Annotated in this window: 58 protein-coding genes, 1 tRNA gene and 1 riboswitch (2 of these 60 running past the window's edge); of the genes, 28 read left to right on the top strand and 31 right to left on the bottom strand. The window is 31.7% G+C overall.

Going from position 1 to position 57,671, the window contains the following annotated elements; all coding sequences use genetic code 11:
* The 3 genes from bshC to G0Q09_RS01945 all read left to right on the top strand — a co-directional run.
* Positions 1-475: the 3' portion of a bacillithiol biosynthesis cysteine-adding enzyme BshC gene (bshC, locus tag G0Q09_RS01935; protein ID WP_114998742.1), read on the top strand. 1,124 nt of this gene lie to the left of the window's left edge; the window shows 475 of its 1,599 coding nt (coding positions 1,125-1,599); its start codon lies beyond the left edge, outside the window; the stop codon is at positions 473-475.
* A 42-nt stretch (positions 476-517) separates the two neighbouring features.
* Positions 518-2,365 (top strand): LysM peptidoglycan-binding domain-containing protein, encoded by a 1,848-nt coding sequence (locus tag G0Q09_RS01940; RefSeq protein WP_219033797.1) that lies wholly within the window; start codon positions 518-520, stop codon positions 2,363-2,365.
* Positions 2,366-2,480: 115 nt separating this feature from the next.
* Entirely contained in the window at positions 2,481-3,650 is a 1,170-nt protein-coding gene (locus G0Q09_RS01945; protein ID WP_219033798.1) for a dicarboxylate/amino acid:cation symporter, read from the top strand.
* Between the two features lie 93 nt (positions 3,651-3,743).
* Here G0Q09_RS01945 and G0Q09_RS01950 read toward each other — a convergent pair whose 3' ends face one another.
* Positions 3,744-6,125 carry a TonB-dependent receptor gene (locus G0Q09_RS01950; protein ID WP_219033799.1) on the bottom strand — a complete coding sequence of 794 codons (2,382 nt, stop codon included), beginning with the start codon at positions 6,123-6,125 and terminating at the stop codon, positions 3,744-3,746.
* A 301-nt stretch (positions 6,126-6,426) separates the two neighbouring features.
* Here G0Q09_RS01950 and G0Q09_RS01955 point away from each other — a divergent pair, with 301 nt between their 5' ends.
* From G0Q09_RS01955 to G0Q09_RS01980, 6 genes are all read left to right on the top strand, one after another.
* Complete coding sequence (locus G0Q09_RS01955; RefSeq protein ID WP_114998736.1) at positions 6,427-7,191, top strand: Rossmann-like and DUF2520 domain-containing protein; 765 nt, start codon at positions 6,427-6,429, stop codon at positions 7,189-7,191.
* On the top strand, positions 7,188-7,712 hold the full coding sequence (locus G0Q09_RS01960) for a KdsC family phosphatase (protein ID WP_114998734.1): 525 nt from the start codon (positions 7,188-7,190) through the stop codon (positions 7,710-7,712). Before G0Q09_RS01955 ends, G0Q09_RS01960 begins: the two co-directional genes overlap by 4 nt.
* A gap of 11 nt (positions 7,713-7,723) precedes the next feature.
* On the top strand, positions 7,724-8,308 hold the full coding sequence (locus G0Q09_RS01965) for a Maf family nucleotide pyrophosphatase (RefSeq protein WP_038336384.1): 585 nt from the start codon (positions 7,724-7,726) through the stop codon (positions 8,306-8,308).
* A 256-nt stretch (positions 8,309-8,564) separates the two neighbouring features.
* Complete coding sequence (gene nadD, locus G0Q09_RS01970) at positions 8,565-9,131, top strand: nicotinate (nicotinamide) nucleotide adenylyltransferase (protein ID WP_038336386.1); 567 nt, start codon at positions 8,565-8,567, stop codon at positions 9,129-9,131.
* Between the two features lie 24 nt (positions 9,132-9,155).
* Positions 9,156-9,512, top strand: a complete 357-nt coding sequence (locus tag G0Q09_RS01975; protein ID WP_038336388.1) for a hypothetical protein — start codon at positions 9,156-9,158, stop codon at positions 9,510-9,512.
* Complete coding sequence (locus tag G0Q09_RS01980) at positions 9,509-9,949, top strand: GNAT family N-acetyltransferase (protein WP_038336389.1); 441 nt, start codon at positions 9,509-9,511, stop codon at positions 9,947-9,949. Before G0Q09_RS01975 ends, G0Q09_RS01980 begins: the two co-directional genes overlap by 4 nt.
* Here the strand turns inward: G0Q09_RS01980 and G0Q09_RS01985 are convergent.
* From G0Q09_RS01985 to pth, 3 genes are read right to left on the bottom strand one after another with little or no spacing between them, the layout of a single operon-like run.
* The gene (locus G0Q09_RS01985) at positions 9,946-10,176 is read right to left on the bottom strand and encodes a DUF3820 family protein (protein WP_038336390.1); all 231 of its coding nucleotides are present in this window, start codon (positions 10,174-10,176) and stop codon (positions 9,946-9,948) included. The genes G0Q09_RS01980 and G0Q09_RS01985 overlap by 4 nt on opposite strands.
* Positions 10,176-10,589: a rhodanese-like domain-containing protein gene (locus tag G0Q09_RS01990; RefSeq protein ID WP_052217907.1), complete on the bottom strand. Its 414-nt coding sequence runs from the start codon at positions 10,587-10,589 to the stop codon at positions 10,176-10,178. Before G0Q09_RS01990 ends, G0Q09_RS01985 begins: the two co-directional genes overlap by 1 nt.
* Entirely contained in the window at positions 10,579-11,145 is a 567-nt protein-coding gene (pth, locus tag G0Q09_RS01995) for an aminoacyl-tRNA hydrolase (protein WP_038336392.1), read from the bottom strand. Before pth ends, G0Q09_RS01990 begins: the two co-directional genes overlap by 11 nt.
* 112 nt (positions 11,146-11,257) lie before the next feature.
* Between pth and G0Q09_RS02000 the strand changes: the two genes are divergently transcribed.
* The 3 genes from G0Q09_RS02000 (at position 11,258) to G0Q09_RS02010 (ending at position 14,941) form a co-directional block, all read left to right on the top strand.
* Positions 11,258-11,773, top strand: coding sequence for a TlpA family protein disulfide reductase (locus G0Q09_RS02000; protein ID WP_219033800.1), 516 nt, complete (start codon positions 11,258-11,260; stop codon positions 11,771-11,773).
* A gap of 184 nt (positions 11,774-11,957) precedes the next feature.
* Complete coding sequence (gene gshB / locus G0Q09_RS02005; protein WP_084106936.1) at positions 11,958-12,938, top strand: glutathione synthase; 981 nt, start codon at positions 11,958-11,960, stop codon at positions 12,936-12,938.
* A complete protein-coding gene (locus G0Q09_RS02010; protein WP_219033801.1) occupies positions 12,935-14,941 on the top strand; it encodes a flavohemoglobin expression-modulating QEGLA motif protein in 2,007 nt (668 codons plus the stop codon). Before gshB ends, G0Q09_RS02010 begins: the two co-directional genes overlap by 4 nt.
* Positions 14,942-14,979: 38 nt before the next feature.
* Here G0Q09_RS02010 and G0Q09_RS02015 read toward each other — a convergent pair whose 3' ends face one another.
* The 5 genes from G0Q09_RS02015 to G0Q09_RS02035 form a co-directional block, all read right to left on the bottom strand.
* Entirely contained in the window at positions 14,980-16,266 is a 1,287-nt protein-coding gene (locus G0Q09_RS02015; protein WP_219033802.1) for an APC family permease, read from the bottom strand.
* A 69-nt stretch (positions 16,267-16,335) separates the two neighbouring features.
* Positions 16,336-18,723 carry a TonB-dependent receptor plug domain-containing protein gene (locus G0Q09_RS02020; RefSeq protein ID WP_219033803.1) on the bottom strand — a complete coding sequence of 796 codons (2,388 nt, stop codon included), beginning with the start codon at positions 18,721-18,723 and terminating at the stop codon, positions 16,336-16,338.
* Between the two features lie 54 nt (positions 18,724-18,777).
* A riboswitch (SAM riboswitch) is annotated at positions 18,778-18,881 on the bottom strand.
* A 58-nt stretch (positions 18,882-18,939) separates the two neighbouring features.
* The gene (locus tag G0Q09_RS02025) at positions 18,940-19,539 is read right to left on the bottom strand and encodes an aminotransferase class IV (RefSeq protein WP_219033804.1); all 600 of its coding nucleotides are present in this window, start codon (positions 19,537-19,539) and stop codon (positions 18,940-18,942) included.
* Complete coding sequence (locus G0Q09_RS02030; protein ID WP_219033805.1) at positions 19,523-20,482, bottom strand: aminodeoxychorismate synthase component I; 960 nt, start codon at positions 20,480-20,482, stop codon at positions 19,523-19,525. The genes G0Q09_RS02025 and G0Q09_RS02030 overlap by 17 nt, the downstream gene beginning before the upstream one ends.
* Before the next feature lie 15 nt (positions 20,483-20,497).
* A complete protein-coding gene (locus G0Q09_RS02035; protein ID WP_219033806.1) occupies positions 20,498-21,259 on the bottom strand; it encodes a DUF2189 domain-containing protein in 762 nt (253 codons plus the stop codon).
* Positions 21,260-21,331: 72 nt separating this feature from the next.
* Between G0Q09_RS02035 and G0Q09_RS02040 the strand changes: the two genes are divergently transcribed.
* Entirely contained in the window at positions 21,332-21,904 is a 573-nt protein-coding gene (locus G0Q09_RS02040; protein ID WP_219033807.1) for a nitroreductase family protein, read from the top strand.
* A 111-nt stretch (positions 21,905-22,015) separates the two neighbouring features.
* Positions 22,016-22,849, top strand: coding sequence for an alpha/beta hydrolase (locus G0Q09_RS02045; RefSeq protein ID WP_257468022.1), 834 nt, complete (start codon positions 22,016-22,018; stop codon positions 22,847-22,849).
* Between the two features lie 51 nt (positions 22,850-22,900).
* On the opposite strand, the gene G0Q09_RS02050 is transcribed toward G0Q09_RS02045, so the two are convergent.
* Together G0Q09_RS02050 and G0Q09_RS02055 are read right to left on the bottom strand one after the other, a co-directional pair.
* On the bottom strand, positions 22,901-23,398 hold the full coding sequence (locus G0Q09_RS02050; protein WP_257468023.1) for a GNAT family N-acetyltransferase: 498 nt from the start codon (positions 23,396-23,398) through the stop codon (positions 22,901-22,903).
* Between the two features lie 32 nt (positions 23,399-23,430).
* Entirely contained in the window at positions 23,431-23,892 is a 462-nt protein-coding gene (locus tag G0Q09_RS02055) for a DinB family protein (RefSeq protein WP_038336414.1), read from the bottom strand.
* 134 nt (positions 23,893-24,026) lie between these two features.
* Here G0Q09_RS02055 and G0Q09_RS02060 point away from each other — a divergent pair, with 134 nt between their 5' ends.
* The 3 genes from G0Q09_RS02060 to G0Q09_RS02070 all read left to right on the top strand — a co-directional run bounded on the left by G0Q09_RS02060 (position 24,027) and on the right by G0Q09_RS02070 (position 26,313).
* Positions 24,027-25,127 carry an Mrp/NBP35 family ATP-binding protein gene (locus G0Q09_RS02060; protein WP_114998705.1) on the top strand — a complete coding sequence of 367 codons (1,101 nt, stop codon included), beginning with the start codon at positions 24,027-24,029 and terminating at the stop codon, positions 25,125-25,127.
* A gap of 15 nt (positions 25,128-25,142) precedes the next feature.
* On the top strand, positions 25,143-25,433 hold the full coding sequence (locus tag G0Q09_RS02065) for a NifU family protein (RefSeq protein WP_114998704.1): 291 nt from the start codon (positions 25,143-25,145) through the stop codon (positions 25,431-25,433).
* Between the two features lie 109 nt (positions 25,434-25,542).
* Positions 25,543-26,313: a DUF3108 domain-containing protein gene (locus tag G0Q09_RS02070; RefSeq protein ID WP_114998702.1), complete on the top strand. Its 771-nt coding sequence runs from the start codon at positions 25,543-25,545 to the stop codon at positions 26,311-26,313.
* A 40-nt stretch (positions 26,314-26,353) separates the two neighbouring features.
* Here the strand turns inward: G0Q09_RS02070 and aat are convergent, their stop codons facing one another.
* Entirely contained in the window at positions 26,354-26,986 is a 633-nt protein-coding gene (gene aat / locus G0Q09_RS02075) for a leucyl/phenylalanyl-tRNA--protein transferase (protein ID WP_114998700.1), read from the bottom strand.
* An 82-nt stretch (positions 26,987-27,068) separates the two neighbouring features.
* Positions 27,069-27,440, bottom strand: coding sequence for a DUF3127 domain-containing protein (locus G0Q09_RS02080; RefSeq protein ID WP_019976879.1), 372 nt, complete (start codon positions 27,438-27,440; stop codon positions 27,069-27,071).
* Between the two features lie 117 nt (positions 27,441-27,557).
* On the opposite strand from G0Q09_RS02080, the gene G0Q09_RS02085 reads away from it, so the two are divergent.
* Positions 27,558-27,639 (top strand) — tRNA-Leu (locus G0Q09_RS02085).
* A gap of 413 nt (positions 27,640-28,052) precedes the next feature.
* Here G0Q09_RS02085 and G0Q09_RS02090 read toward each other — a convergent pair.
* The 14 genes from G0Q09_RS02090 to G0Q09_RS02155 all read right to left on the bottom strand — a co-directional run bounded on the left by G0Q09_RS02090 (position 28,053) and on the right by G0Q09_RS02155 (position 42,231).
* Positions 28,053-29,177, bottom strand: a complete 1,125-nt coding sequence (locus G0Q09_RS02090; protein WP_219033808.1) for a GNAT family N-acetyltransferase — start codon at positions 29,175-29,177, stop codon at positions 28,053-28,055.
* Between the two features lie 46 nt (positions 29,178-29,223).
* Positions 29,224-29,745, bottom strand: coding sequence for a DUF4833 domain-containing protein (locus G0Q09_RS02095; RefSeq protein WP_114998697.1), 522 nt, complete (start codon positions 29,743-29,745; stop codon positions 29,224-29,226).
* A 48-nt stretch (positions 29,746-29,793) separates the two neighbouring features.
* Positions 29,794-30,396, bottom strand: coding sequence for a hypothetical protein (locus G0Q09_RS02100; protein WP_125349578.1), 603 nt, complete (start codon positions 30,394-30,396; stop codon positions 29,794-29,796).
* Positions 30,397-30,399: 3 nt separating this feature from the next.
* On the bottom strand, positions 30,400-31,038 hold the full coding sequence (locus G0Q09_RS02105) for a VTT domain-containing protein (RefSeq protein ID WP_114998694.1): 639 nt from the start codon (positions 31,036-31,038) through the stop codon (positions 30,400-30,402).
* Positions 31,039-31,088: 50 nt separating this feature from the next.
* Complete coding sequence (locus tag G0Q09_RS02110; RefSeq protein ID WP_180905395.1) at positions 31,089-31,760, bottom strand: DedA family protein; 672 nt, start codon at positions 31,758-31,760, stop codon at positions 31,089-31,091.
* A gap of 9 nt (positions 31,761-31,769) precedes the next feature.
* A complete protein-coding gene (locus G0Q09_RS02115; RefSeq protein WP_114998692.1) occupies positions 31,770-32,135 on the bottom strand; it encodes a YraN family protein in 366 nt (121 codons plus the stop codon).
* Between the two features lie 9 nt (positions 32,136-32,144).
* Positions 32,145-32,780, bottom strand: coding sequence for a uracil phosphoribosyltransferase (gene upp / locus G0Q09_RS02120; protein ID WP_114998690.1), 636 nt, complete (start codon positions 32,778-32,780; stop codon positions 32,145-32,147).
* 5 nt (positions 32,781-32,785) lie between these two features.
* Positions 32,786-33,727: a S66 peptidase family protein gene (locus G0Q09_RS02125; protein WP_114998688.1), complete on the bottom strand. Its 942-nt coding sequence runs from the start codon at positions 33,725-33,727 to the stop codon at positions 32,786-32,788.
* Between the two features lie 129 nt (positions 33,728-33,856).
* On the bottom strand, positions 33,857-36,298 hold the full coding sequence (locus G0Q09_RS02130; RefSeq protein ID WP_219033809.1) for a TonB-dependent receptor: 2,442 nt from the start codon (positions 36,296-36,298) through the stop codon (positions 33,857-33,859).
* A 479-nt stretch (positions 36,299-36,777) separates the two neighbouring features.
* Positions 36,778-37,641 carry a carboxylating nicotinate-nucleotide diphosphorylase gene (nadC, locus tag G0Q09_RS02135; protein ID WP_219033810.1) on the bottom strand — a complete coding sequence of 288 codons (864 nt, stop codon included), beginning with the start codon at positions 37,639-37,641 and terminating at the stop codon, positions 36,778-36,780.
* Complete coding sequence (locus G0Q09_RS02140; protein ID WP_114998683.1) at positions 37,641-38,531, bottom strand: hypothetical protein; 891 nt, start codon at positions 38,529-38,531, stop codon at positions 37,641-37,643. The genes nadC and G0Q09_RS02140 overlap by 1 nt, the downstream gene beginning before the upstream one ends.
* Positions 38,531-40,096, bottom strand: a complete 1,566-nt coding sequence (nadB, locus tag G0Q09_RS02145) for an L-aspartate oxidase (RefSeq protein ID WP_114998681.1) — start codon at positions 40,094-40,096, stop codon at positions 38,531-38,533. Before nadB ends, G0Q09_RS02140 begins: the two co-directional genes overlap by 1 nt.
* Entirely contained in the window at positions 40,096-41,100 is a 1,005-nt protein-coding gene (gene nadA, locus G0Q09_RS02150; RefSeq protein ID WP_219033811.1) for a quinolinate synthase NadA, read from the bottom strand. The genes nadB and nadA overlap by 1 nt, the downstream gene beginning before the upstream one ends.
* Before the next feature lie 12 nt (positions 41,101-41,112).
* Positions 41,113-42,231, bottom strand: coding sequence for a C1 family peptidase (locus G0Q09_RS02155; RefSeq protein ID WP_219033812.1), 1,119 nt, complete (start codon positions 42,229-42,231; stop codon positions 41,113-41,115).
* A gap of 270 nt (positions 42,232-42,501) precedes the next feature.
* On the opposite strand from G0Q09_RS02155, the gene G0Q09_RS02160 reads away from it, so the two are divergent.
* Positions 42,502-43,857, top strand: a complete 1,356-nt coding sequence (locus G0Q09_RS02160) for an orotate phosphoribosyltransferase (RefSeq protein WP_219033813.1) — start codon at positions 42,502-42,504, stop codon at positions 43,855-43,857.
* A gap of 73 nt (positions 43,858-43,930) precedes the next feature.
* On the opposite strand, the gene G0Q09_RS02165 is transcribed toward G0Q09_RS02160, so the two are convergent.
* A complete protein-coding gene (locus tag G0Q09_RS02165) occupies positions 43,931-45,382 on the bottom strand; it encodes a M20/M25/M40 family metallo-hydrolase (RefSeq protein WP_219033814.1) in 1,452 nt (483 codons plus the stop codon).
* A gap of 94 nt (positions 45,383-45,476) precedes the next feature.
* Complete coding sequence (gene trmB / locus G0Q09_RS02170) at positions 45,477-46,154, bottom strand: tRNA (guanosine(46)-N7)-methyltransferase TrmB (protein WP_219033815.1); 678 nt, start codon at positions 46,152-46,154, stop codon at positions 45,477-45,479.
* 135 nt (positions 46,155-46,289) lie between these two features.
* Between trmB and G0Q09_RS02175 the strand changes: the two genes are divergently transcribed.
* Both G0Q09_RS02175 and G0Q09_RS02180 read left to right on the top strand, forming a co-directional pair.
* Positions 46,290-46,718: a hypothetical protein gene (locus G0Q09_RS02175; protein ID WP_114998669.1), complete on the top strand. Its 429-nt coding sequence runs from the start codon at positions 46,290-46,292 to the stop codon at positions 46,716-46,718.
* 179 nt (positions 46,719-46,897) lie between these two features.
* Positions 46,898-47,371, top strand: a complete 474-nt coding sequence (locus G0Q09_RS02180) for a DUF6702 family protein (RefSeq protein WP_114998668.1) — start codon at positions 46,898-46,900, stop codon at positions 47,369-47,371.
* Between the two features lie 49 nt (positions 47,372-47,420).
* On the opposite strand, the gene G0Q09_RS02185 is transcribed toward G0Q09_RS02180, so the two are convergent.
* Positions 47,421-48,677: a D-alanyl-D-alanine carboxypeptidase gene (locus tag G0Q09_RS02185; RefSeq protein WP_219033816.1), complete on the bottom strand. Its 1,257-nt coding sequence runs from the start codon at positions 48,675-48,677 to the stop codon at positions 47,421-47,423.
* Entirely contained in the window at positions 48,677-49,579 is a 903-nt protein-coding gene (locus G0Q09_RS02190; RefSeq protein ID WP_219033817.1) for a mechanosensitive ion channel family protein, read from the bottom strand. The genes G0Q09_RS02185 and G0Q09_RS02190 overlap by 1 nt, the downstream gene beginning before the upstream one ends.
* Before the next feature lie 172 nt (positions 49,580-49,751).
* Here G0Q09_RS02190 and G0Q09_RS02195 point away from each other — a divergent pair, with 172 nt between their 5' ends.
* The 7 genes from G0Q09_RS02195 to rpmI all read left to right on the top strand — a co-directional run.
* Positions 49,752-51,053 (top strand): OmpA family protein, encoded by a 1,302-nt coding sequence (locus G0Q09_RS02195; protein WP_219033818.1) that lies wholly within the window; start codon positions 49,752-49,754, stop codon positions 51,051-51,053.
* Between the two features lie 111 nt (positions 51,054-51,164).
* A complete protein-coding gene (gene tgt, locus G0Q09_RS02200; RefSeq protein ID WP_114998663.1) occupies positions 51,165-52,295 on the top strand; it encodes a tRNA guanosine(34) transglycosylase Tgt in 1,131 nt (376 codons plus the stop codon).
* 1 nt (position 52,296) lies between these two features.
* Complete coding sequence (locus G0Q09_RS02205; protein WP_114998662.1) at positions 52,297-53,391, top strand: LptF/LptG family permease; 1,095 nt, start codon at positions 52,297-52,299, stop codon at positions 53,389-53,391.
* A 179-nt stretch (positions 53,392-53,570) separates the two neighbouring features.
* A complete protein-coding gene (locus tag G0Q09_RS02210; RefSeq protein WP_125349598.1) occupies positions 53,571-54,821 on the top strand; it encodes a T9SS type A sorting domain-containing protein in 1,251 nt (416 codons plus the stop codon).
* A gap of 154 nt (positions 54,822-54,975) precedes the next feature.
* The gene (gene thrS, locus G0Q09_RS02215) at positions 54,976-56,898 is read left to right on the top strand and encodes a threonine--tRNA ligase (protein WP_219033819.1); all 1,923 of its coding nucleotides are present in this window, start codon (positions 54,976-54,978) and stop codon (positions 56,896-56,898) included.
* A gap of 59 nt (positions 56,899-56,957) precedes the next feature.
* Positions 56,958-57,467, top strand: a complete 510-nt coding sequence (gene infC / locus G0Q09_RS02220) for a translation initiation factor IF-3 (protein WP_236688239.1) — start codon at positions 56,958-56,960, stop codon at positions 57,465-57,467.
* A 59-nt stretch (positions 57,468-57,526) separates the two neighbouring features.
* On the top strand, positions 57,527-57,671 hold the 5' portion of the coding sequence (gene rpmI, locus G0Q09_RS02225) for a 50S ribosomal protein L35 (RefSeq protein ID WP_038337133.1). The gene runs 53 nt beyond the window's last position; only the first 145 of its 198 coding nucleotides appear in the window; it begins with the start codon at positions 57,527-57,529; its stop codon lies beyond the right edge, outside the window.

Consider the following 57,671-nt stretch of genomic DNA (forward strand, 5'->3'; position numbering starts at 1 on the left):
AACTGAAAAACAATACGAAAAACAACAAAAATTAGATCTATCAAACGAAGATTTATTTTCGAATAGTTTAGCAATCACAAAAAAACGTTCGATAAATTCATCAGAAATTGCTCCAAAACTTCCTGAATTGGAAGAAGAATTAAAAAGCATTTTTGAACGTTTGGAACATTTGAGTTCGTTAACAGAATCTTCTTTTGCCGATATGATACAAGCGCAGCGTACAAAACAATTGAAAGGTTTTGAGAAAATAAAACAACGTTTGGTGCATGCAGAAGTGAAAAAAAATGAAGATTTATTGAAGAGAATCGAGCAATTATTAAATGATCTTTCTCAACAAAATGGTTTGCAAGAACGTGTGAAAAATTTTGCTGATTTTGATTACATTAATATTCAGTATTTCATTGATTTTATTGAAGATAGTCTTCGACCTTTTGAATTTGAGTTCATCATAAATACATTGAAAGAGGAACTCTAAACAAAACATAATTTGTATATTTGACCACGAAAATTCATCTAAATGAAAAAAATATTAGCTTTATTGTTATTTGTTGGTGCATCAGCACTTTATGCTCAACAAAAAACGCATACAGTTCAAGCAAAAGAAACCGTTTACGGAATTTCGAAGCAATATGGTGTTTCGCAAGAAGAATTGTATAAAGCCAATCCTAAAATTGAAAAAAATGGGATTCATCCAGGTGATTTGATTGTGATTCCAGGTAAAGGAACTACGACAACCAAACCAACTGAAACCAATACACAAACGACTACGTCAAACGTAAAAATTTCGGACGATAATTATCAATATATTACAATTGAGCCGAAAGAAACGGTTTACAATTTGACAAAAAAATATAAAATTTCGGAAGAAACATTGAACTCATTAAACCCTCAAATCAAAGAAAGAGGTTTAGAAATTGGTGACGTAATCAAGCTTCCAAAAGATGTGACAAATAAAGTTTTTTCTGTTCCAAAAGGAACGCATTTAATCAAAAAAGGAGAAACTTTATACACTTTAGCAAAACAGTATAATGTAAGTGTTGACGATTTATATGCAGAAAATCCAGCTTTACAAACAGGTGTAAAAGAAGGAATGGTGATAACGATTCCTAAAAAATCTGGTTCTGTTGTAATCGAAGAAAACACGATCAACTATGTTGTTCAGAATGGAGATTCGGCTTACGGAATTTTAGAAAAATACAACACGAATTTAGATGAGTTATTGCGTTTAAATCCTGATTTAATCAATGGTTTAAAAGCTGGAATGACACTTAAAATTCCATTGCAAAAAAATGCTAAAATCATCAAATACGGAACTGCAGGAAAGTTGAAACGTGCTAATGACAATGAAATTAATGTTGCTATTATGCTACCTTTTGATGTTGCAAATAATCCGCAATTAAAAAATTCGCAAGCAATGCAATTTTTTACTGGAGCTAAATTAGCGTTGACTCATTTGGCGAAAAAAGGTAAAAATGTAAATGTGAAAGTGATCGATACGAAAAACGGAAACTTGCAAGATATTTTATCAACAACAGATTTTAGTAAAACGGATGCTGTTATCGGCCCGTTGAACACGTCTGATATTACAGAAGTTGCCAACTTCTTCAGTAATTCTGGTATCGCTGTGATTTCGCCTTATGCAAATGACGATTCGTTAAATTCTTTCAATGATTTATTGATTTCTAATCCAAAAGATGAAGTAATTGCAGATCAAATCATCGAAGAAATTGGGAAAAACTTTGCTGGAGAACAAGTTTATTTATTAACAAATCGTGACGATCAAGAGTTAGCAAGTTATACGAAAAAACAATTAGAAAAACAGTTGAAAGCAAATGTTGTCATTGTAGATAGTGTTGCAAAAATTGTTCAACCACACGATAAAGTTAACGGTGAAGATTATTATACGCCAATTATTACGGTTTTAGTTGGTGATGATGATAATTTGGGAAAACAATATTTAGAAAAATTAAAAACATTTAACAAAGACAATATCAAAGCTTACGGAATAAAATCGGTTTCGGTTTATGATGTTTATAACGCAGATAATGCAAAAAATATCGATGCATTCCGCGAATTTGGTTTTTTGTTTAGTACTGCGCGTTTAATCAATACAAGAGATACGGAAGTGCAAAGTGTGATCAAAGATTTCAAAGAAGTTTATTGTGAATTTCCGACGCGTTACGAGCAATTAGGTTACGATGTAACGTATGATATTGTGGACAGAATGAATAATAAAGGTGATGTTACCAACAATATTACGACAGAAAACACACGTTTGGCGTCAAAATTTGCTTACAAAAAAATAAGCGGAAGTAAAGCTTATACGAACGATGCGAGCCGAATTGTACGTTTACCTAAAAAATAATTTTATCAAAAATTATATACCAAAAAGCGATGCTAAATTTTAGTATCGCTTTTTTCTTTTTATCAACATTTAGAATTAAAACCTTGTATTGAACGGATTTTTTCTAAATTTGACTATGCACAAACTTAAAGACAATTTACTCGTAAAAGTTATTCTTGCCATTGTACTTGGAATTTCACTCGGCGGAATAATACCAGAAGCTATTGGTCGTATTTTTATGACTTTCAATGATTTTTTTAGCGAATTACTTAACTTTTTAATCCCATTAATCATTGTTGGATTAATCGTTCCATCAATTGGAAGATTAGGACAAACAGCCGGAAAATTATTATTAGCAACCGTTTTAATTGCTTACGGATCAACCATTTTTTCAGGATTACTAGGCTACTCAGCGAGTATGTCTATTTTTCCACAATTATTAGAACATCAAACTGGGCAAATTAATTTAGCAGAAAAAGCCAAAGAATTTACACCATACTTTTCGATAGAGTTTCCTCCGTTATTTGATGTAATGCCAGCTTTGGTATTTTCATTTCTTTTCGGAATTGGATTATCACGATTAAAAGATTCGACTTTTGGAAAATTTGCAGATGATTTCGAAGAAATTATTACGTATTTAATTCAAAATTTAATCATTCCATTATTACCAATTTTCATTTTCGGAATCTTCTTGAACATGTCATATTCAGGGCAAGTGGTGACAATTATGAATGTATTTTTGAAAATAATTGGTGTAATTTTCGTGCTACATGTTTTCTTGTTAGTGCTTCAATTTACAATTGCTGGAATTATCGCGAAAAAGAATCCTTTTACTATGTTGAAATTAATGTTACCAGCTTATTTCACAGCCTTAGGAACACAATCTTCAGCGGCTACAATTCCTGTAACAATTGCGCAAGTAAAGAAAATTGGAGTTCGCGACGAAATTGCCAATTTCGCTGTGCCGTTGTGTGCGACAATTCACTTATCTGGCTCGATGTTAAAAATCGTTTGTTGTTGTTTAGCATTGATGTTAATCCAAGGAATAGAAATTGATTTTGTTCAATTTTTAGGATTTATCATGATGCTTGGAATTGCGATGGTTGCAGCGCCTGGCGTTCCTGGTGGAGCGATTATGGCAGCGATTGGAATTATTGCTTCGATGTTAGGATTTAATGCAGAAAATCAAGCATTGATGATTGCACTTTATATCGCAATGGATAGTTTTGGAACAGCAGGAAATGTAACTGGAGATGGAGCTATTGCTGTAACGTTGAATAAATTATTCAAAAAAGAAGTTCAATAAAAAAAATATTAACCCAAATAAAAAAAGAGTTCCAAAAATATTGGAACTCTTTTTAGTTTTAAGAATATTTAAATAAATGAAGAATGTTTTTTTTTATTGTATACCGATTCCACCACCGTTTTGCTCTGTTTTATTTTGCTGAGCTTCGGCTCTTGATTTAACTTTTCCTCCAAAATTGTAAGTAAATCCTAAGTAAGCTGTTTGAGATTCCCAGTTGAAGTTTGCATATCCATAATATGGATCATCCATATGAACTCTTGCACGCATCGTTTTGAAAACATCATTAACACGAGCAGACAAAGAAGCTTTTCCGTCCATAAACGTGTAACGTAAACCTAAATCCATTCGCCACATTTCTAACATTTCTCCTTGTAAAAATTTAGTTTTACCTCTAAAGAATCCAAATTGTTGTAAACTTAATTTCTTAGATAAATTATACGTATTATTCATACGAGCAGAAAATACATTTGCTGTAATTTTCTTGTGGTCATTTTGCATTTCAGAAGAAGTAAAATCACCTGCCAAATAAACATTCATCCATTTAGCCAATTTATAATTCCAGCTTGCTTCAACTCCAAATTTATTTACTTTATCGTAGTTCAAATTGTACTGAATAATTGCAGACTCGATATCTTCATCCTTTTTGAATGATTGAATGATATTGTCTTTTACACTTCTGTAAAATAAATTCGCAGAAATAGAACCTTTTGTTAATTGTTTTAAATAACCAATTTCATAAGAATCTGTATATTCTGGACGAAGATTTGGATTTCCTTCGCTCGACATTAATGCTGTTGAATATTGAGGAACTGGAGTTAATTGATAAATTCCTGGTCGATTAATTCGTCGGCTATAGTTTAATGATAATTGTGCTTTTTCAGTCAAATCATACGTTAAGAAAGCCGAAGGAAATAAATCTGTATAATCTTTTTTCAGAGTTCCTGCTTCATTTGGTGAATAAAACCAATCTGCATTATCTTCAACACGCTCTAAACGTAATCCAACTTGCGCTCCAAACTTATTAAATTTCTGTTTGTAATTTGTATAAGCAGAATAAAACGAACGATCGAACTGAAAATCTACTGACGGATTATATATATTTCCATTAAGAGGATTTGTTAATTCTTTCGTAGAATCCATATCATTATCATTAGACTCTTTACGATATTGAATTCCTGCTTCTAATTTTCCTGCATTTTCAATTTGATTGGTATAATCTAAATTAATACGAGTTGTTTGCGTTTTATCGTAACGATATTCTTGATAAAACTCGTCTTTTGGAAATGTATTTAAGTAATCTCTGTCATCATCCTCTTTATTAATCGAATAAAATGCATCTAAAACAAGATTGTGATCTTTTTTATTAAAATCTAATTTGTAATTCAAACTATAATCAGAACTTCTTGAATCTGACCAAATATCATTTCTATTTAATTTATTAAAATTAGTTTTTAAAACATTTGTATTGATTAAAGCAGCATGATCTCCATCCCACTGATTTGTATAAATCGTTAAAGCATTTTTATCATTGATAAACCAATCGAATCCTGCTTTATACGATAAATTTCTATTTTTTGTATTTTGAATATCAAATAATTGATCAATTTGATCATCATAATTACGACCAATACCATTTTGTTTTGCTGGACGATCAGCGTAATTAATATTTCCAAATAAATTGAACTTTCCTACATTCACATTTGTATTCAATGATGTATTGAAACGGCTTTTCTTTCCTTGTTCATAACCTGCAATCAACCCAATATTATAACCTTTTTTAGTTCCTTTTACCAAAACAATATTGATGATTCCAGAATTTCCATCCGCTTCATATTTTGCTGAAGGATTGGTAATAATTTCAATTCGTTGAATTTGATTCGAAGGAATTTGCTTTAACAATTGCGCTGCTGACTGAGAAGAAGGTTTACCATCTACAAAAACTTTTACATTCTCGTTTCCTCTTAATGACAATGCTCCTGTTTGTTGATCCACATTTACAGACGGAATATTATTCAGAACAGAAGCAGCATCAGATCCAGCAGATACCAAATCGTTCCCAACTTCAACAATACGTTTATCAATTTCATTACGATATTGAGAAACTTCTGCACGAACGAAAGCACCTTTCAATTCTACAGTTTCAGTTTTAGCAGTTTCTAAAATGATGTTACCTAAATTTAACTCACCTCCTTTTACTTCTGCAGTTGTTACAGATTGTTGATAACCAAATTCTGTAATCACCAAACGATAACTTCCGTCTTCTAAATCTGGAATCTCGAATGTTCCGTCTGCGTTCGCATACACTTCATCGAATAATTCTTTTGAATCTGCTTTATAAATCTGAATCGCAGCCATACCAACCGCTTCATTTTTTGCATTTTCAATCTTTCCTTTCACAGGATGTTGTTCCTGCGAGAATCCGTAAATAGAGCAAACGGAGAAAAGAATAGCTAAAGTAAATTTGTTTAATCTCATAGTTAATATTTTTTAATAGTACTATGTTTTACATAATACATAGTAAGAGTTGTCCGTACTTTTTCCTAATTAGACGATCTAAAAAATGTTTTGTTACAAAATATTTAAACTTTTTTTAAGATTTTTCAAGTACTATGTTTTGCATAATACGTAAACCTAATCGTTGGATGATTTTACTAATAAGACGCAACAACTTCAAAAATGTTACAAGAATTTTTAATTTTTTTTTAAAATTTTTTTCCTCGGCTGAAAAACTTACATTTATCATTCAATTAATATTAATCAAAAAATTGCTAAAACATTGAGTTCAATTGTCATATTAGGTGCAGGAAATGTTGCGTTTCACTTAACTCGTGCATTAATCGAAAACACTTGCAATGTTCGACAAATTTTCAATAGAACATTAGAACATGCTAGAGAAATCGGAGAAGCAAATAGAATTTCGTATACTGATAAAATTTCTGAAATAGAAAAAGCAGACATTTATATTATTGCAAGTGCCGATTCTGGAATCGAAGAATTCTCTCATTATATTCCGTATGATGATGTTTTGGTTGTTCATACTTCTGGATCGTCTCCTATGTCTGTTCTGAAAGGCGATTACCGAAAAGGCGTTTTTTATCCATTGCAAACTTTTTCGAAAGAAAGAACAATGCGTTATGATAATATTCCATTTTTCATCGAAGCAGAAAATCCTGAAGATTTGAAAAAATTGAATGAATTAGGAAATCGAATTTCAAACGAAGTTCACAAACTAAATTTTGCAAGTAGAATGCAAGTTCATATGACAGGTGTTTGGGCAAATAATTTTGTCAATCATTTATATTATATCGCTGGAAATATTTGTGAACAAAACAATGTTCCGTTCGATGTTTTGTTGCCTCTTATACAAGAAACAGCAAATAAAGTGATCGAAATGAGTCCTAAAGATGCGCAAACTGGTCCAGCAAAACGTGGAGATCAAGTCATTATTGATCGTCATTTAGAGGCCTTACAAGATGATTCGAGATTATTACAGATTTACCAAATATTGACAGATTCAATCAAACGAGTTTACGAAAAATGATAAGTTATAAAGAAAAACTAAATAACATTAAAACCGTTATTTTAGATGTAGATGGAGTTTTGACAGATGGAAATTTAATTTTATTACCAACTGGCGAAATGGTGAGAACAATGAATACGCGTGATGGTTATGCGATGCAATTAGCCATCAAACAAGGAATTCGTATTGCGGTGATTACAGGCGGAAGAGATGAAGCTGTTGTAAATCGTTTAAAATATTTAGGCTTAACTGATATTTATGTAAACAAACGTGATAAAGTAGAAGCTTTCGAAGATTTACTTTTTTCTTATGGATTAGATCCTGATGAAATTGCTTATATGGGCGATGATTATCCAGATTTAGCTGTGATGAATTTAGTTGGATTATCAGCTTGTCCTAACGATGCTTGTATGGATGTACGCAAAGCTTCAGAATATATTTCGCCAGAAAATGGAGGGAAAGGTTGCGTTCGCGATTTATTAGAACAAATTTTGAAAGTTCAAAACAAGTGGTATAATGCAGAAGAAATTGCTTCTGTATAAAAGAATTTGAAATGTTATTAACAGAAAAACTAAAAGATACCAATATCATTTTGGCATCACAATCGCCAAGAAGAAAAGAACTTTTAGCTGGATTAGGATTGCAATTTTCGACAATTTCATTGGATATTGACGAAACATTTGATCGCAACGAATTCAAGAAAGAACAAATCACCGAATATCTTTCCGCTAAAAAAGCAAAAGCTTATACAGATATTCAACCAAATGATTTGATTATTACGTCGGATACAACTGTTTGGGTGGATGATGATTCGTTAGAAAAAGCTTCGAATAGAGAAGAAGCGTACGAAATGATTAAAAAATTAAGCGGAAAAACACATTCTGTTTATACATCAGTTACAATTCGTTCTTTAGAAAAAGAAGTTACTTTTTCAGACGAAACGCAAGTTACTTTCGCAGATTTAACAGATGAAGAAATTTATTTCTACATTGATAATTACAAACCTTTCGATAAAGCGGGCGCTTATGGAGTTCAGGAATGGATTGGTTACATTGGTGTGGAGAATATGAATGGAAGTTATTTCAATGTAATGGGACTTCCAACGCACAAACTATATAAAGAATTAGTAAAATTCTAAACATATAATCCAGCTCCGGCTGGATTTTTTTATTATTTGTCGTATTGAACTTGTTTCAATATCGCATCAAGAAACAGAAAAAAATTAAGCAAACTCAAAATAGCACTAAAGTAAAAATCATTCTGATGAAAAGAGGAATCTAAGATTTTTCATTTCTCTAATGCTACATTCAAAATGACAAAAAACTTACATCATTTCACTTTCTTCCGAAACTTTATTAATTATCGTATTTTTGTTTTTCTAAAAAATCAATTTTATGAAGGTCGGTTTATATTTTGGATCATTCAATCCTATTCATGTCGGACATTTAATTATTGCCAATCATTTTCAACAATTCACCGATTTGGATCAGGTTTGGTTTGTGGTTTCGCCTCAAAATCCATTGAAGAAAAAAAGTTCTTTAGCAAATGAATATGATCGATTAGAAATGGTAGAATTAGCGATTAAAGATTATCCTAATCTTCGTGCTTCTAACATCGAATTTACGTTACCAAAACCTTCTTACACGATTGATACATTAATTCATCTAAACGAAAAATTTCCTGAGCATGACTTTGCGTTGATTATGGGTTCTGATAATTTAGATGGAATTTCAAAATGGAAAAACGCTGAGATTTTAATGCGCGATTATCAAATGTATGTTTATCCGCGTCCTGGTTATTCGCAAGAAGAAAATTTGGATAATGTCGAAATGGTTGAAGCGCCTTTGATGGAAATTTCTTCTACATTTATCAGAAATGCAATCAAATATGGAAAAAATATAAAACCTATGTTACCTCCAAAAGTTTGGGAATATTTGGATGGAAGTAATTTGTATGGATAAATTTAATGTGAGAATTTGAAGGTTATGGACTGGGAAAATTTAATAGAATATGAATCATTAAGAATTCAAAAACAATTTGCTGGTGAAATTCGGTTTGGTCCAACTTTTTTCTCGCTTAATTCTAATCCAGAAATTAAAGAATTGAATAGTAAAATCTTTGGAGATTGGTTTTATAAACACAATTCAACGATATATTTACAACAATGGAATTCTACTAGAAATCCAGATATAAATCTTATTTCAATAAATATATTTACACTTGAATATAAAATTGTATTAGAAAATATAAAATCTGTTTTTGGGAAAATGAGATGCAGAAATAATCAATTATATTTTGTAGATAAATACAATAAAAAAGAATATTTAATCACAGCATCATGACACAACAAGCTACTATAAATAATCTAGAAGAATTAGTTCCTTTATTTGATGCGTATCGTCAATTTTATGATAAGAAATCTGATGTAAAAGCAGCGGAAAAATTTCTAGAAGCCAGAATTGTAAATGACGAATCGGTTATCTTTTTAGCCTATAATAAAGACGAAAAAGCAGTTGGTTTCGTACAATTATTTCCTTCATTTTCATCTACTCGAATGAAACGTTTCTGGATTTTGAATGATTTATTTGTTTCACCAGAATTTCGCGGACAAGGTTTTTCAAGAGAATTGATAGAAGAAGCAAAAAATCTGTGTCGCAAAACAGATGCTTGTGCAATGTTGTTAGAAACAAGTGTTACGAATGATATTGGAAATTCATTATATCCAAGTGCTGGATTTCAATTGCGTGATGATGCAAATTTTTATGAATGGGAAGTTTAACCAAATTGACGTTTCAATTCGTAGATAATATCTTCTAATCCATTTAATTTTATTTCATAAACAGTGGATAAAAGAATTCCTAATTTCCCTTTCGGAAAACCACCTTTACCAACAAACCATTCCAAATAAGAAACAGGTAAATCGCACAACAATCGCCCTTCGTATTTACCGAAAGGCATTTTAGTTGTGACAATTTCTTTTAATATTTCGGGACGAAATCCTTCCATTATTTTGTTACAGTTCCTTTGTACGTTGACATTCCATCTTTGAAATTCTTCGCATTTTTGAAACCTTTTTCTTGCATTTTTTCTGTTGCTAATTTTGCTCTAACACCAGATTTGCAATAAATGAAATAATTCTTTTTTGTATCTAATTTCTGAATTTCTTCTTCGAAATTTGGATTTTTCACATCTATATTTACCGCTCCAGGAACATGACCTTCAGCAAACTCTTCAGGTGTACGAACGTCTAACAAAACATTCTTATTACTCTTGAAATTAATTTCATTTACATTGTCTAATGTCGAAGTTATTTCTTCTATTTTCGCTTCTTTTCCTTCTGAGCTTGACGAATTGCTTGCACAAGAACCTAAAAAAAGTGTTCCTGCAATCATTGCAACTCCTAAAATTTTATTTACCATTATATTGATTCATTGTATTACCTAATCCTTGAAAAATAAACGACAAAACTGCATCAGCAGCCAAATTCAATCGTTCATTCATTTTTTCATTTTCTTCTGCCGACCAATCGCCTAACACATAATCCACTTGTTTACCTTCCGAAAATTCGTTTCCTACACCAAAGCGTAATCGCGCATAATTTTGTCCGCCAACTTTATTTTGAATATCCTTCAAACCATTGTGTCCACCATCGCTACCTTTTCCACGCATACGAATTGTTCCGAAAGGCAAGTTCAAATCATCTGTAATGACAAAAATATTTTCTAACGAAATATTTTCTTTTTTCATCCAAAAACGAACCGCATCTCCACTCAAATTCATGTATGTATTTGGTTTTAACAACGTAACTGGACGCGCTTTATATTTAAACTGTGCTACTTCACCAAAATTTGATGGTGAAAATTTAGCATCAACTTTTTTAGCAACTTCTTCAACAACCTTGAAACCAATATTATGACGAGTATTTTCGTATTGAGCACCAATATTACCAAGCCCAATAATCAGATATTTTTGCATGAAACAAAATTACATCTTTTTGCAATGATTAGAAATAAATATTTACCTTTGCTTTAAAGTCTACTGAATTGGTATAGATTTTGTAAATACATGAAATCGATAAAAAATTATCATGAGAAAAATAATTAGCGTTTTAATATTATTTGTTGGAATTAATGCATTTTCGCAAAAAATTCCGTCAGTGATGAAAACTGAATTTCCGGAGGCAGCCTTACAGGATATAGTGGTAACTTCTGAAGGAAATTCGGCAACCATAGAAAAAGCTTTTTCAAACTATAAAGGAAAAATTGTCTTGTTGGATTTGTGGGCAACATGGTGTGGAGATTGTATCAAAAACATGCCTGCTTTGAAATCTTTGCACGAAAAAAATCCTGACGTAACCTTTGTTTACCTTTCAATGGACAAAACGGAGGAAGCATGGAAAAAAGGGATTGAAAAATATCAAATTGAAGGTCAGCACTTTTACATGGGAAATAATTGGAAAGGTAATTTTGGCACAGGTATTGATTTAAATTGGATACCTCGGTATATGGTTCTTGATCAAAATGGAAAAATTGCAGATTACTACAGTGTAAAAGCAGATGATCCGAAAGTTCAAGAAACAATTGATCGTTTAAGAAATAAATAGTTTATAGTTTACCAACCTGAGGGTGATTGAAATTAAAAAATCAATCACCCTTTTTTTTGATTACTTGTTAGTAATCAGTTGTTTCCGTAGAATCGAAACAAATATTATATATTTTTTTGTAGAGTATTTTTTGTATTAAACTTTTAGTTATTATTGCATTGATTTTAATACCCTTTTTATTTATATGAAAATATGCTTCGTAATGTATCCTTGGGACAAGGTTGAACCAGGTAAAGATACCACAATGCGAATTATCAAAGAATGCGTAGACCGTGGTTTTGAAGTATCCTATTTGACAAAAAAAGATATCTCTATTGCCAAAGGTAAAGTTGTAGGAAACTGCAAAAAGATGATAACTACAGAAACAAATGATTGTGTTGAGTTTTATCACACCATGAAATTTGAAAGTAGTATAAAAGATTTGACCGAATTTGATATAATTTTTATGAGAGCCGATCCACCAATTGATCCGCTTTTGTTGAATATGTTAGAATTAATCGAAGATAAAGTTTTCTTCGTGAATAAAATTTCGGGATTACGTAAAGCAAATAATAAAATATACGCCGCATCTTTTGATGATGGTCTAGAAACAATTGTTCCTCAAACACTTATTACAAAAGATATTGATTTGATAAAATCGTTTGTAGAAGAAAATAATTTCGAGAAATTTATCATCAAACCTTTAGACGGAATGGGTGGTAAAGGTGTTATACTTTTCGAACGAAAAAATATTGGTAACTTAAGCTCGATTTGCGATTTTTATATCAATCATACCGGATATTCTCAGCCTATTATTTGTCAAAATTATATAGAAGGTGCAGAAAAAGGTGATGTTCGCGCTATTGTGATTAATGGTGAACCGATTGGTGCAATTATGCGTGTTCCTGCAGAAGGTGACCACCGTTCTAATATTTCGGCTGGTGGTTCTGCGATTAGACACGAAATGAGTGAACATGAGTTAGATTTATGCCGTAAAATAGGAAAACAATTAAATGAAGATGGAATTTATTTTTGTGGTATCGATTTGATTAACGGAAAAATGGTTGAGCTAAATGTAGTAAGTCCTGGAGGAATTGTTCCTCACAATAATGTAAACAATAACAACGAAATTCAGAAACAAATCGTGTCGATGTTATTGGAGAAATATAAAGAATTTAAAGCATGAAATCCATAAGTATACAGCAAATTTTAGAGAATATTGAGAACGAAATTGTATTTGAAGCTTATGCAGAAGACGAATCATTCAAAATAAAAATCGACGAATACATTCCTTACGTTTGTGCTGCCATTCATGATGGTGGACAAATGCGCGAAGATATTCGCGAAAAATGTTTATTAAGCAATTATGAACGTTGGTACGAGGAAGATCCGCATACTGCTGAGTTTGTAGAAACTTTTCCAATCTTAATTCAAGGTTGTGATTCTCGATTTGAATACGATCTAAATCGTGGTCCAGAAACTGCTGTGTACGAAGAAGCTTGGGGAAAACAGGTTTGGAAAGAGCCTTTGTCGGTTTCTCAAAAACAAAAAAGTATTGCAAAACATCACGCTTTTTATGAAGTTTTAGAAGCTTTAATCAACAAGCTTGAAACTAAATTTAAGTCATGCTTGGTTTATGATATTCATTCGTACAATTGGAAACGCTGGGATCGTCCGGTTCCTGTGTTCAACATTGGTGCGGAACGAGTTGATAACGAACGTTACGGAAATTATGTAGAAAGTTGGCGCGATGAATTGGCAAATATTGAGTTAGAAAATATTCACAATTATTCGGCGATTAACGATGTATTTTATGGACGAGGATATTTGTTAGAATTTGTTACAAATCGATTCAAAAATACGTTGGTTTTAGCGACAGAAGTTTCGAAAATTTATTGTGATGAATTAACTGGAGAATCTTTTCCGGAGATTATTAACCAAATAAAAGAAGGTTTCAAATCGGCAATTCTTAACCATGCTTATGAGTTTGTAAAAACAGAAACGACGTACAAAGTAGGTTCTAAGCAAGTAAATATTTTGCACAATGAATTAGAATCTGACTTGGTTAAAATTGATAAACAATTGTGCCAATTGGTTCAGAATTTTGAATTGTTAAGTGTTATCAATCCGATCAATTTAGAATTTGAAAAGAAGAAATTTTTAGCTTCAAAATATACATACGAACCACAATTTAAATACAATCCGCTTAACATTGATCCATTCGAATTTAAACGAAAATTATCGAATATTAAAGTCGAAAAAATCAATGATATTAGTATTCAAAATATGTATGTTAACACGATTAACGCTTATTTTGATAAGGTCGATTTATTAGCCAATCTTGGTACGGATAAATTTTTATACAATTCGTTGCGTTACTTTGGCGAACCATCCAAAAAAGATATCGAAAACGCGAACTTTATCCTTTATTGTCCTGAATTTAGAATGGATAAACAAGGAAATTATACAGAGGAAGAAGTGGTTAATCTTTTTAGAAATGCTACGAATGATTATGGTTTCAAATTTGACATCGAAGTTTCGGATGATATCGCATCAAAAGCACTTGTAATCAATAGCAAGAGAAAAGTTGTGATTAAACGTGGCGTTAAGTTTGACAAACGTTTTACAAATGGTTTAATTGAGCACGAAATTGGAGTTCACATGGTGACAACCATGAATGCGTTGGATCAACCATTAAAAATCTTTAGTATTGGTTTACCTGTAAATACATTAACGCAAGAAGGTTTAGCGATTTTAAGTGAATATTATTCTGATTCTATTAATCATAGCCGATTAAGAGAACTTGGTTTACGCGTTATGGCAGTTCATATGTTGACAAATGGAAAATCATTCAATGAAACGTTTATGGTTTTGATGGAAGAATACAAAATGAAACCAGAAGATGCATTTTATCTGACAACTCGCGTTTATCGTGGTGGTGGTTTTACAAAAGATGCACTTTACTTGAAAGGTTTGAAAACGATTTTGAATTATGTCGATCAAGGACGTTCTTTGGATAATTTATTGATTGGAAAAACTTCAGTTGAATACATTGATACAATTGACGAATTAGTTGAACGTAAAATGATTAATAAACCAAAATATCATACCAAAATTTTCAAAAAACATCTTGAAAATCCAGAAATCAACCCTATTTTACAATATATTTTTAACGGAATAAAAGATTAAAAAATAAAAACCCACTCAAATTTGAGTGGGTTTTGTGATTAATTCTCTTTCTCAATTCTTTTATCAAAATAGAATAATACAATTCCTAATGCAATAATACCTAAACCAAATAAACTTTCTTTTGGTTTTTGCATCAAAACGAAATAACAGATATATAAACTAAATGCTAAAAATATAGCAGGCAAGATATAAAAGAATTTACTTTTGATAATGGTTAATTGATCTTGTTTGATAAAGAAAGCTGTACAAACTGCTAATGTTGCTAAAATTTGTAAAACAAACGATGTATAGGTAAAAATCACTTCAAAATCTCCTGAAAAAATTAGCAAAATACTAATTGCTGTATGCACCCAAATTGCACGAACTGGAATTCTATTTTTGTTCTCTTTCGCCATAAAATTCCACAATTTATTTTCGCGCGCTGTGGCTTGCGTCAAGCGAGAACCAATCCATAAATAACCGCTAATCGTCGCAATTAATTGTAAAGCAATAAAGCAACTCACCCATTTTACATTATTTCCAAGCAGATTACCGAACGAAATATTTGCAACATTTTCTTGTCCAGCCAAAGTTCCTGCTGATGCATGTTTCAAGAAAACATAATTTAGCAAAACATAAGAAATCGTGACAAAAATAACGCCTATAAATAGTGCTTTTGGTAAGTTTTGTTTTGGTTGCTCAATTTCTTCTACGATGTATGAAGCCGAATTCCAACCTGTATAAGCAAAAGTAACATAAACCAAAGACGTCGCAAATGCAGGAAGTAACAATTCATTTTTCCAAGTCGAATCAAAAACTACCGCATTTGGCTCAACTGCTGGAGCAAAATAAAAACCTAAAACAATTAAAACAACAATAAATACAACTTTTAGAATAGTAAAAATATTCTGAAATTTACTACTCAAATTTAGACTGAATGATTGAAAAACGGCAACAATCAAAATCATGGCTATTGCAAATTCTTTTCCTAAATCAAACCCGAAAACATTCAAGTATTTTCCCATTGCCAAAGCCGCTAAAGAAATCGGCGCTGAGAAACCAACGAATAAAGAAATCCAACTTGATAAATAACCAAAAACGGGATGAAATGTCCGAGATAAATAAATATAATCTCCTCCTGATTGTTTAAATTTTGAAGCTAATTCCGAATAAATAAATGCGCCAATCAACGCTAACAATCCTCCTATTGACCACAATAATAAGATAGAAGTTGTATTTTTTAAATCAGAAATTTGATAACCCAAACTGGTAAAAACACCTGTTCCGATCATATTCGAAATCACTAAAGCTGCTGCGGTTTTCCAACCAATTTTTGAATGTGCCATACACAAAAAAGTGCCAATTGAATGTTTGAATTTACATTAAAATTGACACTTTGAATATTTTATTATTGATTAAAATTTAAAACTTGCACGCGCAAAATAATACGCTCCTGTCATCCCCATTTGAACTGGCGCATACGGAAAAACTCCATAATAAGAATTTTCGTAAACTTGCTTGTCTGGGAAAACATCAAACAAATTATTTGCACCAATTGTAAAGTTGAAATTCTTTGTAATCTCATAACCAATCGAAGCATCCGTCACCACTTTTCCCGTGTGTTCTTGGATACTTCCCCAAGGATATCCATCTTTTGTCACTTTTCCGAAATACGTGTTACGCACCATAAAATTGAATCCAGAAATTGCATAATTCAATCCTAAAGTTGCTTTTGTTTTTGGACTTAACGATTCGATAATATTGACTTGATCAGGACCAAAAAATTCTTCCGTTGGAATTGTTAAAGCTGTTGGAAAATGATAACCGACAATTTTTGTTTCGTTGATATTTCCTGATAAACTTGCATTCAATTTTCCTCGACCTAAACGAGTATCATAGGAAATTACTAAATCCAAACCTTTGGTTTCTGTATCAATTGCATTCGTAAAAATACGCGCTGTCGCTACATTATATTTTTCTAAAGCAGGATCTGTGATATCAGAAGTTAAGACAATTCGGTCATCAACTTTTATAAAATATCCATCCAATGTGATAAATAATTTTGAAGTCGGACGAAATGTTAAACCTAAACTTGCATTGATTGATTTTTCTTCTTTTAATTTATCCAAACCAATTTCTTTCGACAATTCAGACTCATTTCGAATAATTCCTTTTGTTACCAAAACTTGATCACCATTATCATTCAAGAATAAATCGGTATACGAATTACTGAAATATTTTTGTTGTAAAGAAGGTGCTCTAAATCCTGTCGAAATCGCTCCACGAACCGAATATCCTTTTGCGTATTCATATCGCATCGCTAATTTTCCGTTGATTGTACTTCCAAAATCTGAGTAATTTTCAAATCGTCCAGCTAAATCAGCCGTAAAATCTCCAAATTTCAATTCTCCATCTACATAAGCCGCAACTGAGTGACGATCACCTTTTACAACATTCAATGGAGAAAACCCTACAAAAGATTCAGATCCAGAACCTGAATAAGACGCTTCATCTCCAGCTTCAATTTTATATTGTTCAAAACGATATTCTCCTCCAAACGCTAAACTAACATTTTGATTGATTCGTTTCGAAAAATCTAAATTGACTGTATTTTGTAAAAATTGATGTTTCCCAGCGTAAAAATCGGTTGGAGAATTTAAGCCTAATGATTGATTAATTGAATTTTCTAAATCATACTTGAATGAATTTAATCCAAAAGTATTGCTCAAGTCAACTTTCCATCCATCATATGAATAACGTAATCCTGTAGAATTTGAATAATCATTTACATTAGATTTTAACGTTGCTTGAAAACCATTTGGATAAATTTTTAACGCATCTTCAGACAATTCACTTGGCAATCTTCTAAAACCAAATCCATTACCTTGGCGCAACGAAACTCCTCCAAATGAATAAAAATCTAATCGATCATTAATCGCCGTTTCAGCATTTACAAAAAATTGTTGATTCTTGATTGCCGCATCTCCAATTTGAAATCTAAAATCTTTTCTCGAAAGCCCTAAAGCAGCAATTTTAGCGTCATCCACAGCTCTTGCTACATCTGGATCATCTGCAAAATCGTACGCGAAATTATCTCCAAAAATATCTAAATTATGATCTTTCGAGCGATTTGTTTTTTTACGTTCACTTACAACAGCCGAAAAAACAATCGAACCCGATTGTCCTAGTTTCGTTCCATAACTTCCGTTAAAATTGTACGTTTCTCCATCATTTCGAGAAGTCTGACCATACGTCAAAGACGCGTCACCACCTGGTTTAGATTTCAAAACAATATTTACAACTCCCGCAATTGCATCAGAACCATATTGCGCAGCCGCACCATCACGTAAAACTTCAATTTTATCAATTGCTGAAATCGGAATTGCGCCTAAATCTGTTCCTACAGAACCATTTCCAACTGTATTTTGGTAATTCACCAACGAAGTTGTGTGACGTCGTTTTCCATTAATCAAAACCAAAACCTGATCTGGTCCCATTCCACGCAATGTCACAGGATCGATATGCTCCGTTCCATCGGCAGATGATTGACGAACAGAATTAAAAGAAGGAATAACCACATTCAAAATATCATTCACACTCAATTGAGGAGAAGACGTTTTCAATTTCTCAACATCGATAATATCGACAGGAACAGACGAATTAACCACCGTTCTTTCTGATGTACGACCACCAATTAAAATAACTTCGTTAAGGTTTGTTTCCTCCTTTTCAACTTCTTGAGCGAAAAGTGTAGCTGCGCAAATAAATGCGAATGAAGCAAGTAAAAATTTGTTTCTTTTCATTTTTAATTTTCATAAAACTTTCAAGAAACCAACAGATTAAAGTGAAAATACTTTTACTCATCTTTCCCTCTAATAGGTTGGATTTAGCACCTTAGATTATAAGTCATCTGGTTGCTAAGGTTTCACAGGGCCAATCCCTCCACCTTTCTTGATAAGTTATGCAAAGGTAATGTTAAAAAATGAAAACGCAAACAATACTCTATCAATTTTATAGAGTTATTGAATTAACAACGAAATATCCAATTCTTGGCTTTCGTCTAAATTCATCATCGCATTGATTCGTTTGAATGATTTAAAATTAACTAAATCTGAAACTTTTATATTTTTCTGAATGATTTCGCCTGATTGTAACAAAGCTTCTCGCATTGTCCCTTTCAACAGAAAAGTTCGTGGCGTGATCCATTGAGAACCGTCAAAAAAAACAATATTCGAATAAATACAATCTGTAATATAATTTGATTTTACCAAGACCAAATCATCTGTTTTTGACTCTTTTAAATATTCATCAAAAAACCAACGATCTAAATATTTGTAGGAATAATCAATTTTATTTTCGATCTCAAAAAGTTGAATACTTTCAATTGGTTTGATTTGATACGGTTGAAATTCTACCGATTGAATTTCTCGATCATATACAATTCTAACTTTATATTTTTCGTCCGTTAAATCTGTCGGAAACTTAATAATTTCGTCCAATAAAATCGGATTGATTTCAGTAAAATTATCATTTCTTGTTCGATCAAATCTCGCTTGATGAAATTCTAAATTTCGAAGTTGTTTGTTTACACAACAAATCGATTCAATAAATTGGAACATACACTTTTTGTATTAATTCTTCGTACTCTGCTTTTGCCTTACTTTTTGCTGTTATTCCTCCTCCACTCTTGAAAAATAATTCACCTTGATTATTTTCGATGAAACGAATCATCACAGCACTATCAAGATTTTCGCCATCAAAAACACCAAAAACTCCTGTATAAAAATTTCGATGATACTTCTCGGCTTCTAAAATAATTTCAACGGTTTTCTTTTTGGGCGCACCGCAAATAGAACCAGCAGGTAAAAGTTGATCGAAAATCGTTCCTAAATTTTGACTATAATCATCATTCAAATCGCCTTTTATCTCAGAACTCACTTGCAAAAGTGTTGCATCATTTGTCTTCACCTCATCCATGTAGCGATAATTTATCACCTCAACATTTTCGGAAACAAGACTCAAATCATTTCTGATTAAATCGACAATTGTTGCATGTTCGGCAGCTTCTTTTTCATCATTCAAAATAAGTTGCTTCGCATTTAGAATCGAGGCATCAATGGTTCCTTTCATTGGATTTGAAAAGATTTTTTGATCTTCAATTTTCACAAAACGTTCGGGAGAAAAACAAACAAATTCGTTTTTATATTTCAATTTATATTTTGCTTCAGAAAACTGAAAAACTTCATCTAAAGTCAAATCTGTTTCAATTTTTGTTGGAAGCGTTAAATTCGTTAAATATGAATTTCCAAACAAAAGATTATCGTGAACATAATTGAATTTTGGCAAATATTCGTCAAAAGAAATCGGGAATTTATTGAATTTAAAATCTTTCTGAAAAAATTCTTTTTTTGTTGAATCTACTTCAAATTTTATCTCATCAGGTAATTCCTTCAACGGAATTACTTCTCCATTTTCTTTCAAAAAATCGATCATAAAAAAAAAGGGAACTTTTGCAGCTCCCAATTCATTCATTTTCGTAAAAATCGAATGCTTTGCTAACATTCGATAAAATTAATATTATTCTTGGTTTGTACCAAGTAGATCAATTTCTGTTTTTTCATCATCTGTCAAAATCATATCTTTTAACATAAAATAAACCATCATATAGCCAATTGGATAAGTTGCTAACGCACCTACATAACAAGCAATAGCTCCTATTGAAGCAACCAGACTAACAACAATAGCTATTAGAACCATCCACCAAAAATTCTTTTTTACGATTGCATAAGAAGTTTTCATTGCGTCAATAGCGCTCATATTTCCATAATGAATAAGATACGGAGCCAGATAAATACACGCTTGTAAGAACAATAAAAATACTGTCGCCACTAAGATGTATAACATACCAAAAAGCGATGAACCAATCATTAATGCTGGGTTTACATTTTCGGGATCATTAAACATAAGTGGTAAAAAAGAAAAAATAATGTATGGTAACATTACAACTATTGCGACTCCCATTACGATAAGTGTTAAAAGGAAATAGCTTCCTATATTTTTGAAACCTCCAAAAAAGTCACCTAGCTCTAACGACATTTTGTTTTCGGCACGTTCTGCACCAATCATAAATCCCATTATAAGTGGATACATCACAAAAAGCAATCCGATTATAGTGAAGGAAGTAAACATATAAACAATAGCTGCAACAAGAGCATAAATAACAAATGGCTGCCAATTATTTTGGAAAAGTTCTAATGATTGATTGAAATATTTCCCAATATCAAATTGGAATTTATTGTTTTTGTAATACTCAATTTTGTTGTAATCTAATGTTTTCATCTTAACGTTGGTTTAATTGAAATTAATGTAAATTTGCTTGATTAGTAGAATAAAATTAATAATTGTTACAACATGAATGCAAACGATTTATTATCAATCATAAAAAATAGACGCTCTATATTTCCTCCGCAATACAATCAAGAAGAAATTACGCGCGAAGAATTGAATCAAATTTTTGAGGCAGCAAATTGGGCGCCATCTCATAAAAAAACAGAACCTTGGCGTTTTGTTGTTTTAGAAGGGCCTGCAAAAGACCGTTTCCGCGAATACGTAAAGCGTGTTTATGTGCAAGGAACGCCAACAGATCAATTGAGCGACAGAAAAATAAATGCATTAATTGAGAAATGTGATAAGTCGAATAAAATTGTATTAATCAATTTTATCAACACAGAAAAAAATCCTGAATGGGAAGAATTAGCTGCAACTTCTATGGCTGTTCAGAATATGTGGTTAATGGCAAGTGCGCTAAAGATTGGTGCATATTGGTCTTCTCCAGCAAACATTATCGCCAATGTTGATGAGTTTACAACTATGGAAGAAGGCGAAAAATGTGTTGGTGTTTTCTATATGGGAAAAATTGAAGGAGATTCTCCAGAAGCTGTTCGTCAACCAATCGAAGATAAAGTGAGATTTTTAGAGTATTAAAAACTCTTTAGAAAATAATTTGAAAAAGACTACTAATTTTTTAGTGGTCTTTTTTATTAAATAGAAAATCAACTCTTTATGATTTTTGTATATTTGATAAAACACTTTAATATGAAATATATGAAATCGATTTTTAACTACTTATTAGTTGTAATCTCTATTAGTTTTTTGACATCCTGCAAAAACTCTAATCCCGTTGTTTATGACGATCCTATTCCGAAACACGAAACATTTACAATTGATTCTAAAATTCTAAATGAAAAACGAATTATTAATGTTTGGGTTCCAAAAGAATATTCAACTTCTCAGGATTCATTATCCGTTTTGTATATGCCAGATGGCGGAACAAAAGAGGATTTTCCACATATTGCAAACACATTGGATAGCTTAATTACTTCGAAAAAAATAAAACCGGTTATTTTAGTTGGAATAGAAAACATACAACGTCGCAAAGATTTGAGTCCGCCAACCGAAAACGAAGAAGATAAAAAAATAGCCGATGTTGTGGGAGGTTCGAATGAATTTAGAAGTTTTATCAAGGATGAATTATTTCCTGAAATCACGAAAAAGTATCGCACTCAATCCCAAAAAGGAATTATTGGCGAATCGTTGGCTGGATTATTTATCATGGAAACTTTTCTGAAACAACCAGATATGTTTGATTATTATATTGCAATTGATCCTTCACTTTGGTGGAACGATCACAAAATGTTATTGAATTCAAAAAATGATTTAGCTAAATTTCCTTCAACTCCAAAAAAGTTATGGTTTGCAGGATCTGGAGCAAGTGATATTTTACCTTATACAGATGATTTGAAGAATATTTTGACGCAAGAAAAACTTCCAAATCTACAATGGAATTATTCTCCAGAACCTAAAGAAGAACATGCTACAATTTACAGAGCAACTAAAGAAAAAGCATTGATTTGGAGTATTGGTAAATAAAATTTATCTGATAAATAAAAAACCCTCACTTCAAATGAAGTGAGGGTTTTTTTATGCGATTCGTTTTCCTAAAATAGTTAAACTTCTTTCTATTCCGTCTAAAATTGCAATATTGGGATAATTTCCCCATTCTTCGAAACCAAAATGTTTGAATAATTTCAAGCTCGGTTCATTATGCGAAAAAATAAAACCTAAAATCGTTTTGATTCCAAATTCTGCTGCTTTCGTAATGCTATATTCCAACACTTGTTTTCCTAAACCTTTTCCACGTTGCATAGCATCTAAATAAATGCTAATTTCTACAGTTGCATCATAAGCTGGTCTTCCATAAAAAGATTGAAAACTTACCCAACCTACAATGTCTTTCGATTCATTTTCTACAACCCAAAGTGGTCTTTTTTCAGGTGAATGTTCTTCGAACCATTTTGCTTTACTTTCAACTGAAACTGGTTCTGTATCGGCAGTTACTAATCGCGAAGCTATTGTAGAATTATAAATTTCTGTTATTTTTTCTAAATCGCTTCGTTTAGCATCTCTGTATGTTAACATCTAAATTTTTAAATTTTATTCTCTTTTTGATTTTAAAAAGGAATATTCTTTTTCATCGCCATCATATAGCCCAAATGCATTGCTTCGTGAATATTGTTGTACAAAATTGCATCTTCAATCGATTCTAACGTCATACCAAAACTTGTTTTATATGATCGATAATACGATAGTTTTTCCGAACGATAATCCTTGAACATCTGCATTGGTGTACTTTCCAACATTTCCTTCAATTCTGTCACATCTTCTTCCGTTACTTCCGTATTTCCGATTGTTCCTTTTTTATACTTCTGAATAAACTGAATATCGACCAACATCCTATTATCGGTTAAATAATAATGGATCAATTGCTGTGTTGCCAAAACGTGAGCCGCATTCCAAAACAAATTGTTTTTATAGCCAACAGGTATATAAAGTAGTTGTTTCAGAGAGTGTTGTTCAAGCTCATCAATAATCTGTTTTCTTATATTCGTCAGATAAATAATATGCTCTTCCATAGTCAGATTTAAAGTTTAAATATACATCAAATTAAGTCTATTTATCAAATTATAAAGCAAAACAATTAAAATCACGTTTTTAGATTATTTAAAGTCTTTGATTCTTCGTAATTTTGTCTCATTAAAATTAAAAGATGGCTTACACAAGAGATCAAATATATCAAGTATTAGAAGAATTAGGTATTCGCAATTGGATGCGTAACGCTCAAGTGATGGGAAATGATATTATATTGGATATTGTTTCTCCTTCGCCTGCAATGCACGAACGCAAGCGTTTGGAAATTGCGTTGAAAAATGCATTTAAAGAAAATTTACCTGAGTCAAATCTTAAACTTAACATTTCTGTTGAAGTTGAAGAAAAAAATCCGAACGAAATCAAAGGTTCTGAATTGCCAGGTGTTAAAAATATTATCGCTGTAGCATCAGGTAAAGGTGGTGTTGGTAAATCTACTGTTTCATCAAACTTAGCAATAAGTTTAGCAAACATGGGATTCAAGGTAGGTTTATTAGATGCTGATATCTACGGACCTTCTATGCCAATTATGTTCGATTGTCAAGATGCTCGTCCATATTCTGTAGAAGTTAATGGAAAAACGAAAATAAAACCAGTAGAAGCTTACGGAATTAAATTATTATCAATTGGATTCTTTGCTGATACAGATCAAGCAATTGTTTGGAGAGGACCGATGGCTGCAAAAGCATTGAATCAAATGATTCGTGATGCACATTGGGGAGAATTAGATTTCTTATTAATCGACTTACCTCCAGGAACAGGTGACATTCATTTATCTATCGTTCAACAAGTTCCAATTACAGGAGCTGTTGTAGTTTCTACGCCTCAAAATATTGCATTAGCAGATGCAAAAAAAGGAGTTGGAATGTTCCAAATGGAAGCGATTAATGTTCCAGTTTTAGGAATTGTAGAAAATATGGCGTATTTTACACCAGAAGAATTACCTAACAACAAATATTATATCTTTGGACAAAATGGTGCAAAGAACTTAGCAGAACAAATTGGTGTTCCTTTCTTAGGCGAAATTCCAATTGTACAATCTATTCGCGAAGCTGCTGACGTTGGTCGTCCAGCTGCAATGCAAGAAGATACTGTTGTAGCTAATGTTTACAAAGAAATTGCACGTAACGCAGTACAAAGTTTAGTAGAACGTAACAATACTTTGCCTCCAACAGAAGCCGTTCGTATTACAACGATGGCAGGTTGTTCGGCAAAAAATTAAAAAAAGTAAAAGATCATGACTCCAGAAGAAAAATATTCAGAAGTTGAAAAGGCCTTAACTGAAATTAGACCATTCTTAAATTCAGATGGAGGCGATATCGAATTAGTATCTGTAGAAGATAATATTGTAAAAGTTCGCCTTACAGGTGCATGTATAGCATGTTCTGTCAACCAAATGACCTTAAAGTCTGGTGTTGAAATGACCATCAAAAAATATGTTCCAGAAATAGTTTCGGTTATCAATGTTTCAGATTTTGAAACTTCAACTGAAGCAGATCAAATATCTTCCTTAAAAGAAGAAAATTAGAATATCATTAGATTCTCATAAATTAAAACGCCTTTATATCAATTTATAAAGGCGTTTTATTATTTTTGGCAAACAATTTGAATCTTAACCTCAAAACCAAAAATTCAAAATGAAAAAATATATTTTATTTTTTACTTTTATTGTCCTTTCATTTGCATTGCCTTTAAATGCTCAAAACAACTACAAAGTTGGCGAAAATCTAAAATTTAGAGTTCATTATTCTGGATTGAATGCAGGTTTTGCTTCCATTGATGTAAGAGAAGCTACATTGAATGGAAAAAGCCATTATCACATCATAGGAAAAGGAACTTCAACAGGTGCTGTGCGTGCTTTTTTTAAGGTAGATGATAATTACGAATCGTATATTGACAAAACAGATTTGAAACCTACAAAATTTGTTCGAAATATTGTAGAAGGAAGTTACAAACGTCATCAAATCTATTATTTTGATCATGCCAATAGAAAAGCAAAAGTTGAAAATAAACGAGATGGAAAAGTTACAACAGAAACGATTCCTTACGATGCGCAAGATTTACTTTCTGCTTTTTATAGCTTACGTAATGCCAATCATACCACTCTTAAAACAGGAGATTATTTGAACGAAAATATTTTTCTTGGTGATGAAACGCTTAAATTTCGATTGAAAGTTTTGGGACGTGAAACCTTAAAAACAAAATTCGGAAAAATTGCGGCAATCAAAATTCGTCCGTATGTACAATCTGGTCGTGTTTTCAAAGAATCAGAATCGGTTACAATGTGGATTTCTGACGATGATAACTTAGTTCCGCTAAAAATAAAAGCGGGTTTATTAGTTGGATCGTTAAATGCAGATCTAAATGAATATAAAAATTTAAAATATCCTATTACTTTTACGAAGTAAATTGAAAAAGCGAAGTTCGAAATCCGAATTTCGCTTTTTTTTATTTCTCCAAATATTCCAAAAAAACATCACTCGGAATTTCCATTGCACCCAAACTCGCTAAATGTTCGGTATAAACTTGACAATCGATCAATTTATATTTCTTGTGGTATTTTGCAACAAATTGTATAAAACCAGCTTTGGAAGCATTGCTCACTTTCGCAAACATACTTTCTCCACAAAAAACATCGCCCATATCAATTCCATAAAAACCACCAACCAATTCGTCGTTTTGCCAAACTTCAATACTTTTAGCGATTCCCATTTCATGTAACGTACAATATGCTTCGATCATATCATTTGTAATCCACGTTCCGTCCTGATCTTTTCTATACGCTTGCGAACAATTTGTAATCACTTCTCGAAACGCTTTATTTTCTGAATACGTAAATATTTGATCTCGAAAAACTTTCTTCATCGATTTCGAAACATGTAAATTTTCTGGAAATAAAACAAATCGATCTTGTGGAAACCACCAAATAATTGGATCTTCTTCATTAAACCAAGGAAAAATTCCTTTCTGATAAGCCAAAATTAGGCGTTCTGGCGAAAGATCTCCTCCAACAGCTATAATTCCCTCGCTATTCACTTCATCGTAATCAGGAAAGATTAAATCAGAACTTAACCAATACATATCGTTTTGTGTATAATTTATATAAAATTAAAAAAACGTGTCCAATAAAGAACACGTTTAGTATTAATTGATGTTTTTTTACTTAGAATGGTAAATCATCATCATCTCCATTAGAAAAAGTATCAACTGGAGGCGCTGGTGCAAAATTATCGTAACCTTGAGGTGCTTGTGCAGCTGCATTCGCCATATTCTCAATTCTCCACGCTTGGATTGTATTAAAATATCTTGCTACTCCTTCTGGATTAATCCACTCACGACCACGAATATTGATAGAAACTTTCACTTCATCACCAGGTTTGTAAGCATTCAACACATCAGTCTTATCTTGTGTAAGCTCAATTAAAATATCTTGTGGATATTGTTCTTGCGTTGTAACAACAAATTCTCTTTTCTTGAAACTTGCAGTAATATTTTGAGTTTCAAATACTTTCTTAATTCTTCCTGTAATTTCCATTTTTGTAAAAGCTTTGTACAAATTTAGAATGTAAAAAAAGATTAAAAAAATTTTATTTCGAAATTTTGTTAGAAAGAAAACTTGTGTATATTTGCAATCCAAATCGGTGAGATTTTAGCGGGCGTGGTGGAATTGGTAGACACGCTAGACTTAGGATCTAGTGCCGCAAGGTGTGGGAGTTCGAGTCTCCCCGCCCGTACAACAGCAAAGACTTTGAAAAATATTTCAAAGTCTTTTTTTTATGACTTATTACTTTATAATATTTTTTATAAATTTAGATAATTATTTGGTTACAAGTTGTTTGGTATGTATTCGAAAAGAAAAAGAAATTTGAAATCTGGAGGGAGAACTATCCCCATTTTTGAATTTATAGTGGTTGTAATTATCATCATTATTTTGATTTACTTCGCAGTTTTCTAAGGAAATTATTCTTCATTTTTTTAAACATTAATTTATAATTATTTAGAAGAAAAATAGAATCAAATCAAAGAATCTGTTAAGCAAAAATTTGGAGATTAGTTTGATGATGATGCTGAAGATAATGCGAAAAATTATCAGCCACAACCTTAATTGATATAGAAAATGGTTAGAATTTAGATTCTAACCATTTTTTTATGCTTCTATATCTTTATAAAATGTTTTTCTACGTTTATGGATAACCGGATCAAAGTTTTTCCATAATTGTTGCACTTTTGTATTCTCCTCTAGCAAAGGATTGGTCTCTAAAGTTTTAATTCCTCTCGCTATAAATCGATCATAAAGCTCTTTAAAAATCAAGGCGTTAACACCTTTATTTTGATAATGAGGATGAATTCCAATCAAATAAAATTCGACATGATCGTTCTTTTTTTGCGCTTGCATCAAATGCCACCAACCAAATGGGAACAATTTTCCTTTCGTTTTCTGGAAAGCTTTTGAAAATGAAGGCATCGTAATCGCAAAAGCAATCATTTTGTTGTTTTTATCTTTTACACATGAAATAAAATCGGGATGAAGAAATTTTAGATATTTCTTTTTGTAATGCTCAACCTGAAATTTTTCTATCGGAACAAAACTTTGCAATTCTGCATACGTCACATTCAACAAATCGAACATCTCATCTACGTAAGGTAACATTTCGTCAATTGTATCAAATTTATACGTATCTATTTCGTAACGTTTTTTGAGCATTTCACACAATTTATCCATTTGCTTTACCTTGCCCAAATTGGCAATATCAATAGAATATTCTAACCACTCGGCTTTTGGTTGATAACCTAATTCTTGCAAATATATTGGATAATATTCGTAATTATATAAACCGATCAAAGTGGCAACTTTATCAAATCCTTCTGTTAATAATCCAGCTTTATCCATATTCGAAAATCCCATCGGACCTTCTATATAACTCAGTTTATTATTTTTAGCAATGTTTTCAACAGTTGTTAATAAAGCTTTTAAAATGTTGATATCATCTTTAAAAACTAACCAACCAAACCGAATTTTAGTCTTTCCAAGTTCTTTTACTTCGGTCCAATTAATAATCGAAACAATTCGTCCAACGACTTCTTTTCCTTTGTAAGCTAAAAAATAGTTAGCTTCTACCGTCTCAAAAATTGCATTCTTTTTATCAAAACTTGCGAGTTCATCTTTCTTTAAAGAAGGCACCCAATACGGATTATCTTTATACACTTCAAAAGGTAAATCGACAAATTTCTTCATTTCACTTGGCGTATTCACCTCTCTTACTTCGATCATATGCTATTAAATTGCGTCTAACAGATTCTAATTTAGGAAGAATTTTTTAGAGAACAATTTTCTCTTCTACAGATTTTCCGTTTTTATCTTTTCCGTAAAATAAAATATAATCAAGCTTTACCGAAATTCCAGCCGTTCCTTTCTTCTGTTTTAAGAAAACGCGATTCAATGTTATCAACTTGTTATTAACAGTTGTTTGAACAATTGGATTTTTTTGAGAATCAAGCTTAAGCGTTAATTTTTGAGTTGGATAAGATACTAATGTCAACTGAAAAACATTCTTTTCAATTTTCTTAATATCTAAACCATATGCCAATTTCTTTTGTATAGAAGTCAAGGGCTTTTTTGAGCCATCTTCAGCATAAAGAATGCGATAAATATCAACTGGATTATCATCATCTAAAATTCCTTTGCTCGAAAAAAGTGCATCGTAAACAAACGTATTTTTATTGTCGTTGTGTTGAATGTAAAATAATCTATTTTCTGATTTTGGAGGAACAGGATAACCTTGTTGTGCATTTACAACAAAAGAAAAAAGGATAGAACAAATAATTAATAGGTTTTTCATTGATTGATATTTTTAAAAATAGAAGATACGAATTATTTGAATGATTATCTAAATCCAAATAAAAAGTTTCGAAACTTTAACTTGCTCAATATTATTTTGATCAAGAAAATCTTGCGGAAATTTGATTAAATCTGAAATTGGAATAATTTCATCATTCTGAATAAAATTATATTTACCATGACCAGTTTGATATTTAGAACTTTTATTAGAAACTTCGTGATTGATTTCAATCATTTCATCTTCTAAATCAATAGTAATTTCTGTTTCTTTTTCTACAACTAACAAAGCCTTTTTATTCCTGAAAAAATAAATTTCGCGCTTAGATTCCTTTAAGAGATGATTGTAAGTATTGACAACTGGAATGGTAAAAAAAAAGAATAGTATCAAAAAAATCATTCCAATAATTATGTTAGTTAAAATGAAATCTGTCACAAACAATAATTGATAAGCTATAAATAAAAAAGTAAGACAAAGAATTGCAAAAAGAATCATATTAAAAACTGAAATATAGCTTAAAAAACCAATTTTGACGCGAATAACTTCATCATTTTCGTGTTTATATTCTTTTTGAGACTCAATGATAAATAAAATAATTGGTAAAAAGATTATCCACAAAAGTAAGATGATGAAAATCGAATTTTCTGTACTCATTTTTTATTTTTTTATTTTCTCTTTGACGAATTCTACAATAATTGGAACCAAAGAAAACACAATAATTGCCATTACGACAATTTCGAAATTGTTTTTGATAAATGGAATTGTTCCAAGGAAATAGCCAGCCAATGTAATCCCGAAAACCCAAATTGTTCCTCCGATAAAATTATATTTGATAAATGTGCCATAATGCATTTTAGAAATCCCTGCAACGAAAGGTGCAAGCGTTCTTACAATCGGAACAAAACGTGCAATTACAATGGTTTTTGAACCATATTTTGTAAAGAAATCTTCGGTCTTTAGTATCGCAGAATCTTTAATAATTCGTTTACCGAAAATTTTAGTTGTAACTAATTTCGTTCCTAAGGTTTTCCCAATCGTATAATTGACTGTGTCGCCTGCAATTGCCGCGATCCAAAGTAAACCTAATACAATATAAATATTGAGTTGAGCTGGAAAAGCCGCAGCTAACATCCCTGCTGCAAATAAAAGCGAATCTCCAGGTAAAAAAGGCATGACAACCAAACCTGTTTCGATAAAGATTAAGAGAAATAAAATCAAGTAAAACCAATGTTGATAATCATTCAAAATGGTTTCTAAATATTTATCGATATGTAGAATATAATCTAAAATTTCCATGATTTAAAGGTATAAAAAAACTCGACCGAAGTCGAGTTAAGTTTTTATAGTTATTCTTGTTCAGCTACCTTTTTTTTGCCGAACTTTTCTTTGATAATTTCCACTAAAATTGGAAGTACAGAAGCGATTGTTATTCCTAAAATTACTTTAGAAAAATTATTTTGAACCCATTCTATATTTCCTAAAAAGTATCCAATAAGTGTTAAACCAACAACCCATAACACGGCTCCAATCACATTATATGTAATGAAAATAGAGTATCCCATTCTCCCAATTCCTGCAACGAAAGGCGCTAAAGTTCTTACAATTGGTACAAAACGTGCAATTACAATGGTTTTTGAACCGTATTTTTCGTAGAATTCGTGCGTTTTATTGATATGTTCTTCTTGGATGAAATTTTTACCAAAAATCTTAACTTTAGTTGCTTTGTAACCAACTTTCTTTCCGATGGTATAATTCAATGTATCACCGAGTATCGCGGCCACCAAAAGAATTGCAATCATAATCCACACATTCATATCATTTGTTTCTTGTGCAGCTAACATCCCTGCCGCAAACAACAATGAATCTCCAGGTAAAAAAGGCATCACAACTACACCTGTTTCCACGAAAATGATTAAAAATAAAATTGCATACAACCACAAACCATATTCATTTGCAAACTCTGCTAAATGTTGGTCGATATGCATAATAAAGTCAAAAAGACTCATAAATACTTCCATAAAAGTTGATTAAATTTCCGAAGCATTAAATGCATTTTTGATATGATTTACGCTCCAAGATTGTTGTTTTTTTAAAAGTGCTAAAATATCAAATCTTACCTCAGAAATAAAATTATTTTTCTGAATAAAATCATCTGCGGCAAGAATTAACAATTTCTTCTTCTTTGTGTTAATAGAACTTTCTGGCTCCGCAACATAATTTGAAGTACGACTCTTAACCTCTATAATAACAATCTCATTTTCAAATTGAGCAATAATATCGATTTCGGCTTTTCTGTAAAAATAATTTCGAGCCAATATTTTGTATCCATTTTGGATTAAATAATTAACGGCAAAATCTTCTGCTTCTTTTCCGAAATCGTAACTAATACTCATTCAAAAAAATTATTTTGTTCCGTACAAACGATCTCCAGCATCACCTAAACCTGGAACGATGTATCCATTTTCATTCAATTTTTCATCCAAAGCAGCCAAGAAAATTGGAACTTCTGGATAAACTTTATGTACAGCTTCAACACCTTCAGGACAACCAACTAAACATGCTAAACGTACTGATTTTGCACCTTTATCTTTTAAAATTTCAATTGCTTTTATTGCTGAACCTCCAGTTGCTAACATAGGATCTACTAAAATAACATCTCTAGATTCTAAATCAGTTGGAAGCTTACATAAATATTCTACAGGTTGTAAAGTATCATGATCACGGTAAAGACCTATATGTCCTACTTTTGCCGTTGGTATCAATTGATGGATTCCTTTTACCATTCCTAAACCAGCACGCAGGATAGGAACAATAGCCATATCACTACCTTTTATCTTATAACCAATTGTTTTAGTAATTGGAGTTTCAACCTCGATTTCTTCTAGTTCTAGATTACGTGTAATTTCATAACACATTAATCCTGAAATTTCATCAACTAACTCTCCAAATTCTTTTGTAGTTGTTTCTTTATCACGCATTTGCGTAATTTTAGCTTTTACTAATGGATGAGTAATGATGGTTAAATTATCTTGTTTCATATCTATTATTCTATAAAATACAAATTTACACTATTTGAAGTTATATTCAATCTGACTTTTGCCCCCATTTTAAGCGCAACATTATGTCCTGTATGTCCTGATGGAAAATTAAATGCTATAGGAATATTTAAATCTTTTGTAAAACTATGTATTACTTCATAAGTCGTTGAATCAAAAGGATGATTATAATTTTCTTTATTCTCATCTTCAGTATCCATATGAGTAAAATTTCCTAAAATTATTCCTTTTACTTGATTTAGAATATTATTCCTTTTTAGATTCATCATCATTCTATCTACTGCATACCAGTTTTCAAACCAATCCTCTAAAAATAATATTTTATTTTGAGGATTATTTATAGCTGATTCACTTCCCAAAAGTGAATAAACAATGGACAAATTACCTCCTACTAATTCTCCTTCTACTTCTCCTAGCTGATTAAAACGATGACTATCTTTTATATGATATTCTATTTTGTTTCCAAACAAAACATCATAAACACTTTGATATGATGAAGGATGATAAATTGTATCTGCTAATTTTTTTGCAGTAACTCCATGTAAAGTTTGGAAACCTAATCGGTTAAAATGATTATGAAAAACTGTAATATCAGAATAACCAATAATCCATTTTGGGTTTTCTCTAAATTTATCTATGTTTAAGCTGTCTATAATTTTTACAGATCCATATCCTCCTCTCGCACACCAAATAGCTTTAATATCATCATTATCCAAAGCCCACTGAAAATCTTCTGTTCTTAATTCATCAGTTCCTGCATAATGATATCCCAAATCAAATTCAGCATAAACATTTTCTCCTAATACAGGAGTTAATTTCCAAGTTTTTATTAATTGAATTACTTCGTCCAATTCTCCAAACAACATTTGTTTGGCTGGAGCTACAATTGCTATTTTATCACCTTCTTTTAAAAAGTTGGGCTGAATCATTTTTGTAAAATTACCTGTCCCAAAGATAGAAACAAAAAATACATGAGTGAACCATTAACTTGAATTTTATCAACAAAAAAACCAATCTTTAATAGATTGGTTTTTTTATAAATTATATATAACAACTAATTATATTGTAATTTTTATTGTAGCATTCCAAGTTCTTCCATATCCAAAATAGATTTCGTTGTTTACATTTAATCCTTTATATGTTTCTGCTCCTCTATAATCTTCTTGGTAGTTTGTTCTAGATTCTGAAATATAAATATGATTAAATACATTATTTACATTAAAACGTAAAGTTAATTTATTTCTATCTGTTAATTTATGCTCCCAAGAAATACCAGCATCCATTAAATTGTATGAAGGCAATTTTAAATTACCAGATCCTCTTGTTGATGTATCATCAACTACAGAACTAACTCTTGAACTATATAAATCTCCTTGATAGCGATAATTTGCATTAACAGAAATACTCTTTATGACTTTATAATTCATACCTAATCCAAATTGTGTTTGTGCAGCATCTCCTACTTTCAATTTATCAAGGTTTTCGCTTGTAGTATCTAAGTAATTTTGATTATCTCCATATACAAATGTCGTAGATTGTCCTCTATATTTCCAATCTCCTAAAGAAGCGAAACCTGTCAATTCTAATACTCTCATTAGTTTGTATCCCATTTCCAGTTCTAGTCCTTTATGTCTTTGTTCAACACCTTGGTTTACTAAATTTATAATTGAACCTCTTTCTACGCCGTATTTACTTATATCAGTTGATGTAGCAGTTCTAGAGTCTGTTGTTACACGATTTTTCCAATTTGTGTAATATCCATTCAAGTTTGCCCAAAGATTTCTAGCTTTGAATTTATATCCAAACTCTATACCTAATACCTCTTCATTTTTAGTATTATTATTTGCTTCATTACTATTTCTTAAAAATAAAGCTCTACTAAATGGCTGGCGAGAATAGAATCCAGAGTTGGCAAAAATCATGTGATTTTCTGCTATAGTAAAACTAACACCTCCTTTTAGGTTATATCCCCAGTTTGATAATTTTTCAGATTTTTCGTTTTCTTCAGTATATTTAAAATAATCCCAACGTTGATTAGTTTGATTAGATACCGATCCTTGAAAAAATGTACTAAATGCATCTGTTGAATACTCTAACTGAGTAAATAAACCTCCATAATTCACTCTTTCTCTATCATCATAACTCGTTTTTTCTGTGTCATTCTTAGCGTAATTATTCAATTTCCATGGATTCTTTGTAGAAAACGTTTTGGAAACATTATAACCATTTGGATATCTAACATTTGTCCCCGATCTTACAGTGTAGTAATCACCTCCCATTAAATTCGCTAATTGTTGAAAATGATCTCCTTCGTATGCTCTAAGATCAAAACCTACATTCAAATTTAATTTGTCTGTGAATTTATGCTTTAGATTAGAAAGCATTCCATACCATTGATGATTGTTTACGTTAGATCTTATGGCATAACTAGAAGCTCCACCTGCTTGACTTTGTCTATCAAACTGATTTTGGATTAATTTTAATCCTGTATCAGAGTCAGTTGTCGCTCTACCCAAAGGTCCTGTTCCTCCTCCACGACCCCAAGAACCATAAAGAACTGTAGATAAACTAGTTTTATCATTTATATCAAAATCCCAGTTTATATTCATTACGGGTTTATGGTAGAAATTTCTTCTTTCATTAAACAGTTCACCATGTAAATAACCTTGATTTCCATTGAACTTACGCCCATATTTCAAAAGAGTTGATATTGGTTGAGCATAATTTTGATCATGCCACTGAGGTGCTCCTGTCAATAAGAAGTTTAATGTATGATTTTTAGATGGTTTATAGCCAAATGAGATAAAATAATTTTGTCCTTGACCTTTTGTTCCTTTATTATATCCATTTCCTTGCCAATGACTTAATAATAAGGAAACACCAAATTTATTATTGATTAACCCTGTATTGTAGGCTAATGTCGAAGTGTAATAATAATCATTTGCTATTCCTGCTCTAAAAACACCTCCTTCTTTCTTTTCTGTAGCTTTTGTTATAAAGTTATATGTTCCCCCTACAGATGAAATGGCTATTTTTGATGATCCTAAACCTCTTTGAATTTGAATTGCAGAAGCTATATCAGACATACCCGACCAGTTTGACCAATATACTCTACCACTTTCCATATCATTGATTGGTTGCCCATTCAATAAAAATGCCGTGTTAGATTGATCAAAACCACGTGTAACAACTCTAGAATCACCAAACCCTCCTGATTGTCCTGCTACATATACAGATGGTGTATTAACAAAGGCTTTGGTAATATCATCACCTCCTCCAGTGCTTCGCTCTATCTGTTCTTTAGTAATTGTAGTTGATGCAACTGGTGTTTTTCTGTCTTCAGCTAGATCAATTACTCCTTTACCTATAATTAATGTCTCTACTAAAGACACATTTTCGTCCTCTTGTTGAACAACTTTTGTAGAATCTGTTGGTTCAACAACTTGAGCGAAAGATAATGTTGCCGTTAAGGCAAAAGCTCCTACTAATAAAAGCTTCATTGAGTTTAACCTCATCTTATGAAATAGTTTAAAAGTTTACACTGTAAATGTAAATACTTTAAATGAGATTATTGTTAAATTATGGTAAAATTTTATAAAATCAATTAACATCTTAAATATTAATTATTATTTTTTATTCAAAATAGTCGATATTTTATCAATATTTTAAATTATATGAAGTAATTCTATTAAATTTTAAAGATTATTTAACATTTAATTAAAAATTAACATAATGTAAATGTTAATTTTTAACATTAATTATAGGAATACAATGATTTTTTTTTAGAAAAAAGATGAAAACTCAAGAAAAAATTAATTATTTAGAATCAGTATTAATAAAATTAAATTCAATAACTTTTTTATTTATAAGCTAATACTAATAAATTTTCAAAACAAATTATTTAAATACAATACAACTAACGTTAAAACTTGTTGTATTGTATTCTTAATCATAAAAAAGAATTGAAATGTTAAAGAAATCAAGCCTTAACAGCTTTCAAACTTAAGTCAAAGTTAGGAGCAGAATGAATAATCGCACCAGAAGAAATAAAATCAACACCAGTTTCGGCAATTGCACGAACAGATTCTTTTGTAATTCCACCCGAAGCTTCAGTTTTTACTTGTCCATTTATATATTGAACAGCTTCTTTCATCGTTTCGAGATCAAAATTATCCAACATAATAAAATCAACATTTGCCTCCAAAGCTTCTTTTACCTCATCCATATTGCGCGTTTCCACCTCTATTTTTAGATGTAAATGATGTTTTTCCAAATAATCTTTGGTTTGCGCAACTGCTTTAGTAATATTTCCACAAAAATCGACATGATTATCTTTTAACATCACCATATCGTATAATCCAAAACGATGATTTTCTGCGCCCCCAATTTTAACAGCCCATTTTTCTAACATACGAAAATTAGGTGTTGTTTTGCGTGTATCCAAAATTTTGGCATTTGTTCCGCTTACCAATTCCATCATTTCATGTGCATAAGTCGCAATACCAGACATTCGTTGCATACAATTCAACGCTAATCGCTCGCAAGTTAAAATTGATTGCGAAGAACCTTTCACTTTGAACGCAATATCACCAAATTGAACTTTATCGCCATCATTTATATATTGTTCTATTTTTAAAGATGGATCAAACGTATCGAAAATAATTTTCGCTAACTCAATTCCAGCAATTATTCCGTTATCTTTCACTTTCAGTTCAGCTTCTTGAATTGCATCATACGGAACCGACGCTAAAGTTGAATGATCGCCATCGCCAACGTCTTCTAAAAAAGCTTGACGAATAAAAAGTTGTAATTTTTCTTGTGTGATATATGGAGGAAAATTCATTATCTATATGTTAAGGATGCAAATTTTGATTGATTAAATTCTTTCTTGGTTTTGTATTCATAATATTCAGCCCAAGTACCGTTTTCTTCACGCACAACTGTAATCAACACTTGTACTGAAGGATCATTTTCGAAGAAATTTTTGATTTGAAGTTTATATTCTTTGTCATCAATTTTACCTTTTGTAATGTCAATTGCTCCAGATTTAAAAGCCACATCAAAAGCAGTTGCATAAGGATCAATAGAAGCCATTTCGAAAAGATTAGAAAACTTTCCTAAATAATATTCTCGACTTCCATTATTACCAAAAGTTGTTAAATTAAATTCTTTATCAATTCTTACTTCAATCGTTTCTTCATCAGTTTTTAAAGTAAACAATACACGATTTTCTGAAGGGAAAGTTTCAAAATCATTATTTTTTTCTGCCGATTCGTAACGTAAAGGCATTGTATATTTCATCGCAACCGCTTTTCCATCGACTCCTTTTGCAGGCGTCATTTTCAGATTAGCTCGCTCCATTTTATTGTTCAACAAAACTAAACTCGACAATGCTACACTATTAAAAATTGGATTTGAACCATCAGTCGAGACATCATCAAAATTACCATCTTCATTGATTTTAAAACCTAATTTAGATTGAGCAGTTTCGATATGAAGATAATCAGCAATATTAGAAAAGAATGAAATTTGAGTTTGAATATCTTGATTCAAATTTTTGTTCATACAAGCCTGTAGTTCGCTATTCTCTTTGAGATTTTCGCAACCAAAATAAACAACAGCTTTCTTAGCTTCTTTACCAAAAGTCAAACTTACGTTTTGTTTTTCTTTCGAATTTTGAGCAAAAGAAAAACTTATTGCAAAACATGCAACGAACAGAAATAATTTCTTCATTAATTAAAATCTTTGTTATAAAAAGTTCCTCGATTTTCTTTTTGATTGATACTTTGCTCAATGATTAAATGTGCGACATCAACCAAATTTCGAAGTTCTAAAATTTTAGGCGAAACAATCGTAAAATAATAAATTTCTTTGACCATTTTCTCGATTTCATTGATACGATTTTGTGCAATTTGCAAACGATTATCACTTCGTACAATTCCAACCAATTCGCTCATCATCGCTTGTAATTGTTTGCGTAAATAAGAAATCAATACTAATTCTTCTTGCACTTTCATTCCTTCTTCGTTCCATTCTGGAAACTCAAAATTATAAATCGAAAATTGATTATCATTTAATAAGTCGACCGTTTTCAACGCTGCACGATGACCAAAAACCATCGCTTCCAACAACGAATTCGAAGCTAAACGATTTGCACCATGTAAACCTGTATTAGAACATTCGCCAACCGCAAACAAATTCTCGATAGATGTTTTTCCTTCTAAATCTACATCAATTCCACCGCACAAATAATGCGAAGCAGGAACAACCGGAACCAATTCGGTAAACATATCGTAGCCTTCGGATTTACATTTTTTGTAAATATTGGGGAAATGCTCCAAGAATTTTTCTTTCTCTAAATGTCGACAATCGATGTAAACATAATCATCTCCGCGCAATTTCATTTCGTTATCAATCGCTCGCGCCACAATATCACGCGAAGCCAATTCCTCACGTTCATCATATTTGTGCATAAACAATTCGCCATCTTTCGTACGCAATTTCGCACCAAAACCACGAACAGCCTCTGAAATTAAGAACAATTGTCCATCAAATTCGCTGTAAAAAGCTGTTGGATGAAACTGAATAAATTGCATTCCCGAAACGGTTGCTTTCGCACGTCGAGCCAAACCAATTCCGTCGCCAGTTGCAATAATAGGATTCGTCGTATTTTTATAAACATGACCAACTCCGCCCGTTGCTAACAAGGTTACTTTGGCTAAATGTTGCTCAACTTTATCGGTATTCAAATCTAAAATATACGCACCAAAACATGTCGTTTTCTGAGTTATATCACGATTCAAATGATGTTCTGTAATCAAATCTACTACAAAATGATGCGTAAAAACCTGAATATTTGGATATTCTTTTATTGCTTCTAACATCGCGCGCTCAATTTCCCAACCTGTCACATCTTTGTGATGAACAATTCGGTTTTCGGTATGTCCACCTTCACGACCAAGGTCATAAATTCCTTCGTTATTTTTATCGAAACGAACACCCCAATCTATAATTTCATTAATACGTTCTGGCGCTTCTTTTACGACAATCTCAACCGCTTTCAGCTTACACAAACCATCTCCTGCACGAAGCGTATCCTCGATATGTTTTTCGAAACTATCTTTTTCGAAATCACTTACAACAGCTACACCACCTTGCGCATATTTGGTATTGGTTTCGTCTTTGTTTGCTTTGGTTACAATTGTAATTTTTGCATCAGGATTTCGAATCGCGATTTTCAGCGCATACGAAAGTCCAGCAATTCCAGAACCAATGACTAATACATCTTGAATAGCCATTATTTGATTTTTTCTGATAAATCTAACATTCTATTAATTGCAGCTAACGCTTTAACTCGCAATTCTTCTTCTATTTGAATTTCTGGCAATTCATATTTCATGCACAGATATAATTTTTCTAATGTTGATAATTTCATGTAAAAACATTCAGAACAATTACACGATTCATCTTGAACTAATGCTGGAATTAATGTTTTATTCGGAGCAAGTTTTTGCATTTCGTGTAAAATTCCTTCTTCCGTTGCCACAATAAATTCTTGTGCATCATTTTCTACCACATAATCTAATAAACGAGAAGTTGAACCAATAAAATGTGCGAATTTCAATAAATCTTCTTGCGCTTCTGGATGCGCAATTAATTTTGCATTTGGATGATCAGCCATTTGTTGTGCAATTCTTTCCAAAGAAAAAGCTTCGTGCACGATACAAGCTCCGTCCCACAAAATCATGTTGCGATTACAAACTTGATTTAAGTATCGACCTAAATTACGATCTGGCGCAAAAATAATTTCTTGATCTTCTGGCAACGAATTAATAATCGCTTCCGCATTCGAAGAAGTGACAATAATATCTGATTCTGCTTTAACACCCGCATCACAATTGATGTAACTTACCACAATCGCATTTGGATGTTGCTCACGTAAACCACGTAAACCTTCTGCCGAACATGAATCTGCCAAAGAACAACCCGCTTTTGTATCGGGTAAAACAACTTTTTTAGAAGGGTTCAAAATCTTTGCAGCTTCTGCCATAAAATGAACACCACAAAAAACAATCATATCAGCTTCAGTTTTTGCAGCAGCACGCGCCAATTGTAACGAATCACCTAAATAATCTGCTAAATCCTGAATTTCTCCTGACTGATAATAATGCGCCAAAATCATTGCATTTTTCTCTTTGCGTAATTTATTGATTTCCGCAATTAAATCAGTTCCTTTTGGAATTTCAACATCCAAATAACCTTTATAATCTAACTTTTCTATCGCTTGTTCTAATGTATTCATTTGTGAGTGATTTTATTTTATACCTAATTGCTTTTTCACTTCTTTTGACAACGCATCTTTGTGCACTGTAAAAGCAATTGATTTCATTCTGAAAAATGGTTTCGACATATAAATGTGTCCATTATTTCCTAAATCTGTTGTTCCCCAAGAATTTTTTACATCATAATATTGATTTCCCAATTGATCTTTCAAAATTCCTGTAATATGCATTAAATGGTCATCTTCTGTCGAATAATCTTCAAAACCTTTTTGACGCTCATCAGCCGTCACCCATTTTTCAGGTAAAATCTGAACAAAATAATCTGATTCTAAACCTTCTGAAGGCCAAATTGCCATTCCATACTTTTTAGAAAATGTTTTTTCAGAAACATCTGTATCAAAAGCCGCTGTATATCCTTTATATAACGCTTCGTCCAAGACTTTCATGTATTCATCTAATGGTAAATTATAATATGAACCATTTGAAAAATTATCTGGCACTTGCAAAATAAATTGTGAATAATAAGGCGCTTGCTGAAAAGATGTCAAGGTTACATAATCATCAGGATTTATTTTCAAGGCTTTTGCAAATTCTTGTGGTGTATATTCTTTTCCTTCGAACTTGAATTTTGTTGGAGGAACACCTAATTTATCATTCAATTTTTGATCAAATTTTGATTTCCAATCTGCTGTTAAATATTTTTTAGGATTTTTTACAATCGAATCTAATCCAACTTTCAAATCTTTTACCAATATTTCGTGGTTATGCTTCACATCTGTTCCATTCGCAAAACCTGCATAAACTTCGTTTGGAACTAATCCATTTTTACGAACCGAATTTAAAACATCATGCGACAAACCTCCTTGACTAAACTGTGCTTTTCCTTGACGGTAAACATAATTGTATGCTTTTTCTGGATAAGTATATCGTACATTGTACATTTCCGACAAATCGACATCTTTTCCTGTCAATCGTTTTACTTCTGATTCTAAAAAAGAAGTTGTAGAAAATGACCAACAAGTTCCCGTTTTTCCTTGCGAAATAATTGGAAGCGCAGTGTTGTTAACTAATTCTGTAAATTTGAAAGGCGTTTCTTGTGCCGAAACCAACATACTTACAAAAGCAATGCTGGCAACTATATATTTTTTCATTTGTGTTTTGTATAGATTTCAAAAGTAAAGTTATTTTATGAAGTTTTTAACGAAAGATGGAGGAAGTTTAGATTTACAATTTTAGAATTACGAATTATTACAAGTTTTTATCTTAATTCAATTTTTAATTCAGTATAATATTTCAGTATTCGAACAAATTATAAATCAATTAAGTATAAATATTCAATTTTTATTCATCTTAAAATTAATTTTCGTGAAAATGCCATAAATGACTCAAAAACCTATTAACTTTGCTCAAACATTACACAGATGCAACCAAGAGAAGATTTTTTATTGAAAGCTTACGAGCTGGGAATTATAAAATTTGGAAATTTTACTTTAAAAAGTGGTATAGAATCTCCTTTCTATGTCGATTTAAGACCTTTAGCTTCGAGTCCACAATTACTAAAAACTTTAGCAAATAACTTATTAGATTTAGTTGAAGATGTAGAATACGACTTGATTTGTGGTGTGCCTTATGCAGCTTTGCCTATGGCAACTACAATGAGTTTAACATCAAATATTCCTTTGATTATCAAACGTAAAGAAAACAAAGGTTACGGTACTAAACGTATGGTAGAGGGTGTTTTTGCGGAAGGACAATCTTGTCTTTTGGTCGAAGATGTAATTACTTCTGGACAATCTTTGTTAGAAACAATTGATCAAGTTGAGCGCGAAGGATTACGTGTAAAAGATTTGGTTGTTGTTTTAGACCGTGCACAAGGTGGTTCAGACAAATTAAAAGAACAAGGGTACAACGTGAAAACGTTATTTACAATTCACGAAGTAATCGATATTTTACATAAATATCACCGTTTGAGTGATGATGAAGCGAAAAAAATCAAAGACTTTTTAGCTTTACCTCCAGAAGCGGCTCCTGCAAAACAACGTATTGCATTGGAAAACAAAAAAATTGTACATCCAGTTGGAAAACGTTTAGTTGAATTAGCACTTAAAAAACAATCTAACTTGATTGCTTCTGCTGATTTAATTACTTCTGAAGAAATTATTGATTTCGCTGGTAAAGTTGGTGATCATGTTGTTGCTTTAAAATTACATTCAGATATTATTCAAGATTTTTCGGACAATTTAATTGTTGAATTGAAAAAAATCGCACGCGAAAAAGAATTCTTATTATTCGAAGATCGCAAGTTTGGAGATATTGGAAATACGCAAGAATTACAATTTAAGAAATCGATTTACAAAATTTCTGATTGGGCAGATTTAGTAACTGTTCATCCAATTGGAGGTTTAGAATCATTAAAAGTTTTCGAAAATACCGGAGTTATCACAATTGTTGAAATGTCTTCGAAAGGAACATTGACTGATGATTATTACTTTACAAAAGCAATTAATGTTTCGGAACAATCTGGAAATGTTTTAGGAGCTGTTGCACAACGCCAAATTCCTGATAACTTGTTATTGTTTACGCCTGGTGTTAATATTTCTTCGACTGGAGATAGCAAAGGACAACAGTATAATACGCCAGAATTAGTTTTCAAAAATTACCACACAGACTTTATGATTGTTGGTCGTGGAATTTACAAAGCTGCTGATGTAAAAACTGCGGCAAAAGAATACCAAACGTTAGGTTGGGTTTCTTACCTACAAAGTTTGAATGACTAAGATTTAGATAAATTTCAAAAATATAAAAGCAAGCTATTTCAGCTTGCTTTTTGTTTTTTATTTGGTAAGAAATCTACTTCAATATAAATTTATGCGAAACACTATTTCCATTATCATCTTGAATTGTTGCGACATAAAATCCTGCTGATAAGTTAGAAAGATTTACACTTCCATTAGAATTTTCAGTATTTATCGTTTTAATCATTCGTCCTGTTGCATCAATAATTTTAATCGAAATTTGAGACTCAAAATTTAATTGATAATTCAATGTTTTGTTTGAAATATAAATTTTAGATGAATTTCTATCAACATCATTTGTCCCTAAAGTTGATGTTTTAGCAGCTTCAACCACATATTCGATTCCTAATTTTGTAAACTTCGCAGCATGCGTAGAGGTTTTCCCAAGAGTTGCATATGTATCATTTACAGAATGAATGTATGGATTGCTATCTTGCATTTTAGCCTCGAAAGGTAAAGTTGCCGCAAAACCATTATCCGACCAACTAAAATGATCTGAACATCCGTATCCACATTGTGAAGTATCATACGTGAATTGATGTAAACCAGTTTTGTTGTATTCGTCCATCAATTGCATCAAAAACGAATTGAGATTTGCATCACAATAAGCATCCGTCATCAAAATAACATCTTTCGTAGAACCTTTGTAATTCGTCATATCAAATTGTACATAACCTATTACATTTTTATTCTCCGAAGCGTATTTCTGCGCAATTTCTTTCGATCCTACTAAACCTATTTCTTCTGCTGCGTAAGCCATAATTTCGGTAGTTCGTTGCGGTTTGAAATTATTTTTTAACAACACACGCAAAACTTCGGTGATTGTTGCAATTCCAGATGCATTATCATCTGCTCCTGGTGCAAAAGTTTGATTTGCATTCCAACCAACAGTCGAATCGGCATGACCTCCAATAATCACAAATTCATCTTTCTTTTCAATTCCATTAAAAGTCAAAATCAACGACTTCATTGGCGTATTCACATGATCAACGATTCTTACAAATACGTCAGTTCGTCCTGCATCAGCAATCATTTTCACCCAAACTTCTTTCAATTTAAGAACCGCATTATTTGCTTCTTGTCGTGTATGATAACGCGTTTTGAAATCTTCTAACATCAAAATTGTTTTCTCAATTTCTTTGACATCAACATCATTCAATGCCGTAGTTATAAAAGCTTGTTCTGATATTGTATAATTGAAAGGTGCTTTTTTCTGAGATGGCTTTTCTTGAAGTGATTCTAGTGCATCTTCTTTCGAATTTCTAAAAATATAACCATGTCCATGCGCAAATTTTCCATGTAAACTTTCAGCAATTTCTGGATGAAAATAAATAGCAGAAAAATTATTTTTTGAAGAAATTATTTCAATAGAATCCGCATGATTTTTTTGTAAAAAAGCGGCATTCTCAGTCTCCATTGTCGCAAAAATGAAGTTTTCTCTGGTTTGCGCAAAAGAATAAAGCCCATTCAATAAAAATGTGGTAAGTAGTAAAAGTTTAGTTTTCATAAAAAATCATATTAGTGTAAAACAAATATATGATTAATAATGATTTATCGTATTTATCAAAACAAAAAAATCCATCGAAAGATGGATTTTTTTATTAATATTTTAATTGAAATTTTATATAGGTAATCTTTTTACCTTCTTCCAAAAATTTCGATTCATAATATGTTTGTACAGCTGTTACAATTTCTGGAATATCTGAATGATCTGGGTGATAAACATCGTGTGTAGAACGAATAACTTCGTGTCCTTCGATGTGAATAACACCATGTGTATATCCGTGTAAAAATTCAGAGTCCGTTTTTAAATTAACTGTTCCTTCAGGTTTTAAGATGGTATTGTAACGTCTCAAAAATTCAGGATCTGTTAAACGATGTTTTGTTCTTCTGTATTTGATTTGTGGATCTGGGAAAGTAATCCAAATTTCGCTCACTTCATTTTCTGCAAAAAGATGATCGATAATTTCGATTTGAGTTCGAAGAAATCCAGCATTTTCAATTCCTTCATCCAAACAAGTCTTAGCACCACGCCAAAATCTTGATCCTTTAATATCTACTCCGATAAAATTACGATCCTTGTCACGACGCGCCATTGCAACTGTATATTCTCCTTTTCCGCACCCAAGTTCTAACACAATTGGTTTGTCGTTCTTGAAAAATTCTTTGTTCCAATTTCCTTTTAATGCAAACTCGTTAATTGCCTCTTCTCGTGTTGGTTGAACAACATTCTGAAAAGTTTTATTTTCGTTAAATCTTCTGATTTTATCTTTTCCCATTTCGGATATATTTTGCGCGAAATTACGAGATTTTGATTAATCTAAAAAACTGTTCTGAAAACACATAAATATCATCAAATAGTATTTATGTAAAAAGGTTTGTTATTTTTGTATTGAAAAACTAAAATTAGAAAAATGGATTTTATCAAACAATTTCATAGTGGCTGGGCTTATCTTGTGATTTTGATGGGCGTTATCTTTGTGATTTCAACATTAATTTATGCGATTTCTAAAAAAGATACAAACGCAACAATAAAAAAAATCGGGTTATTTACAACCATTACTTTTCACGTTCAATTATTACTTGGATTAGTAAATTTAATAAAATTGGCTGTTGATGTTTCTGGGGCAGAAAACATTATGAAAAACGATATTTTAAGATTTAAGTTGATGGAACATCCATTAATTATGATTTCTGCTGTTATTTTTATGACGATTGCAAATGCAAAACTAAAACGCTCTATAACTGTACCAATGAGCGTCCCTATTTTTGCAATAGTTTCATTTCTATTAGTAGCTTTAGGAGTTTTCTTTTTATACCAAAATCAACTTTGGTTAGTTTAAAAATTAGAATAATTTCACTAAAAAGAGTATTAATAACTTAATACTCTTTTTATATTTTTATGTGATTTATAATTTTTTTATTCTAATTTCGTTATTAACAAGTCGCTAAAGCTTTCTTTTAAATTTTAAGAATCTTTGGCACTCGATTTGAAATAGACTTGTACAAACTAAGAAATAAAATGAAATACATAAAATATCTATTCTCTTTGCTTTTGGTTTTAGTAACTTTTAACCTAAACGCTCAAGATTTTCATACAGCAAATATCAAGGTTGATTACGAACAAGAAACTGGAACTTTAAATATCACTGCGCGTACATTTACCAATCAGTTGGAAAAAGCAGTTGGTGCTGATGTTTCAAACAAATCTAACTTCGAAAACAAGTTGAAAGCGTATGTAAATAGTAAAGTTGATGTAAAAGTAAATGGTAAAGCTTTGGGAACTTCTTATTATGGTTATCAGGTAAATGATAAATCGACACGAGTTTTTTTTAAGTTTGATAAAATTTCTAATATCAGCTCGATAGAACTAAAAGTAGCTTTGTTGACAGATATTTTTAATGATCAACAAAACATTGTAACTTTTGATGTCAAAAATAAAAAAGACACAAAAGTATTAACAGGAAATAACGACACCGTAAAGATGTCTTTCTAATAAAGCAAAAGCCTTCCGAAATCGGAAGGCTTTTTTATTTCAAATATGCTTAATAATTATCTCTAATAATTCGTAATAACTTTTCGTTCTCATTTCGAATCCAAGATAAATCTTTGATCGAATTATTATTCATCAAACTAAAAATTAACGTTCTTCCAGATTTCGTTTTCAAATAACCACTCAACGTTACATTATTGTTCAACGTTCCTGTTTTGGCATAAATATAAGGTTGCGCCGAATCTTTGTATCTATTTTTGATTGTTCCAGTTTTACCACCTATTGGGAAAATAGAAAACAAACGTTGCTCGGGAAATTCGTTGTACATTTTCCCCAAAACTTGAGCAAAACTTTGCGGTGTAAACAAATTATAACGCGATAATCCCGAACCGTCAAACCATTCTGGTTGTTGTTTCAAATCATTCAACAAATATCTTTTAGAAAAGGTAATCGTTTCAGAAGCGCTCAATTTTCCTGGTAAAGTACTCGAAGCTAAAATCAATAAATGTTCCGCCAAAAAATTATCGCTATTTTCCATCATTTCGCGGTAAACATCATCTGATTTCTGACTATAAAACACTTTCGGATTATTGATCATTGGCGTTTTGACCATATCAACAGGTTTACCCAAAATTTGCGACAACGATTTTTCTATCACCGTTTCATTCACTATAAAAGGAACTTTTTCTGTTCGTTTTTTATTACTGATATAAAATTTATTATCATAAAAATTCCTCGGCTCTGGCATTTCTCTAATTTCTGTTAATTCTTCAAAATATGTCGGAAATGTTTTGATTGAACTTCCATTTTTCGAAATTGAAACTAAATTTTCATGAATTGGAAATTGACTTCTTTCTGGTGCATAATCTTTTCTAAAATCGTCCCAAGTCCAACCTGGTAGAAAAGATTCTTCGTCGAAATTATTCCAATGAAAAACAATTTTAGAACCATTATTTTTCAAAAAATCTACCGCTCGTGTATTTTTATATTTTGGATGCAAAAAAGTTGGATCTCCAGTTCCTTCGATATGCAATTCGTCACCAATCAACTGATATTTGAATGCAGGGATAGAATCGTTCAACATTTTCATTGCTGTATACAACGTAAAAATTTTGGTATTTGATGCTGGAATAAAAAATTTATTCCCGTTATAATTATAGATTTCTTCTTTCGTGATTGGATCATACAAATAAAATCCTGTGAATTGAGTGGAATAGAAATCAGAATTGAGATGTTTCTCAATTAATTCGATCTGCGCAAATAGATGCACAGACGAAAAAATTGATAATATAGTAAGTAAATACTTCATTAATCTTTATTATCGAAAGGAACTGTTGGCGAATTACTATCATTCTTAATAATCATCTCTGTATGCGGATAAGGCATCGAGATATTATTATCGTCTAATGCATATTTCACCGCGCGATACAATTGCCAATAAGCCGTCCAATAATCACTATTCTTCACATAACAACGCACAGCCAAATTCACAGAACTTGCTGCAAATTCTAAAATCTCAACCGTTTTAGATTGTGTATCATCAACCAATTCATTTTTCTCTAAAACATTCAACAAAACTTCGCGCGCTTTGTCAAAATCATCATCATAAGAAATACCAACATTTACATCTAATCGACGATATTCTTTGACGGAATAATTGGTAATTGGATTATTAAACAAATTTGCATTTGGTAGCGTCACAACCTGCCCTTTTCCAGTCGCAATCACTGTATTTAATAAACTGATTGATTCGACAGTTCCTTCATTTCCTTGTGAAACAATATAATCTCCTACTTTAAACGGTTTGAAAAGAATAATTAGAATTCCCGCTGCAAAATTTGACAAAGACCCTTGCAAAGCTAAACCAATTGCTAAACCAGCTCCTCCTAGTGCTGCGATTAAACCGGAAGCATCTAAACCTAATCGTGAAACAACAAACATTATCACGATCATTTTTAGAACAATATTTATAATCGGAATAAGAAAAGTACGAATAGATAGATCCACATTACGAGTAATCATACGTTTTTCAATCAATTTTTTCAATTTGCCCGCCAACCATAAACCAATTACTAACGTAAATATCGCAGAGACTAAACTCCACCCCACTTCAGACCCTTTCGTAATTAACCAGTTCGTAATATATTCTACATCTTTGATAGGTGTTGAAATCACATCTTGTAAACTATCAACCTTGTCTTGTTCTTGCATAATATTTTTTTAGTAATTCAGCGGATAAAATTAATTCCATTCTTACATCTTTTCAAAAAAATAAAAAAATTATCATTTTTTTTAACTAATTTTAATAAATCTGAATATTGGTACAATATTCGTTAATAACAAATTACAACTAAAAAAAGACTATAATTAAAAATTAAAATCTATGAACATTATTGAATTAGTAAAAGGGTATATTACCCCAGATTTGATCTCGAAAACTTCATCAGAATTAGGTGAAAATGAATCGGGAATTTCTAAAGCAATCAATGCATTTATTCCTATTCTTTTAGGAGGTGTTTTAGAAAAAAAGAATTCTACTACAGGCTTATTTCATACCATCAAATCTTTTGGTGCTTCTCGTGGATTAGCTAATATTTCGACAGAACAAGAAACTCCAGACACAATTAAAGAATTAATCAATGTTATTTTTGGTTCGAATGCGCAACCAATCGTTTCTAAAATTGCTGAATATGCAGGAATTTCGACAGGTTCATCTTCAAAATTATTAGACTTAACTGCATTAACAACTTTTGGATCTATTGGAAAAGAAGCAGAATTTAACAATGTAACAGAAGCTGATTTCTTTTCATCTTTAGGAGGAATTAAAGATAAAATTTTAGGATTAATTCCAACTGGTTTAGGACTTGGAGCTTTAGGTTTAGGAACAATATTTAACGATGCGCCTAAAATTACTGAAACTATAGATGTTGCAAAAGATCATATAACTGAAACTATTACAGAAACAAGAAAAGTAGTTGATGTAGAACCAGAAGAAAAACCATATGTAGCGCCAGTTGATGCTTATGCAGAAACTCATAATAACAATGGTGGTGGAGGTTTTTGGAAATGGTTAATCCCATTAATTTTAGTTGCTTTAGCAGCCTTTTTCTTATTAAAAAAATGTAATAAGAACGAAGAAAAAACAGTTATTACAGAAGAATCTGAAATTGTGGTTGATTCATTAAATGAGGATTCTCTAAACGCTGCACCAAAAGAATTATCTGATATCGATTTAGATGGTGTTGCATTGAAAGGATATGCAAATGGATTAGAAGATCAAATTATCAAATTTATCAAAGCGCCAGATTTTGCAACAATGACAGAAGATCAATTGAAAGAAAAATGGTTCAACTTTGATAATGTTAACTTCGTTTTTGGTAAAACAGATCAATTAGAATCAGGTTCTGACATTCAATTAGATAATGTTGCTGCAATTTTGAAAAAATATCCAACTGCAAAAATTAAACTTGGAGCATACACAGATAAAGTTGGTGATGATGCGAAAAACAAAGAAATCTCTCAAAAAAGAGCAGATTACTTAAAAGCTGAATTAACAAAACGTGGTGTTGGTGCGCAAGTTATTGCTGCCGAAGGTTACGGAGAAGAATTTGCAAAAGTAGCTGAAACAGCTTCTGACGCAGAAAGAGCTTCTGACCGCAAAATGTCATTACGTTTCACAAAATAATCATTTCATAAAATTTCTAAATAAGGGTAAAGGCAACTTTATCCTTATTTTTTTGTTATTTTTTTCGAAACCAACTCGCAACAAGCTAAACAATTAATATCTTTGCACACTATGAAATTTTCAATCGATAAAAAAGACGAATTTTCTAAGGCAAGAGCTGGTGTTGTAGAAACCGATCATGGTAAAATCGAAACACCTATTTTTATGCCAGTTGGTACGGTTGGTACAGTAAAATCTGTTCACCAACGTGAATTAGAAGAAGATATTAAAGCCCAAATCATTCTTGGAAATACTTATCATTTGTATTTGCGTCCAGGAACTGATATTTTGCACAGAGCGGGTGGATTACATAAATTTATGAATTGGCAAAAACCAATTCTTACAGATTCTGGAGGATTCCAAGTGTATTCTTTGGCAACAAGTCGTAAAAAATCTGAAGAAGGAGTGCGTTTCAAATCACATATCGATGGTTCTTACCACATGTTTACGCCAGAAAAATCAATGGAAATTCAGCGTTTTATCGGAGCTGATATTTTTATGGCTTTTGATGAATTAACAGGAATTCCAGCAAAATATCACGATGCAAAACGTGCCATGCATGTCACACATCGTTGGTTGGAACGTTGTAGAACTTGGTTAAACAATAATCCTGAATATTACGATCACAAACAAACACTTTTCCCAATTGTACAAGGAAATGATTTCAAAGATTTGCGTCAAGAATCAGCAAAATATATTGCGGATTTCGGTGCAGAAGGAAATGCTATTGGTGGATTATCTGTTGGTGAACCAGAACCTGTGATGTACGAAATGACGGATATCGTAACAGAAATTCTTCCACAAGACAAACCTCGTTATTTAATGGGAGTTGGAACGCCTTGGAATATCATCGAATGTATTGCTTTAGGAGTTGATATGTTCGACTGTGTTATGCCAACGCGTAACGCGCGTAACGCCATGTTGTTCACGTGGAATGGTGTTATGAATATGAAAAATGCAAAATGGAAAGATTGTTTCGAACCATTAGACGAAAACGGGACAAGCTATGTGGATAGTTATTACACAAAAGCCTATGTTCGTCATTTGTTCAATGCCAACGAAGCTTTAGGAAAACAAATTGCATCTGTTCATAACCTTGCGTTTTATTTAGATTTGGTAAGAGTTGCAAGACAGCATATCTTAGCAGGAGATTTCGCTCAATGGAAAGAACAAATTGTTCCACAATTAAAACAACGTCTGTAGTTTGAAAATAATTGATAAATACATCATCCGAAACTTTATCGGAACCTTTATCTTCATGGTTTTGATTTTGTCTACTATCGCTGTTATTGTCGATCTTAGTCAAAAATTAGGACGTATTAATGATAGTGGTTCTACAGCTTTTTCGGCTTTAACCCAATTTTACCCTTATTGGTCTATTTGGATTATCAACACCTTTTTACCAATTGCCGTTTTTATCACTGTGATTTATTTTACATCACGACTGACGATGCAAACCGAAATTGTAGGTGTGCTTTCGGGTGGTATTAGTTTTTATCGATTTACACTTCCATATATTTGGGTTGCTATATTTTTAGCTGTTTCTGCTTTGGTAGTAGGAAATGTGGTTTTGCCTTGGGCAAATATCAAAAAAAATAAATACCAATACACCCACTTATTGAGTAACAACGACAAGGAAGAATATTATAAACGACAACGTATCGGTTCGCAAATTTCTCCTGATGAGTTTGTTTTTGTAGATAGTTATGACAGAACAGAAAAGTTAGGAAGTTCTTTTATGTATCAAAAATTTGATTCAACTGAATTAAAAAAACAAATCATTGCCTCAAGTTTTAATTGGAACGACAAAGATTCTACATATGCATTAATGAGTGTTTACACACGCGAAATTAACAAGGATAAAACCGAAAAGTTAAATTACGAAGCCAATACAAATTTGAAGTTACCAGCTTCTCCTGATGAAATTTTACCAGAAGAATATGTTGCTGAAACAATGAATACCTTCGAATTAAATGAATTTATTCAGAAACAAAAAGCAAAAGGTTCTGCCAATGTAAATACATACGAAAATGAATTAAATAACCGTTTGAGCGTACCATTTTCAACTATTATTTTGACACTTTTAGCTTTATCGCTTTCATCTAAAAAACGTCGTGGAGGAATCGGAATCAATCTTGCAGTTGGTATTTCGTTAGCGTTTGTCTACATTTTCTTCTCGCAAACAACGTCTACGTTTTCCGAAAAAGGATATGTTTCGCCACTTGTCGCCTCATGGATACCAAACATCGTCTTCGGATTACTAACTTTGTTTTTATATTTCAGACGAGCACGTTCATAAAATATTTCAAAATCCAGTTTCGAAAAGAACTGGATTTTTTATTTGACATTAAACCAATTATATTTTTAATTAAAAGAAATAAAATTTTTTATTCAATTGATAATAATTAACTTTAAGACATTCTAAATTAATCCCTTAGATTTAAAAAAAGTTGAAGTGTAAAACTAAAATCAATTGATATGAAAAAAAATTTACTCCTTTTATTTTTAATCCTTTCGGTTTCTATTTTTTCACAAGAAACATTAAATACGATGTTTTATAATGTGTTCAAATTTCCGAATTCACTTCCTCAAAATCGTCAATTGATCCTAAGAGATATTTTAGACGAATACAAACCAGATTTATTTATGATTTGTGAATTAGTAACAGAAAATGGCGCTGATTTAATTCTAAATACGTCTTTGCAAAATCAACCTGATAAATTTGCTCGCGCAATTTTTGTAGCTGATACAACGAAATTAGATGATCCGTTACAAACAATGGTTTTTTATAATACACGTAAATTGACGTTAGTTAATCAACAAAAAATCCCAACAGTTTATCGCGACATCAATCAATATTCTTTTCAATTAAATATTACTTCAAACGATCCTATTCATTTAGAAGTTTTTGTTGCGCATCTAAAATCGAGTACAGGACCTGCAAATCGTCAAATGCGTTTGGAAATGGTGCAAGAAGTCACAAAATCCTTGAAAAAATTAACGCAACCTAATACATATGTTCTTTTTGCTGGAGATTTTAATTTTTATAATTCATCAGAACCAGCTTATCAAGAAATTATCAATCCGGCAAATGCTATTTTGATGATTGATCCATTAAATGCACTTGGAAATTGGCAAGACAATCCAGCTTTTAGTTATTTACATACACAAAGTACACGCGTTTCTAACATAGGTTTTGGAAGCGGAACTAATGCAGGGGCAAGTGGCGGTTTAGATGATCGTTTTGATTTTATTATGATGAGTGAAAATTTCAAAAACAGCTCACGTTTTTCTTTTATAAACGATAGTTATAAAGCGTATGGAAATAATGGAGATTGTTTGAATAAAGATGTTAAAGATCCTGATTGTACAGGCATTTACTCTCAAACTCTACGAACTAATTTGTACAATATGAGCGATCATTTACCTGTTGTGATGCAATTTAAAATTCATGAGAGTTTAAGTACAAAATCAATTGAATCAAAACCTTTTATCTGGTTAAAATCAGCAAATATTACGAATGATAAAATTATAATTGGTATTGATAAAACACAATTAAATACTCAAAATAATATACTTTTCATTTACAATTCAGTTGGACAAAGTGTACAATCGGTTCGTATTAATAATCAATCAAATATAACGATTAATTGTCAAGGATTAGCGGCTGGAATTTATTATATTAAAACAAAAGAATCAAACGAAATTTTAAAGTTTATAAAGAGATAATTCAATATTAATTTTATCGAAAACAAGATAATTTCATTCAAAACAATAGCTCAACTATTTACTTAATATTTTAGCTAAAATCAACCCTTTAAAAATTTCGTCAACTTACAGAAAATTCGTAATTTTGCATCCTAGTACAAATTCTAAAAGTAAGATGATAAACATTTCTCTTCCAGATGGAAGTGTAAGACAGTATGAGAGTGGCGTAACTCCTATGGACGTGGCGCTAAGCATTAGTGAAGGTTTAGCACGTAATGTAATTTCGGCTATAGTAAACGATCAACAAGTTGAAACAACAACCCCAATCACCACAGATGCAACGATCAAATTGTTAACCTGGAATGATGAAATGGGTAAAAAAGCTTTTTGGCATTCATCTGCTCACTTATTAGCGCAAGCTATTTTAGAGTTTTATCCAAATGCTAAATTAACTATTGGACCTGCGATTGACAAAGGTTTCTATTACGATGTTGATTTTGGTGAGGATAAATTTACAGAAGCTGATTTTGCGAAAGTAGAAAAAGCAATGTTAGAGAATGCAAAGAAAAAAGCTGAATTCAAATTATATTCAGTTTCAAAAGCAGAAGCATTAGAGACATACAAAGACAATGAATACAAAACAGAATTAATCTCTAATCTACAAGATGGAGATATTACATTCTGTACACACGATAATTTTACAGATTTATGTCGTGGTGGACACATTCCAAACACTGGAATTGTGAAAGCTGCAAAAATCTTGAATGTTGCGGGAGCCTATTGGCGTGGAGATGAGAAAAACAAGATGTTGACTCGTGTTTATGGTATTACATTCCCAAAACAAAAAGATTTAACAGAATATCTTGAGTTATTAGAAGAAGCAAAAAAACGTGATCACCGTAAATTAGGGAAAGAATTAGGTTTATTTGCTTTCTCTGAAAAAGTTGGTGCAGGTTTACCTCTTTGGTTACCAAAAGGAGCTGCTTTGAGAAGAAAATTAGAAAACTTCTTATTGAAAGAGCAACAAAAAATGGGTTACGAAATGGTAATTTCTCCACACATTGGTCAAAAAGAATTGTATGTAACTTCTGGTCACTATGCAAAATATGGTGCAGATAGTTTTCAGCCAATTAAAACGCCAAACGAAGGAGAAGAATTCTTGTTAAAACCAATGAACTGTCCACATCACTGTGAGATTTACAAAACATCTCAATGGTCGTACCGCGACTTACCAAAACGTTATGCAGAGTTTGGTACTGTTTATCGTTACGAACAATCAGGAGAATTACACGGTTTAACTCGTGTTCGTGGATTTACTCAAGATGATGCTCACTTATTCTGTACACCAGATCAATTATTAGAAGAATTCAAAAAAGTAATTGATTTAGTATTATATGTATTTACAAATCTTGGATTTGATAATTATTCAGCTCAAATCTCATTAAGAGATCCAGAGAATAAAGAAAAATACATCGGATCTGATGAAAACTGGGAAAAAGCAGAACAAGCAATTATCACAGCATCAGCAGAAAAAGGTTTACCAACAGTTGTAGAATATGGCGAAGCTGCATTCTATGGACCTAAGTTAGACTTTATGGTGAAAGATGCATTAGGACGTCAATGGCAATTAGGAACAATCCAAGTGGATTATAACTTACCAGAACGTTTTGATTTAACTTACACTGGAGCAGACAACGAAAAACACAGACCAGTAATGATTCACCGTGCGCCATTCGGCTCTATGGAACGTTTCATTGCCATTTTGTTAGAAAATACAGCAGGTAATTTACCACTTTGGTTAACACCAGATTTATTCACAATTTTACCAATTAGTGAAAAATATGTGGAATATGGAGAAAAAGTATTAAATTTGCTGGCCGAAGAGGAAATTAACGGACTGATTGACAGTAGAAACGAGAAAACTGGTAAAAAAATCCGTGATGCCGAAATCGGTAAAATTCCTTTCATGTTAATCATCGGTGAAAAAGAAGCAGAAAACGGTACAGTTTCTGTAAGAAGACACGGAGAAGGTGATTTAGGAGAGATGACGATTCAAGCATTTATCGACTTCATGAAAGAACAAATCAAATTAAAATAATTTAAAACAGAATAACTATCGCAATTAGAAGAAAAGGCGGCAGAGGTCCAGCCAGAGTAATTAAGGAAGATCAACACAAGATCAATGATAAGATTGACGCGAAAGAAGTACGCGTTGTTGGAGAAGGTATAGAACCTGGTGTATATCCAATAGCTAAAGCTTTAGAACTTGCAGAAGAACAAGGTTTAGATTTGGTAATGATCAGTGAAAAAGCCATTCCACCTGTTTGTCGTGTCGTAGAGTATAAAAAATTCTTATACGAACAAAAGAAAAAAGAAAAAGAACTTAAAGCTAAACAGCAGAAAGTTGTCGTGAAAGAAATTCGTTTCGGTCCTCAAACAGATGATCATGATTACGAATTCAAAAGACGTCACGCAAGATCTTTCTTAGAAGAAGGTTCAAAATTGAAAGCGTATGTTTTCTTCAAAGGACGTTCTATTATCTTTAAAGATCAAGGAGAAATCTTATTGTTACGTTTAGCTCAAGAATTGGAAGATGTTGGAAAAGTAGAACAAATGCCAAAACTTGAAGGTAAAAGAATGATTATGATGATGGGACCTAAGAAATAATTAGGTTCTTATCATCTTACAAAAAATAAAAAACGTTTTAATTTTAAATATTTGTAATCATGCCAAAATTAAAAACAAAATCTGGAGCGAAAAAACGTTTCAAATTAACAGGAACAGGTAAAATTAAAAGAAAACACGCTTTTAAAAGCCACATCCTAACAAAAAAAGAGACTAAACAAAAGAGAAATTTAACTCAAACTGGTT

Origin of the sequence: Empedobacter falsenii (assembly GCF_019308355.1) — a bacterium.
GTDB classification, from domain to species: domain Bacteria; phylum Bacteroidota; class Bacteroidia; order Flavobacteriales; family Weeksellaceae; genus Empedobacter; species Empedobacter falsenii_B.

Coding starts and splice junctions, on each gene's coding strand:
- G0Q09_RS01940 (WP_219033797.1), top strand. CDS start 518: ATGAAAAAAATATTAGCTTTATTGTTATTTGTTGGTGCATCAGCACTT.
- G0Q09_RS01945 (WP_219033798.1), top strand. CDS start 2,481: ATGCACAAACTTAAAGACAATTTACTCGTAAAAGTTATTCTTGCCATT.
- G0Q09_RS01950 (WP_219033799.1), bottom strand. CDS start 6,125: ATGAGATTAAACAAATTTACTTTAGCTATTCTTTTCTCCGTTTGCTCT.
- G0Q09_RS01960 (WP_114998734.1), top strand. CDS start 7,188: ATGATAAGTTATAAAGAAAAACTAAATAACATTAAAACCGTTATTTTA.
- G0Q09_RS01965 (WP_038336384.1), top strand. CDS start 7,724: ATGTTATTAACAGAAAAACTAAAAGATACCAATATCATTTTGGCATCA.
- nadD (WP_038336386.1), top strand. CDS start 8,565: ATGAAGGTCGGTTTATATTTTGGATCATTCAATCCTATTCATGTCGGA.
- G0Q09_RS01975 (WP_038336388.1), top strand. CDS start 9,156: ATGGACTGGGAAAATTTAATAGAATATGAATCATTAAGAATTCAAAAA.
- G0Q09_RS01980 (WP_038336389.1), top strand. CDS start 9,509: ATGACACAACAAGCTACTATAAATAATCTAGAAGAATTAGTTCCTTTA.
- G0Q09_RS01985 (WP_038336390.1), bottom strand. CDS start 10,176: ATGGAAGGATTTCGTCCCGAAATATTAAAAGAAATTGTCACAACTAAA.
- G0Q09_RS01990 (WP_052217907.1), bottom strand. CDS start 10,589: ATGGTAAATAAAATTTTAGGAGTTGCAATGATTGCAGGAACACTTTTT.
- pth (WP_038336392.1), bottom strand. CDS start 11,145: ATGCAAAAATATCTGATTATTGGGCTTGGTAATATTGGTGCTCAATAC.
- G0Q09_RS02000 (WP_219033800.1), top strand. CDS start 11,258: ATGAGAAAAATAATTAGCGTTTTAATATTATTTGTTGGAATTAATGCA.
- gshB (WP_084106936.1), top strand. CDS start 11,958: ATGAAAATATGCTTCGTAATGTATCCTTGGGACAAGGTTGAACCAGGT.
- G0Q09_RS02010 (WP_219033801.1), top strand. CDS start 12,935: ATGAAATCCATAAGTATACAGCAAATTTTAGAGAATATTGAGAACGAA.
- G0Q09_RS02015 (WP_219033802.1), bottom strand. CDS start 16,266: ATGGCACATTCAAAAATTGGTTGGAAAACCGCAGCAGCTTTAGTGATT.
- G0Q09_RS02020 (WP_219033803.1), bottom strand. CDS start 18,723: ATGAAAAGAAACAAATTTTTACTTGCTTCATTCGCATTTATTTGCGCA.
- G0Q09_RS02025 (WP_219033804.1), bottom strand. CDS start 19,539: ATGTTCCAATTTATTGAATCGATTTGTTGTGTAAACAAACAACTTCGA.
- G0Q09_RS02030 (WP_219033805.1), bottom strand. CDS start 20,482: ATGTTAGCAAAGCATTCGATTTTTACGAAAATGAATGAATTGGGAGCT.
- G0Q09_RS02035 (WP_219033806.1), bottom strand. CDS start 21,259: ATGAAAACATTAGATTACAACAAAATTGAGTATTACAAAAACAATAAA.
- G0Q09_RS02040 (WP_219033807.1), top strand. CDS start 21,332: ATGAATGCAAACGATTTATTATCAATCATAAAAAATAGACGCTCTATA.
- G0Q09_RS02045 (WP_257468022.1), top strand. CDS start 22,016: ATGAAATATATGAAATCGATTTTTAACTACTTATTAGTTGTAATCTCT.
- G0Q09_RS02050 (WP_257468023.1), bottom strand. CDS start 23,398: ATGTTAACATACAGAGATGCTAAACGAAGCGATTTAGAAAAAATAACA.
- G0Q09_RS02055 (WP_038336414.1), bottom strand. CDS start 23,892: ATGGAAGAGCATATTATTTATCTGACGAATATAAGAAAACAGATTATT.
- G0Q09_RS02060 (WP_114998705.1), top strand. CDS start 24,027: ATGGCTTACACAAGAGATCAAATATATCAAGTATTAGAAGAATTAGGT.
- G0Q09_RS02065 (WP_114998704.1), top strand. CDS start 25,143: ATGACTCCAGAAGAAAAATATTCAGAAGTTGAAAAGGCCTTAACTGAA.
- G0Q09_RS02070 (WP_114998702.1), top strand. CDS start 25,543: ATGAAAAAATATATTTTATTTTTTACTTTTATTGTCCTTTCATTTGCA.
- aat (WP_114998700.1), bottom strand. CDS start 26,986: ATGTATTGGTTAAGTTCTGATTTAATCTTTCCTGATTACGATGAAGTG.
- G0Q09_RS02080 (WP_019976879.1), bottom strand. CDS start 27,440: ATGGAAATTACAGGAAGAATTAAGAAAGTATTTGAAACTCAAAATATT.
- G0Q09_RS02090 (WP_219033808.1), bottom strand. CDS start 29,177: ATGATCGAAGTAAGAGAGGTGAATACGCCAAGTGAAATGAAGAAATTT.
- G0Q09_RS02095 (WP_114998697.1), bottom strand. CDS start 29,745: ATGAAAAACCTATTAATTATTTGTTCTATCCTTTTTTCTTTTGTTGTA.
- G0Q09_RS02100 (WP_125349578.1), bottom strand. CDS start 30,396: ATGAGTACAGAAAATTCGATTTTCATCATCTTACTTTTGTGGATAATC.
- G0Q09_RS02105 (WP_114998694.1), bottom strand. CDS start 31,038: ATGGAAATTTTAGATTATATTCTACATATCGATAAATATTTAGAAACC.
- G0Q09_RS02110 (WP_180905395.1), bottom strand. CDS start 31,760: ATGGAAGTATTTATGAGTCTTTTTGACTTTATTATGCATATCGACCAA.
- G0Q09_RS02115 (WP_114998692.1), bottom strand. CDS start 32,135: ATGAGTATTAGTTACGATTTCGGAAAAGAAGCAGAAGATTTTGCCGTT.
- upp (WP_114998690.1), bottom strand. CDS start 32,780: ATGAAACAAGATAATTTAACCATCATTACTCATCCATTAGTAAAAGCT.
- G0Q09_RS02125 (WP_114998688.1), bottom strand. CDS start 33,727: ATGATTCAGCCCAACTTTTTAAAAGAAGGTGATAAAATAGCAATTGTA.
- G0Q09_RS02130 (WP_219033809.1), bottom strand. CDS start 36,298: ATGAAGCTTTTATTAGTAGGAGCTTTTGCCTTAACGGCAACATTATCT.
- nadC (WP_219033810.1), bottom strand. CDS start 37,641: ATGAATTTTCCTCCATATATCACACAAGAAAAATTACAACTTTTTATT.
- G0Q09_RS02140 (WP_114998683.1), bottom strand. CDS start 38,531: ATGAAGAAATTATTTCTGTTCGTTGCATGTTTTGCAATAAGTTTTTCT.
- nadB (WP_114998681.1), bottom strand. CDS start 40,096: ATGGCTATTCAAGATGTATTAGTCATTGGTTCTGGAATTGCTGGACTT.
- nadA (WP_219033811.1), bottom strand. CDS start 41,100: ATGAATACATTAGAACAAGCGATAGAAAAGTTAGATTATAAAGGTTAT.
- G0Q09_RS02155 (WP_219033812.1), bottom strand. CDS start 42,231: ATGAAAAAATATATAGTTGCCAGCATTGCTTTTGTAAGTATGTTGGTT.
- G0Q09_RS02160 (WP_219033813.1), top strand. CDS start 42,502: ATGCAACCAAGAGAAGATTTTTTATTGAAAGCTTACGAGCTGGGAATT.
- G0Q09_RS02165 (WP_219033814.1), bottom strand. CDS start 45,382: ATGAAAACTAAACTTTTACTACTTACCACATTTTTATTGAATGGGCTT.
- trmB (WP_219033815.1), bottom strand. CDS start 46,154: ATGGGAAAAGATAAAATCAGAAGATTTAACGAAAATAAAACTTTTCAG.
- G0Q09_RS02175 (WP_114998669.1), top strand. CDS start 46,290: ATGGATTTTATCAAACAATTTCATAGTGGCTGGGCTTATCTTGTGATT.
- G0Q09_RS02180 (WP_114998668.1), top strand. CDS start 46,898: ATGAAATACATAAAATATCTATTCTCTTTGCTTTTGGTTTTAGTAACT.
- G0Q09_RS02185 (WP_219033816.1), bottom strand. CDS start 48,677: ATGAAGTATTTACTTACTATATTATCAATTTTTTCGTCTGTGCATCTA.
- G0Q09_RS02190 (WP_219033817.1), bottom strand. CDS start 49,579: ATGCAAGAACAAGACAAGGTTGATAGTTTACAAGATGTGATTTCAACA.
- G0Q09_RS02195 (WP_219033818.1), top strand. CDS start 49,752: ATGAACATTATTGAATTAGTAAAAGGGTATATTACCCCAGATTTGATC.
- tgt (WP_114998663.1), top strand. CDS start 51,165: ATGAAATTTTCAATCGATAAAAAAGACGAATTTTCTAAGGCAAGAGCT.
- G0Q09_RS02210 (WP_125349598.1), top strand. CDS start 53,571: ATGAAAAAAAATTTACTCCTTTTATTTTTAATCCTTTCGGTTTCTATT.
- thrS (WP_219033819.1), top strand. CDS start 54,976: ATGATAAACATTTCTCTTCCAGATGGAAGTGTAAGACAGTATGAGAGT.